Here is a 57,671-nt window from a genome sequence, read left to right on the forward strand (position 1 = left end):
GCTGGACCCGCCCGGGTTATTGCCTGGTAATTGCTTGGCTATTGTTGCCTAGCGCGATGTACCCATGCTGCCGGGTGCGCCGGTCGGTGCTGGCATCGTTGAAGACGAGCTGCCACCCATTCCGCTGGAGCCGGACGTGCCGGACTCAGTGCCGGTTGCGCCGGCCGGAGGGCTGGCTGGAGTGGACGGACTTGCGCCCATCGGTGCGGAGTCCGAGGCGCTGGAGCCGGTGCCCGATGTGCCGGATGCGCCGGATGAACCTTGTGGACAGTTCGCGCTGGTGCTGCCTGGAGGACAGTCGGCTGCGCTGCCAGACGAGCCCGTGCTGGAAGCATCCGAGGCGCCGCTGCTGCCGGAGCCCATTGTGCCGGCGCCGGCAGGTGATGATGCGCCTGAGGAGCCGTAACCAGGCGTCATGCCCGATCCACTGGTGCTTGAGGATTGCGCCATAGCAATGCCTGCGGTTGAGAGCAGGGCGATGAGTAGTGCTGATGCAAGCTTCTTCATATTTTCTCCTATGGAAATGACAGCGAGGGACATCGTTCGCAAGGTCTGTGCCACGGCAGCAGGTGGCCAGCGCCGGGGAGGGCTGCTATATAAAGGGGATGGAAAATTGGCGGCGCGGGGGCGTCATGCCGGGTGGCAATCCAACCCGGGCATATTTACAAATGAATGTAATTTCGCTCACGCCCGGTATTGCGCCAGCGCATAGGGCGGTTCTGCGTTGATTTGAGTCAACGCAAGAAACTCGCATGCTTTCAGGCACTTGCGATGCGCTCGCCCGGCTTGTCCACAATCTTGTCCACCGTTTATGTGCACAAGTTCAGCGGCCTGGGGCAGGCAGCCTGGACGCACGCGCCTGACTCTTTCCTGGCGCGCGGACCAGGGAATTCAATCGCATGCAGACTCCGCGAGTTCCGCGAGTTCCTTGAAGCACGCGGGCCCTTCAAGTTTCCCCGCGGCACCCGATATCGGCTTGCTCAATGCGGTGTCCTTGTTGTTGAGATACCATCACCTCCTCGGCCCAAATTGGAATTAGGATTGAAGGGTAGTCCGAGGTTCTGCGCCATTCCCTGCCGATCGGTTGAGAATGAGCGTGGGAAATTTTTCATCACGCAAGCTCGCTCGCGCTGGATCGACGAAGTTTTTCTGATTGAACCTGACAAGGCATGGCACTCGCCTGCCGCTAGCCACAAAGGAAGAAAAATGAACGACAACCTTGGCAAGCTCGTCCTCCGCCTCACCCTGGCAGTCCTACTGCTGTTTCACGGTGTTGCGAAGCTGATTGGTGGCGTGGGCCCGATAGCGGGAATGCTCAGCAGTGCGGGCATGCCTTCCCAGTTCGCCTATCTGGTACTGGTCGGTGAAGTGCTTGCACCGATTCTCATCGCCTTCGGCATATGGACCCGGCTGGCGGCGCTGGTGGTGGTGGGCAACATGATTGTTGCCGTCGTGCTGGCGCACTCCGGCCAGTTGATGAGCATTTCGAAGACGGGCGGCTGGGCGCTGGAACTGCAGGGGTTCTTCCTGTTCGTGGCGCTTGCGATCGCGTTGCTGGGCGCCGGGAGCTACAGCGTGGGAGGGCAGAAGGGACGCTGGAATTGAGTCGCCCGTAACAGGGGGCTTGAGCGGCCACAAGGCACGGGCCCGCCTGAGTGACATGATGGAAACATCCGGCAGCAATGTCGACTGCTGCCGGATGCCAGCCCTAGTCCATCTGGTTGAATTCGAATCGTTGCTGGTGGGCAGACGAGTTGCAACGTGCTGCGGCTGCCCGGGCGCGGCGCGCTGATTGCGCCGTGATACCGGTCAGTCGGCTGACATTGCTTTTCATCTCCACCATCAGTTCTGATTTTGCCAGTCGTACCAGGTTGCGCAGGGACTCCTTGAGCAGGTGTCTCTCGCGCAGGCTCATGCCTCGTCCACTCGCGGCCTCGACAAGTTGCTGGATGGCGAGGTCGGTTGCGTGTTTTCGCTTCATTCGTATCCCTCGGGTTGAGTTGGGGAAAAATTACCTTGAGGAATGTAACGGGTAAGCACGAGGCAAGATTTGAGAAAACTCAAATCTGGATGGTTCGACAACAAGCTGGATTCCATTTCGGGCAAGCAATTCCGACGGTGTTTCAATGCAAGGCAGCAGCTGGCAGACGGCGTCGCTTTCTCACCTTTTTCCGGAAGACATATGGATTCTTTGCCACAGGAAGATCTCGACAAGATCAGTGCATTGCTCGACCAGCGCGAAAAAGACCTGCTGGTGGATATCAATCGTGAGGCAAACCAGAGAGACGACTATGCACAGTTGGCGACCGAAGCGCCCGATCCGGGCGACAGTGCATTCGCCGACCTGAGCACGGACCTTGATAATGCCGCCATCGGGCGGGACGTGGTTGAGCTGCGTGCGATCCGCCGGGCCAAGGAGCACATCGAAAATGGCAGCTACGGCACCTGCATGGACTGCAGCGAAGCCATACCCATCGAGAGGTTGATGGCGCAGCCGATTGCCGAGCGCTGCGCCCGATGCCAGCAGATTTTCGAAAAGAGCCACCCGGCAAGCGGGCGCGGGGCAAGCCTGTAGGGATTGCTTGTAACCGGGCTGCGCTGCGCTCAGCGCGAGAACCAGGCCTCGACCTCGGCCAGCTTCGCCTGTTTCTGATGCTCGGGCATGAAGGATGCATTGAAACTGTTGCGGGCCAGGGTCTTTGCGTGCTCCCTGTCCATTCCCAAGGCTTTGAACACGGCGATGAAGTTGTCGTTGATGTAGCCGCCGAAATAGGCCGGGTCATCCGAATTCACCGTTGCTGCGATGCCGGCATCCAGCAGTTGCGCCAGGTTGTGGTCCCCGATTTCGTTAAAGACGCGCAGCTTGACATTAGATAGCGGACACACCGTCAACGCCATCCCGCTGCTCGCGAGCCGTTCGGCCAGCGCGGGATCTTCCAGGCAACGCACGCCGTGGTCTATCCTTTCCACCTGCAGCACATCCAGTGCCGACCAGATATATGCGGGCGGCCCTTCTTCGCCAGCGTGGGCGACCAGGTGCAGCCCCAGTTCGCGGCAACGGGCGAATGCGGCGGTGAACTTCTCCGGCGGATGGCCATGTTCGGACGAGTCGAGTCCGACGCCAATGATTTTTTCAAGGTGCGGCAGCGCCTGTTGCAGGGTTGCCATCGCATCCTCTTCGGACAGATGACGCAGGAAGCACATGATCAGTCCGCCGCTGATGCCCCATCGCGTGCCGGCATCGGCCAGGGCGCCGTGGATGCCGTCGATCACGGCCGCGAACGGCACGCCCCGCCCGGTGTGGGTTTGCGGGTCGAAGAATATTTCCACATGATGGACATTGTCGGCATGGGCACGTTCGAGGTACGCCCATGTCATGTCGTAAAAATCCTGCTGCGTCAGCAGGACGCTGGCGCCGGCGTAGTAGATGTCGAGGAAGGATTGCAGGTCGGTGAATGAGTATGCCTGGCGCAGCGCTTCGACATCGGGCCAGGATAGTGCAACGCCGTTGCGCCTGGCGAGGTCAAAGATCAGTTCAGGTTCGAGTGAGCCCTCGATGTGGATATGCAGCTCTGCTTTTGGCATGCCGCATACCAGGTCGCGCAATTGCTGGTCCATCTGGCGTCCTTGACGGTGTGTTGAGGCAATATGGTAGGCGCAGCCGACGCTGCGTGGCAAGACTTGCTATAGTGGTCGCCATGAGGATTCCAACATGAGAGACGCCGCCTTTCCGATCGTTCTGATCGTCCTGGGCGCTGCCTGGCTGTTAAAGAACCTGGGCTGGATGCCGGACGTGCATTGGCTCTGGATACTCGGGCTTGTCGGTTCCGGCATAGCGGCACTGGCGGTGGACGGGATCACGAAGTCGTCGGTGGTTGCCGGGCCCTTGCTGATATTGGCAGGCGCACTGTACTTCCTGCACCAGTACTACAACCTGGGCTGGCGCTTCATCGTGCCGATCATGCTGGTCGCCGCCGGCACGCTGATGCTGGTTGCCCGCTCGCCGACGATACCCGAGTCCCGCCTGGGACGCCGGCACGAATCATCCGATCCACGCAAGCCCTCAACCGACAACGACGTCCATGGCTGAACTTTTTCCCGCTGCTGCGATGGCTGCCGGCCTTTCCTGGGCCAGCGGCATACGCCTGTACATGACGCTGTTCGTTGCCGGCTGGCTGGGTCGCCAGGGCTGGATCACCTTGCCCGAAGGACTGCAGGTGCTGGAGTCGAGCTGGGTGCTGGCCGTTACCGGCGGCTTGTTCGCTGTCGAATTCCTGGCTGACAAGGTGCCGGGAGTGGACTCGGTGTGGGATGCAATCCAGACCTTCATCCGCATTCCGGCGGGTGCTGTGCTGGGCGCGGCTGCGCTGGGACAGGCAGACCCGGCGCTGACCGCCATCGCCGCGCTGCTCGGCGGCACCTTCGCCGCCGGTGCCCATGCCACCAAGGCCGGCAGCCGGGCATTGATCAATACCTCGCCCGAGCCGTTCAGCAACTGGGCCGCATCCTTTTCCGAAGAAGCTGTGGTCGTGGCCGGACTGTGGGCCGCCTTTTTCCATCCGTGGGTGCTGGTCGTGATCCTGGTGCTGTTCACGTTGCTGGCTTTCTGGCTCCTGCCTAAAGTGTGGCGCGGCCTGCGCTGGCTGTTCAGGCGGATGGCGGCATGACGGAAAAGATTCCGGCCATGCTGGCATGGCGCATGACGGCGCGCGACTGGCGGGCGGGCGAACTGCGCTTCCTGCTGATCGCGCTGGTGGTTGCGGTGGCGGCGCTGTCGTCGGTCGGGTTTTTCGTCGACCGCATGCGCAGTGGCCTGGCGCGCGACGCCAACCAGCTGCTGGGCGCAGACCTGCTGATCCGGGCCGACAAGCCGATCGACGCCAGCTGGAAGGACGAAGCACGGCGGCGCGGCCTGCAACTGGCAGAAACGGTGGTGTTTCCCAGCATGGCGGCAGCAGGCGAGGGCGATCGTGCGCGTTCCTTGCTGGCTTCGGTCAAGGCCGTCAGTGACGGCTACCCGCTACGCGGCAAGCTGACATTGCAGAACGGTCGCAGCGAGCGTCCCGCGTCCGGCATACCGCAGGCCGATACCGTTTGGGCCGATCCGGCGCTGCTGATCGGGCTGGGCGTGCAGGCCGGGCAAATGCTCAAGCTGGGCGACAAGACTTTCAGGGTTGCCGAACTGATCGGGACCGAACCCGACCGCGGCGCGGCTTTCATGAATTTTGCGCCGCGCGTGATGCTGTCGCTATCCGACCTGGCGGCAACCCGGCTGGTGCAGGACGGCTCGCGCGTCACCTGGCGCCTGCTGGTGGCCGGGCCGGCCAAGGAGGTGCGCAGCTATCAGCAATGGGTCAACAAGGCCATAGGCACAGGCAATGTGCGCGGCGTCGGCGTCGAATCGCTGGAGTCGGGGCGGCCGGAGATGCGTTCCACCCTGGACCGCGCCGAACAGTTCCTGTCGCTGGTGGGCCTGCTGTCGGCCATGCTTGCCGCAGTCGCCATTGCCATGGCTGCGCGCCGCTTCATGCTGCGCCATCTCGACGCCTGCGCGATGCTGCGCTGCCTCGGCCTGAGCCAGGACCGCGTGACGCTGATGTACTTGCTTGAATTCGCCATGATCGGGCTGGCTGGCTGCACGGTCGGGGTAGCCGTCGGTTTTGCCGCGCACTTTGTCCTGCTCGACTGGTTGGGTTCGCTGGTCACCACCGTGCTGCCGCCCGCTACCCTGATGCCGGCCCTGCAGGGGCTGGGCGCCGGCATGTTGCTGCTGCTGGGCTTTGCCATTCCGCCGGTGCTGCAATTGCGCGATGTGCCGCACAACCGGGTCATCCGCCGCGAGCAGGCACCGCCGCGGGCGGCGACGCTCGCCACCTACGCATTCGGGCTGGCCAGCTTTGTCGGGCTGTTGCTGTGGCAGGCGGGCAACCTGAAGCTGGGTGCGCTGACCGCCGGCGGCTTCCTGGCCGGATTGGTGGTGTTCGCGCTGGCCGGATGGGCCGGCGTGCGGCTGCTGCGCTTCATGCGCAACCTGTCGTCATCGACCAGCTGGCGCTTCGCGATCACGGCCCTGCAGCGGCGGCCGGCCGGCACGGTGGTCCAGATCGTATCGCTGTCGCTGGGCCTGATGGCGCTGCTGTTGCTGACGGTGATACGAGGCGACCTGGTCGATGCCTGGCGCAGCGCCAGCCCCCCTGACGCGCCGAACCATTTCATCATCAACATCCAGCCGGACCAGCGCGAGGCGATCGCGCAGCGTCTGAGCGGGAACGGGGTGGCCAGGCCGCAGCTCTATCCGATGATCCGCGGACGCCTGGTGCAGGTCAACGACCGCGACATCACCGGCACGACCTATGCCGAGGATCGTGCGCGGCGGCTGGTGGAACGCGAATTCAACCTGTCGACGATGCTTGAACTGCCGGAGCAAAACCAGGTGGTGCAGGGCCGGTGGTATGACAATCGCAAGCCGGAAGCTTCGGTGGAGGAGGGGCTGGCGCGAACCTTGGGTCTGAAGCTGGGCGACCGCATTGCGTTCGACATCGGCGGCCAGAAAGTGGAGGCCAGCGTCACCAGCCTGCGCAAGCTCGAATGGGGATCGATGCGGGTCAACTTTTTCGTGATCCTGAATCCGGCCCTGATGGTGGACATGCCGCAGACTTACATCACAGCGTTTCGCCTGCCGGACAACCGGCCCGCATTGCCCAACGAATTGTCGCGCGACTTTCCAAACCTGACCGTGGTCGACGTCGGCAGCGTGCTGCGGCAGGTGCAGGCGGTCATAGACCAGGTCGTGTCGGCGGTAGAGTTCCTGTTCTTGTTTACGCTGTGTTCGGGCGTGCTGGTGCTGTATGCGGCGCTGGCCGGGTCGCAAGATGAGCGCATGCGTGAAGCGGCCCTGTTGCGGGCGCTGGGCGCGACCCGTTCGCAATTGTCGCGGGCGCAGTGGATCGAGTTCGTCCTGGTCGGCATGCTGGCCGGCTTGCTGGCGGCACTGGGTGCCACCGCGGTCGGCTGGTCATTGGCCCATTTCCTGTTCGACTTCGAATGGGCCTTTACGCCGACGGCCTGGATAGCAGGGCTGTTGGCGGGGACCTTGTGCGCGCTGATTGGCGGCTGGGCGGGCTTGCGCAATGTGCTGCGGCAGCCGCCGTTGCAGACCTTGCGGGAGGCTTGAGGGGGGCGCAGCGTTGGCCAGTGCATGCCACTAATGCTCCCTCCCTTTCAAGGGCTGGTTCTTACCCATGACCGTGGGTGAACGGTGCTTTGGATTTGTGGATTTGTGGCTCTTTGGCTTGCGGTTCGTTTGGCTGGGTTTGTTGTTTGTGGTTGTGAAGCCGGGAGACACCCCGGCGGGTGTGTTCCTTTCTTTTAGAAAAAGAAAGGAACCAAAGAAAAAACGTCAAAACCCACTTGGCCAACGGCGGGGCCGAACGCCAACCAGACGCGAATGTCTGGGCTAATCCAGTGCGACGTTCGCGAGAGATGATCCCTCGGCTGTGTGCCGCTTACCTAATCAGCCAAACCCATGAAGTGTCTTATACCGATGCCCAGCGCACCGTTGACTCTTAATGGTTTTCGAAGCTTCAAACAGGCGACGGAGGGGATCTGTTCTAATAGGCAGAGTTCTGGGGAAAAGCGCCTGAATTGCTCGCCTCCCCTGAAAACCCGACCTCAGGAGCTAACTAGCGGCTTCGAAAACAATTGGGAGTCAACGAGCGGTAGTGTACGGTCGGCGGCATTGAAGCGGGTTGACTGATCCCGGTCAGCGGCGAACGTGTGGCAGGACCTTCCTCGCGCACGCCGCAATGGTTCGGCCCAGGCGTCCGAGTCTGGTTGGCTATCGAGGCGGGCGTTGGCCAAGTGGGTTTTGACGTTTTTTCTTTGGTTCCTTTCTTTTTCTAAAAGAAAGGAACACACCAGCCGGGGTGTCTCCCGGCTTCACAACCACAACCATCAAACCCAGCCACACGAACCGCAAGCCAGAGAGCCGCAAATCCACAAAACCAAAAAAACACAAAACCAGGGTTATGGGCAAATATCACCCTTGAATCAGCTTGAAAGGGAGAGAACAACCCTGGTGACCTGCCTCTGGATCGCTCAGCCCAGCACCTGCTGAAACCACAAACTGATGTCCTCGACCTCTTCGGCGCACACCGAATGCGGCATCGCGTAATCATGCCATTCCACCGTGTAGCCCAGCGAGCGCAGCGCGTCGCGGGATTTCTCGGCGCGGTCGATCGGGATTACCGGATCCATCCGTCCGTGCGCCATGAAGATCGGCGTCTCCTGGTTCACCGGGTGGCTCTCGGCAGCGATCGTGGCGAACAGCGGCAGGTAGCCCGACAGGCACAGCAGGCCGCCCAGCTTCTCGGGATGCCGCAAGCCGGTCTGCAGCGTCATGGCGCAGCCCTGTGAAAATCCAGCCAGGATGATCCGGTTGGATGCGATGCCGCGCGATTTCTCACGCTCGATCAGCAGTTCCACCGCGCGCTGCGAGGCGCGCAAGCCGCTCTCGTCTTCCTTGCGGTCGATCTGGCTGCCAAGGATGTCGTACCAGGCGCGCATCACATAGCCGTTATTGATCGTGACCGGCATGGTCGGCGCATGCGGGAATACGAAACGGATGCCCGGGCAACCGCGCAGGTCGAGTTCGCGCACGATAGGGACGAAGTCGGAACCGTCGGCGCCAAGGCCGTGCAGCCAGATGACGGCGACCGTCGGGTCCGGCCTGGTTTCGAGCTGGATCGCGTCGAGAAGGGTAGGTGCAGTGCTCATGAGGTCGTTCAGGTCTTGTTGCGAATGGCTGATTTGGGACGGAAGGCCTTGCATACCGTCTCGTCGGTTTCGATGTACGGGCCGCCGATCAGGTCGATGCAGTAAGGAACCGCGGCGAAGATGCCGCCGACGATGGTGTTGCCGTCGGCATCCTTCAGGCCTTCCAGTGTTTCCCGTATCGATTTAGGCTGGCCTGGCAGGTTCATGATCAGCGCGGCGTGATCCGGCGTTTCGCGGATTACCGCGACCTGGCGCGACAGGATCGCGGTCGGCACGAATTGCAGGCTGATCTGGCGCATCTGTTCGCCGAAACCTGGCATTTCCCTGGTTGCGACGGCCAGCGTTGCTTCCGGCGTCACGTCGCGCCGTGCCGGCCCGGTGCCGCCGGTGGTAACTACCAGGTCGCATCCGACCTGGTCAACCAGCTCGACCAGCGCTTGCGAAATCGCTTCGCGTTCGTCCGGTATCAGGCGGGTTTCCATCCGCCACGGGCTTTTCAGGGCACGCGTGAACCATTCTTCCAGGGCCGGAATGCCCTGGTCCTGATACACCCCGGCGGAAGCGCGGTCCGAGACCGACACCAGGCCGATCAGCAATTCATCAGGCTCAGTCCGCTTCGTCTTCATGTTGGTCGTCGTCATCGTCGTTGGCATCGCTGTCTTTTTTCTTGCTGGCCGGACCTTGCAGTTCCTTGAGCAGTTGGAAGATCTCGCGGTAGGCCTTCGGCGGCTTGTTCTCGGCCTGCTCGCGGCGGGCATTGCGGATCATGGTGCGCAGCTGCTGCATGTCGACTTGCGGATACTGGTCGCGCAGCGCAGTGACGGCGCCGTCGTCGGCAATCAGCCGGTCGCGCCAGCGCTCGAGCGCATGCAGGGCGGCGGTTTCGGACTTGGACGCGCCGCGCCAGCTGTCGAGTGTTTTCCTGATCGCCTCGACCTCATGCTGTTCGAGCCCGCGCATGCGCTTGCCGACGAATTGCATCTGGCGCCGCCGGCCTTCGTGATCCTTGATCAGCTGGCAGGCGAGGATGGCGTCGCGCACATCCTCGGGCATCGGAACTCGCTTGACGCGGTCGCGCGCTTCGTTGACGAGTTCCTCGCCAAGCTTTTGCAGCGCGGTGCTTTCGCGCTTCAATTGTGATTTTGACGGCCGGTCGTACTCTTGTTCGAACTCGTTCGACTGGAATCCGGTGTTACCGCGATTTGAATTAGGCATGATGAGGGTGGACGCAGGCCATCAGCCTGGGCAATGCAAATGTAAACGGCTGCTATCATAACCGCTTTAGGCAGTGCCAGAACGCAGTCATCCCAACGCGCATGCATCCACGAGAGCAAATGAACGACGCTACCAATTTTAGCTATACCCCGGACCAGTTGAAAGAAATCGCCGGTGATGTCCTGCGTTTCGCGACGGAAAAGGGCGCCACCGACGCCGCCGTCGAGATAAACGAAGGCAATGGCCTCGGGGTCACCGTGCGCAAGGGCAAGGTCGAAACCATCGAGCAGAACAAGGACAAGGGCATGGGCGTGACCGTGCTGCTGGGCGACCACGGCTCGATTCGCCGCGGCAATGCCAGCACCTCGGATTTTTCGCAAAAGTCGCTGAAGGACACGGTGGAGGCGGCCTACAACATTGCGCGCTTCACCGCCGCCGACGACTGTGCCGGCTTGCCGGACGACGACATGCTGGAGCGCTCGCCGATTGATCTCGCACTGTGCTATCCGTGGCTGTTGCCGGCGAGCGAGGCGGTGGAACTGGCACGGCGCTGTGAAGCGGCTGCCTTCGAGGTTGATCGCCGCATCACCAATAGCGAGGGGGCCAGCATCTACGCCCAGCAGTCGCATTTCATCAATGCCAACACCCGCGGCTTCATGGGCGGGTATCCGTATTCGCGCCACAGTATCTCGGTTGCGCCGATAGCGGGCCGGGGCGGCAACATGCAGCGCGACGACTGGTATACGTCCGCCCGCGACCCGCGCCGCCTGGCACAGCCGGAGGCGGTCGGCCGCTATGCCGCCGAACGCGCGCTGGCACGTCTGAATGCGCGCAAGCTCAGCACCCGCAAGTGCGCGGTGCTGTTCGAAGCCCCGCTGGCGGCTGGTTTGCTGGGCGCCTTCGTGCAGGCCGTGTCCGGCGGCGCGCTCTACCGCAAGTCGACTTTCCTGCTCGATTCGCTCGGCAAGCAGGTGTTTGCCAGCCACATCCAGGTCACCGAAGATCCGCATGTGCCCGGCGCAGTGGGATCCGCACCTTTCGACGAGGAAGGCGTACGCACCGCCAAGCGCGACGTGGTGCGCGATGGCGTGGTGCAGGGGTATTTCCTGTCAACTTATTCGGCCCGCAAGCTCGGGATGAAAACCACCGGCAATGCCGGCGGCTCGCACAATCTCAAGCTGCAGTCGAGCCTGGCACGGCCGGGCGACAACTTCAAGGTCATGCTCAAGCGGCTTGGCACCGGGCTGCTGGTCACGGAATTGATGGGGCAGGGCGTGAATTACGTGACCGGTGATTATTCGCGCGGCGCCTCCGGATACTGGGTGGAAAACGGCCAGATCCAGTACCCAGTGGAGGAAATCACGATTGCAGGCAACCTGAAGGACATGTTCCAGCAGATCGTGGCCATCGGGTCGGATACGATCAGCCGCGGGACCAAGCAGACCGGGTCGATACTGATCGAGAGCATGACGATCGCGGGCGGGTGACCACCTTGACCACCTTGACCACGTTGAACGCGTTGAACGTGCGCAGGTGAAGGCGCCGAATCCTGCCCGGCGGCTTGCGCTCCGGGCAGGAAGACGAAAAAAAACCGCACAAGGATGTGCGGTTTTTTTTTGACTGCTGCGGGCTATACGCAGGTTACTCCGCAGGTTACTCCGCGGACTACTTCTTCCCGGCGTCGGTTGAGAAGTTCAGTTGCGGCTCCTGTGGCGGCGGCTCCTGCGCTTCCGGTTGTGCGGGCAGGACCAGTCCGCCCCCCGCCTCGCCCGTTGGCGATGTAGTCTCCGGTTCCTGCGGCAGGTCGATCTTCAGTTCGATCGGCTCCTTGCTGTCGACGCGTTTCTCGACTGACACAATCTGCGGGAACATGATGATCAGTGCCACCATGATCACCTGGATGACCACGAACGGCACCGCGCCCCAGTAGATATCGCTGGTCTTCACCTCCTTCGGTGCCACCGAGCGCAGGTAGAACAGGGCGAAACCGAACGGCGGATGCATGAACGAGGTCTGCATGTTGACGCTCAGCAGCACACCGAACCAGATCAGGTCGATGCCGAGCTTCTCAGCCACCGGGCCGACCAGCGGGACCAGGATGAAGGCCAGCTCGAAGAAGTCGAGGAAGAAGGCGAGGCCAAAGAACAGGATGTTTACGGCGATCAGGAAGCCGGTTGCGCCGCCTGGCAAGGATGTCAGCAAGTGCTCGACCCAGAGATCGCCATTGACGGCGCGGAATACCAGGCCGAACATCGATGATCCGATCAGGATGAACATGACGAAGCAGGACAGACGGGTGGTCGAACCCATTGCCTGCTTGAGCAGGTCCAGGCTCAGCCGCCGCTTCATCAGCGCCAGAATCAGTGCGCCCGTCGCGCCCATGCCGCCGCCCTCGGTCGGGGTCGCAATGCCGACGAAGATGGTGCCAAGCACCAGGAAGATCAGCGCCAGCGGTGGCATCAGCACGAACACCACTTTTTCGGCCATGCGCGACAGCAGTCCAAGTTTGAACGAGCGGTTGATCAGGGCAACGGCGAAGGCGAAGCTCATGCCAACGGCCATGGAGTAGACGATGACTTCGTCGGTTGCCTTGCCCGGGTGGTTGCTGGTGTACCAATGGGCAAATCCGAGGGATAGCGCGACGGTGGCCGCCGCTACTGCAAGCAGGGAGACAGCGCCGCTGCGGCCGTCAGGCTCGCGCAGGTTGCGCGCTTCCAGCGGCAGCGCCGGGACAGCCGAGGGACGGAATATGGACACCGCCATCACATAGCCGAGGTACATCGCGGTCAGCATCAGGCCGGGAAAGAACGCCGCTTTGTACATGTCGCCGACCGAACGGCCAAGCTGGTCCGCCATCACGATCAGCACCAGCGAGGGCGGGATGATCTGGGCCAGCGTTCCGGAAGCGGCAATCACGCCGGACGCTATCCGCTTGTCATAGCCGTAGCGCAGCATCACCGGCAGCGAGATCAGGCCCATCGAAATGACCGAGGCCGCTACCACGCCAGTGGTCGCCGCCAGCAGCGCGCCGACAAAGATGACGGCATAGGCGACGCCGCCGCGGATCGGGCCAAACAACTGGCCGATGGTGTCGAGCAGGTCCTCGGCCATGCCGGAGCGTTCGAGTATCAGCCCCATGAAGGTGAAGAACGGTATGGCCAGCAGCGTGTCGTTGGCCATGATGCCGAACAGCCGGTTCGGCAGGGCCTGCAGCAGTTCCGGCTTGAGCAGCCCCAGTTCAATGCCGACGAGGCCGAAGAACAGGCCGTTGGCGCCGAGGGCGAAGGCAACAGGAAAGCCCGAGAGCAGGAACACGACCAGGGCCGCGAACATGATCGGTGCCATATTGGCGATGAGGAATTCAGTCATGATGGGCGTGCGGTCAGTTCAGTTTGTTGGCGGATTTGATCGCTTCGATCTCTTCTTCGGGGGTGGTCGCCTGTTTTTGAAATGCGCTGGCGTCCACTCGTCCGGCCAGGAAGCCGAACCGCTTGATCAGTTCCGACACGCCCTGGAAAGCCAGCAACGCGAAGCCGACCGGGATCATCATCTTGGCCGGCCACAGGATCAATCCGCCGGAATTGCTCGACAATTCCTCGTTCTGGAACGACAAGACCGCAAAAGGCACCGCGTAATACAGGGTCAGCAGTGTCATCGGCATCAGGAAGAACACCAGGCCGAAGATGTCCACCCATACCTGTGCGCGCTGGGAAAGCCGGTTGACGATCACGTCAATGCGGACATGTTCGTTGCGTCGCAGCGTGTAGGCCGCGGCCATCAGGAACATCAGCGAAAACAGGTACCACTGGATTTCCAGCCAGGCATTGGAACTGCGGTTGAATGCGTACCGGATGATGGCGTTACCGCTGCAGATCAACACTGCAGCCATTAGCGCCCAGCCGACGGCCAGGCCTATCTTTTCATTGATCGCATCGATCCATTTCGATAGCGTGAGGAAAAACGACACGGTGTTCTCCAGTTCCAGTTCTAGAATGCATTTTCAGGGCCGCCGCATGCGACGGCGCCGTTCCGGCATGCCGTAAGGCAATAAGAATACGCGCGAGTATATTTCAAATTGACCCGTCGGCGGCCCGAATTGTGTCATCGGGCCGCTAACGGATATTACTTACTTGGCGGGAACGGGCGGGGTGTCAGCCAGCTGTCAGCTGTTTGCGCGCCTCGGCGATCGCCCGCCGGACCTGGGCCGGGGCGGTGCCGCCGACATGGTCGCGGGCCGCCACCGATCCTTCCAGCGTCAGGACCTGGAATACATCCTGGGCGATCAGTGTCGAGAACTGGCGCAACTGCTCCAGTGACAGGTCGGCCAGGTCGCATTTGGCGTCGTCGCAAGCGCGTACTGCGCGGGCGACTGCCTCATGCGCGTCACGGAATGGCATGCCTTTCTTGACCAGGTAGTCGGCCAGGTCGGTCGCGGTCGCATAGCCTTGCAGCGCTGCGGCGCGCATTGCCTCGGGCTTGACGGTAATGCCGCGAGCCATGTCGGCGAAGATGCGCAGGGTGTCGATTACCGTGTCGGCGGTGTCGAACAACGGTTCCTTGTCTTCCTGGTTGTCCTTGTTGTAAGCCAGCGGCTGGCCTTTCATCAGGGTCAGCAGCGCCACCAGGTGGCCGTTGACGCGTCCGGTCTTGCCGCGCGCAAGCTCGGGCACGTCCGGGTTTTTCTTTTGCGGCATGATCGAGGAGCCGGTGCAGAAGCGGTCGGCAATGTCGATGAAGCCAACTCGCGGGCTCATCCAGATCACCAGTTCTTCCGACATGCGCGAGACGTGGGTCATGACCAGCGCTGCGGCGGCGCAGAATTCGATCGCGAAGTCGCGGTCGGATACTGCGTCGAGCGAATTGCGGCAGACTTCCTCGAAGCCAAGCGTGCGGGCTACCCGCTCGCGGTCGATCGGGAAGGTGGTGCCGGCCAGCGCCGCGGCGCCGAGCGGCAGGCGATTGACGCGCCGGCGGCAGTCCTGCATCCGCTCGGCATCGCGCCCGAACATTTCCACATAGGCCAGCATGTGGTGGCCGAAGGTGACCGGCTGGGCCACCTGCATGTGGGTGAAGCCGGGCATGATCGTGTCGGCATGCTGTTCGGCGAGGTCGACCAGCGCGATGCGCAGGTCGCGCAGCAGCACGGCAATATCGTCGATCGCAGAGCGCAGCCACAGACGGATGTCGGTCGCCACCTGATCGTTGCGCGAGCGCCCGGTATGCAGGCGCTTGCCGGCATCCCCGACCAGTTCGGTCAGGCGCTTCTCGATGTTGAGGTGAACGTCTTCGAGGTCCAGCAGCCATTCGAACTGGCCGCCGTCGATTTCGCCAAGGATCTGCGCCATGCCGCGCTGGATCTCTGCCAGGTCGGTGCTGGTGATGATGCCTTGCGCGGCCAACATGTCGGCGTGGGCGAGCGAGCCCTGGATGTCGTGGTGCGCGAGCCGCTTGTCGAAAAATACAGAGGCGGTGTAGCGTTTTACCAGATCCGAGACAGGTTCAGAGAAGCGGGCAGACCATGCCTCGCTTTTTTTGGATAGTTGTGCTGTCATAATTCAATCCCGGTGGAATGGCGGGGATTATAAAGCAAGCGGCTTCGGTGGCTTCATAGTATGACCGGCTTGCCGGGCATGTTTTCCCGCCGTCCTGCCTGATTGCCGATTCTGTTCCCGATCTTATTCCCGATTTCAATACACGATCCGACCCCCTGCGCATGTCGACACCTGCCGTTGCTGCCCTTGCCCGACCTGTTTCCATCATCCCTGATTGCTGCAATATGGGGATCGTGCTGCGCACGCTGCTGGCCGTGAATGCCACCGCCCTTGGCGCCGCGCTCGTCCGCGTGGCGGAGCCGGTCGCGGCGCTGCGGGGATTTGCCGACGGCGCTGCCGTGGTCGAACTGTCAACCATGTTGTCCTTGCTGCTGCTGTGCGGACTGCGCGGCCAGGTCGCGGCGGCGCCTGCCTGGCTGCAGCGAGCCACCAGCGTCGCGGCGCCGGCGCTGGTGGCCGCCGCCGTCATCTGGCTGGTGTCGCGCGCGTCCGGCAGGGCAGCAGACGGTGCCTGGGGTGGCGCGCTGGTTGCCGCGGCGCTGGGTGCAGCACTGCAGCATTACTTCGAGCTGCGCGTGCGCGCCCATTCGCCGGCGCTGGCCGAAGCCCGGCTGGCGGCCTTGCAGGCCCGGATCCGGCCGCATTTCCTGTTCAACAGCCTGAATGCCGTGCTGTCCCTGATCCGGACGCAGCCGCGCAAAGCCGAGATAGCGCTGGAAGACCTGTCCGACCTGCTGCGCGTGCTGCTGCGGGATGCGCGCGACATGTCCACGCTGGACGACGAAGTACGCCTGTGCCGCCAGTACCTGGCGATCGAATCGCTGCGCTTGGGCGAACGCCTGCAGCTGGCGTGGGACATGCAGGCCCTGGACCAGGAGACCTTGCGCTCGGCACGCATCCCGGCACTGTTGCTGCAGCCGCTGCTGGAGAATGCGGTGCATCACGGCGTCGAACCGAGCAGCACTGCGGTCATGATCCGGGTTGCCATGCGGCGGCTGGTCGACCGTATCGAAATCACCATTGCAAATCCGGTGCATGTTTCGATACATGCTGCGGTCCACGGCGAGGCCCAGCCAGCTCCCCACCCGGGCGGCCACCAGATGGCACTCTCGAACATACGTGAACGGCTGGCCCTGCTGTACGACGTGGAAGGCGAGCTGACGACATCGGTCAGTGAAGGACAGTTCGTGGTCAGGCTGCGCTTTCCCTTCCAGCGGGGACGGGCATGAGCGTGCCGGTTCCGCGCATCCTGATCGTCGACGACGAGGCGCCGGCACGGATGCGCCTCAGGACGCTGCTGGCCGATATTGCCCATGACTGCCCCCACTTGCTGGTTGGCGAGGCGGCCGACGCGCAGGCCGCGCTGGCGCTGTGTGCCAGCATTCACGCCGACCTGGTGTTGCTGGATGTGCAGATGCCCGGCATGAACGGCATGGAACTGGCGCGGCAGCTGGGGCGGCAGCCGCAGGCGCCGGCCATGATCTTCGTCACCGCCCATGACGAATTCGCACTGCAGGCCTTCGATGTCCAGGCCCTGGATTACCTGCTCAAGCCGGTCCGTGCCGAGCGGTTGGCCCAGGCAATCCGGCGGGTGGTCGAATTGCGCGCTGCCGCCCGCCCGGCGCCACGCCAGTTCACGGTGCAGGAAAAGGGCAGGGTGCTGCTGGTGCCGGTGGAACAGGTGTTGTTCCTGAAGGCCGAGCTCAAGTACGTGACCTTGCACACGGCCCATGAGGAGTACCTGATCGAGTCCTCGCTGCAGTCGATCGAGGACGAGATGCCGGACCTGTTCGTGCGAGTGCATCGCAATGCGCTGGTGGCGAAGAATGCGATTGTCGGGGTGGAGAAAGGGACCGAAAAACGGGCGCTCCCTGCGGACCGCGAAGCCGAGCCGGAAAAGGAATCCTGGCTGGTGACTTTGCGCGGCACGCAGGAGCGCTTGCCTGTCTCCAGGCGGCAATGGCCGCTGGTGAAGGCCTTGCTTAGGTAGGCCGCGAGCGGCCGATCCTCCTCAGCCCGTGTTGCGCAGCCCGGCAGCGACGCCGTTGATCGACAAATGGATTCCCCGGTACACCCGCGGTTCGCCCTGGTCCTGTCCGGCAGCGGCTGCCCGGCTGCGCTTGATCAGTTCGACCTGCAGGTGATTCAGCGGGTCAAGGTAGGCCAGCCGGTTCTTGATCGACTGCGCCAGCAGCGGGTTGGATGCCAACCGTTCCTTCTGGCCGGTGATCAGCGTCAGGCAGGCAAGCGTCTGCTGGTGCTCGGTGGCGATGCGCTTGAATATCTTCTGGCGCAGCTTGCGGTCGCGCACCAGGCCGGCGTAGCGGGATGCGACGGCCAGGTCGGTCTTGGCCAGCACCATGTCCATGTTCGCAATCAGCGCGGCAAAGAACGGCCACTCGCGCAGCATGGCGCGCAGCAGTGCCGCCCGTTTGCTGCGCCCCGATGGGCTGCCTTCGTCCAGCCATTCGGAGACGGCGGCGCCGAAGCCATACCAACCCGGCAGCAGCAGCCGGCACTGGCCCCAGGAGAAACCCCAGGGAATTGCGCGCAAATCTTCGATGCGGCGGGTTGATTTCCGGCTGGCCGGACGCGACCCGATGTTGAGCAGCGCAATCTCGGCGATCGGCGTCGAGTCGAAAAAATAGTCCGCAAATCCAGGCGTGTCGTACACCAGGTCGCGATAGGCGGCATATGCCCTGGCTGACAAGTCGGCCATCACCTGTTCGAACTGTTTCAGGCGTTTTTCAGCGCCGGCGTGTTCGCTGCCCGGCAGCAGGCTGGCTTCCAGCGTTGCCGCGACCAGCAGTTCAAGGTTGCGGCGGCCAATTTCGGGGTTGGCATATTTGGACGCAATGATTTCGCCCTGTTCGGTGACCCGGATCTGCCCGTTCACGGTGCCCGGCGGCTGCGCCAGGATGGCGTCGTAGCTGGGGCCGCCGCCGCGTCCGACCGTGCCGCCCCGGCCATGGAACAGGCGCATGCGCACGCCTGCCTCGTCGAACACCTTGACCAGCCCCAGTTCCGCCCGGTACAGCTCCCAGTTGGACGTCAGGAAGCCGCCGTCCTTGTTGGAGTCGGAATAGCCGAGCATCACTTCCTGCAGTTCGCGGCCGGCGCGAATGACGCGGCGAACCAGTGGAATGGCGATGAAGGCACGCATGATCTGCGCTGCCTGCCGCAGGTCGGGTATGGTCTCGAACAGGGGGATTACCATCAGGTCGCAGGCAGGAACGCCGTCGGCCTGCCCCAAGCGGAACAAGCCAGCCTCCTTTTGCAGCACCAGCACTTCGAGCAGGTCCGATACCGATTCGGTGTGGGAAATTATGTAGTTGCGCACCGCGCGCTCGCCGTAGCGTGCCCGCATCTCGCGCGCGCAGCTGAATATCGCCAACTCGCTGGCGGTTTCGGCGGAATAGTCAAGCCAGGGCGAGACCAGCAGCCGCGGTTGCGCCAGTTCATCCAGCAGCAGGGTGATTTTTTCGTCTTCGCCCAGTGCGGCGTAATTCGCTTCGGCGCCTGCGCGGGCGAACAGCTCCGCCAGCACCCGTTCATGCACGTCCGAGCTTTGCCGCAGGTCCAGCGACGCCAGGTGGAAACCAAAGATGTCGACTGCGCGCCGCAAACCTGACAGACGTGGCTTGACCAGCGAGGCGCCATGGTTGGCATTGAGCGAATCGACCAGTACCTGAAGGTCCGCACTGAATTCCTCCGGACTGGAATAGGGGGCGGACGGCGCGACTTCGCGCCGCAGGATATGTCCTGCGCCAAGCGCGCGCGCGGTTGCCGCCAGCCGCGCATAGAGCCCGGTCAGCGCGCGCCGATACGGTTCGTCGGCGCGGTGCGGTGAATCATCCGGCGAGCGGCTGGCCAGTTCTTTCAGCTGGTCGCTGACATCGACCAGTTGTGTCGACAGCGAAAGCTCCGCGCCCAGCGCATGCACTTCCTCCAGGTAGTGATCGAGTACGGTACTGGCCTGGCGCGACAGGGCCAGCCGCATCGTGTCGGCGTTCACATTGGGATTGCCGTCGCGGTCGCCGCCGATCCAGCTGCCCATTTGCAGGAAGGCCTGGGTCAGCGGCAGGCGTGCCGCGCGCTGGCCGAAATGGGCGGCCAGGCCGGTTTCGATGTCGTCGTAGAGCGCCGGCAGTTCCTGCAGGAAGGTGATGCGATACCAGGACAGCGCGTTCTCGATCTCGTCCGCCACCGTCAGGCGGGAATACCGCAACATGCGCGTCTGCCACAGGGTCGTGATGCGGGCGCGCAGCTGGGCCTCGTTGTCGGCCAGTTCGCGTGGCGTCATTGGCAACTCGCGCGCAGCGAGCAGGCGGGCGATCGCGTGTTCTGCATCCAGCGTGCTCTTGCGCTGCACTTCGGTCGGATGGGCGGTCAGCACGGGCGACAGCAAGGCTTCGTCAAAGAACTTCCTGACCTTGCTGCTGCCGGTGGTCGACTGCCCGATCCGGGCCAGCGCGCTGGCCAGCGTGCCGCGCTGCGGGGCTGCGCCGGCCAGCAGTTCGGCACGGCGGCTGCGGTTGTGATGCTGGTCTTCGGCAATGTTGGCAAGATGCGAAAAGTAGGAGAAGGCGCGCACCACCGAAGCGGTCTGCTCCTGGCTCAGCTTCTTCAGCAGCTTGTCGAGTTCGGCTGCAGCCTGCGGCTCGGCGTCGCGGCGAAAGCGCACCGCGGTCTGCCGTATGGTCTCGACCACGCCGAACACCTGCTCGCCTTCCTGTTCGCGCAATACCTCGCCGAGCAGGCGGCCGAGCAGGCGAATGTCATGTTTGAGTTGCTCGTCCTTGCCCGGACGTGGCCGGGAGCGTTTGGGGGAGGTCTTGCTGGCAGCGGATGGCGTGGGCATATAGGATGCAGGCAGAGTGGAAATCAGGTCAAAAGCAGCCCGCGCCAGCATGAGGCGGCGCAGGGCTGCATGTTAGAATCGTGGGTACCAAGAGCTGACGACGCGTCCGAGTGGCGAGTCCGAAAAGCCGATCCCGAGCATCCATCTAAAGAGTCTGTCTTGAAACAAGCGTTTTCCGGAAACCTGGTCATTGCCTCCCGCGAGAGCCGGCTGGCAATGTGGCAGGCTGAACATGTGCGCGCTCGTCTGCGCCAATTATATCCGCTGGCCAGCGTGGAAATTCTCGGAATGACCACCCGCGGCGACCAGATACTGGATCGCACGCTGTCCAAGGTGGGCGGCAAGGGCCTGTTCGTCAAGGAACTGGAAGTCGCCATGTCCGAGGGACGTGCCGACCTGGCGGTGCACTCGCTCAAGGACGTGCCGATGGAACTGCCCGACAGTTTCTGCCTGGCAGCCGTGCTCGAGCGCGAAGATCCGCGCGACGCCTTCGTTTCCAGCCAGTTTGCTTCGCTGGCCGAACTGCCGCCCGGCTCCGTGGTCGGCACCAGCAGCCTGCGCCGCCAGGCGCTGATCGCTGCGCGCTATCCCCAATTGATCGTCCGGCCGCTGCGCGGCAACCTCGATACCCGGCTGGGCAAGCTCGACCGCGGCGAATACGCGGCGATCATCCTCGCCGCAGCAGGTTTGAAGCGGCTCGGTATTCCCGAGCGCATTCGCAGCCTGCTTGACCCGGATGAGAGCCTGCCGGCGCCCGGGCAGGGCGCGATGGCGATCGAAGTGGTGTCCGGACGGCCTGAGTTGCTCGACCTGCTGGCACCGTTGAACCACGCCCCGACCTGGGCTGCAGTGACTGCCGAGCGTGCCCTGTCGCGCGCCTTCGGTGGCAGTTGCCAGATTCCGCTGGCTGCCTTTGCCATACCCGTCGGCGAGGCCGGACTGCGCCTGCGCGGCATGGTCGCGATGCCGGACGGCAGCCGTGTTGCCAGCGCCGAAGTGAGCGGACCGGCAAGCGAGCCCGAGCAGCTCGGGCTGCGCTTGGCCGACGCGCTGCGCGAGCGAGATGCCGATGGCATCCTTGCTGCTTGCCGAACCGATGGCACCGATGCCTGAGCCGGTTGTCATCACCCGCCCGTTGCAGCAGGCGGAAGCATTCGCCCGCCAGGTCCGCGTGACCGGGCGCGAGGCCGTGGTTTTCCCGCTGCTCAATATCCTGCCGCTGGAGGACGACGCGCTGCTCAGGGCGGCACTGTCCAGGCTGGAAGAATATGCATTGATCGCCTTCGTCAGCCCGAATGCGATTGACGCCGCATTCCGCTGCCGGGCGCAATGGCCGCACGGCCTGACTATCGGTGTGGTCGGCGAGGGCAGCCGCAAGGCGCTGGCGGCACACGGCGTGGACGAACGAACTGCCACCATCGTCAGCCCGAAGAATCCGGAACGTTCCGATTCCGAAACGCTGCTGGCACAACTTGACCTTGCCGCATTGCGCGGACGGCGGGCGCTTATCATCCGCGGTGAAAGCGGACGCGAACTGCTGGCCGATTCGCTGCGCACGGCTGGCGTCGAAGTCGAGCAGGTGGCTGCCTACCGGCGCACTGCGCCGGTGCTGGACGCCGCCCGATCGGCCATGCTCAACCGCATGATCGACAGCGAAGCCATCTGGGTGGTCACCAGTTCCGAAGCATTGCGCAACCTGGTTTCCATGGCGGGCGCGTTGCAGCGCCCGGACGGCACGGCTACCTTGCTGCAGCGCCGGCTGCTGGTGCCGCATAGCCGGATAGAGGATACTGCCCGGCAACTGGGTTTCATGCACATAGAACGCACTGGTTCAGGCGACGAACAGATGCTTGCCAAGTTACAATGACGCTAATGGAAGAGACTCCCATCACCCCTGCACCACCTCCCGCCACCGCCGGAACCGGCCGTGGCGCTTCTGGCTTGCGCCTGGCGCAGCCGTGGATCCGGCGCTCCGTCGTACTGGTGCCATTGGTCCTGCTCGTGCTCATCGCGCTGGCCTGGTGGAGCGCCCACCGCGAGTTGCGCGATCTGCGGCGCGATACCGCCCAGCGGCTGCAGGCAGGCGACTCGATCAACAGCGAGACCAAGGTCGCAGTGCGTTCGGCGCAGGAAACCGTCAAGGAACTCCAGGCCAAGGTGAACGTGCTGGAGAGCAAGCAGGCAGAATCGCAGGCGCAGCAACTGGCGCTGGACCAGCTCTACCAGGAGCTGGCACGCAATCGCGACGAATGGGCGCTGGCTGAAATCGAGCAGGTCCTGTCAACTGCAAGCCAGCAGCTGCAACTGGCCGGCAACGTCCGTGGCGCCCTGATTGCGCTGCAGAATGCGGACAGCCGCCTGTCGCGTTCCGACAAGCCGCAATTCATCACCATCCGCCGCGCGCTTGCCCGCGACATGGAAAAGCTCAAGGCACTGCCGGTGGTGGACATGACCGGCCTTGCGCTGCGCCTGGACAGCATCATTGCCCAGATCGACAGCATGCCGCTCCTGTCCGACGAGAAGCCGGCGCTGCCCGCCACCCAGCCGCGCAACGCCGCTCGGGCCGCGGCCGGCAAGACTGCGCGCACCGGTTGGCTGGCCACCGTGGAAGACACCTGGTACAGCTGGTCCACTGAGATGTGGAACGAGGTGCGGCAACTGATCCGGGTACGCAACGTCGAGACTTCCGACGCGCTGCTGCTGTCGCCGACCCAAGCTTACTACGCACGCGAGAACCTCAAGCTGCGCCTGCTCAACGCCCGCCTGGCACTGCTGTCGCGTAACGAATCCGCTTTCCGCAGCGACCTGCTCGCCGCCCAGGATGTGATTGCGCGCTACTTTGACACCCGTGCGCGCCAGACCCAGACCACGCAGGCGCTGCTCAAGCAGGTACAGGCCAGCAACTTGTCGATCGAGATGCCGACGCTGAACGAAAGCCTCGGCGCGGTGCGCAACTTCAAGGTCAAACCGTAACGCCATGCGGATATTCCTCTGGTTACTTGGCTTGTTTGCGGCGGCGATCGGGCTGGCCGTACTGGCGCGCTTCAATGCCGGCAATGTCGTCTTCTTCTACCCGCCGTGGCGGGTGGACCTGTCGCTGAATTTCTTCATCGTGATTGCGGTGCTGCTGTTTTTCACGCTGTTTACGGTGATCCGGGCGCTACGTAGCGCCCAGCGCATGCCGCAGCGGGTTGCACAGTACCGGCGCGACAAGCGTGACCGGGAAGCCAACCAGGCCTTGCGCGAGTCGCTCAAGTCACTGTTCGAAGGCCGTTTTGGCCAGGCAGAAAAAGCAGCGTCGCGAGCAGCGTCGGTGGACGACAACTCCGGCGTTGCCGCGCTGGTTGCGGCGCGCGCCGCCCACCGCCTCGGGCAGCTGGAGCGGCGGCAGCAGTGGCTGGCAAAGGCATCGGAGGACGATTCCCTGCGCACAGCGCGGCTAATGACTGAAATCGAACTGCTGGTCGACGAGCACCATCCGGAAGAAGCGCTGGACGCCGTTCGTGAACTCAACAGTTCCGGCATTCGCCACATCCACGCGCTGCGGCTGGCGCTGAAAGCCAACCAGGCGGCCAAGAACTGGCCGGAAGTCCTGCGGCTGGTGCGCAGTCTCGACAAGAACAATGCAATCCATCCTGCGCTTTCGCAGCGCCTGCGCGAGCTCGCCTACGAAAACCTGCTGACCGATGCCAGCCATGATCCGGAATCGATCCGCCGGGTCTGGTTCGCGCTGCCGGCAGAGGACAGGATGCGTCCATCGATCGCCGTGCGCGGTGCGCGCGCATTCGTCAGCCGCGGCCTGCATGAAGAGGCATCCGCCCTCATTGAAAAAGCGCTGGCGCTGGAATGGGATGAACGGTTGGTGCGTGTCTGGCGTACCGCCGGCGGGCAGCAGGGCACGCCCTTGCTGCTCGGACAAATCGAACGCTGCGAGAAGTTGTTGCAACAACATCCGACCGATCCCGACCTGGCACTGACACTCGGGACCTTCTGCCTGCGGCAGAAATTGTGGGGCAGGGCGCAGCGCTGCCTGGAAATGGCGCTGTCGGATTCAACCGAGCCGGAAACGGTCCGGGAAGCGCATCTGAAGCTGGCACAACTGCATGAGGCGCTGCAGGATCAGGAGAAGGCGGCATCGCATTACCGGTCGAGCGCGCTGGCTAGTATTTTGTAGGGTCCATTACTCACATCCTGATTTGTTGCGTAGACCTGCGCACGCCAGGAATGCTCCCTCCCTTGCAATGGGAGGGAGTCATAAGGTCGATTCGCCTTACACGCTCTTGCTACGCGCCAAAAGACCAGCTTTCCCCCGTTCCGCCCCGCGTTCCCGATCTTGCCCAGCATAATTTCCGCGCAAGCCTTGGGCTGATTTCGCCTGAACCTTTATAATCTCGTGTTCCCCGGTTTTTTTTCTCTATCAAGAAGGCATCATGAGTCTCAATCGAGTCCCCTCCGGCCGCGACCTGCCGAACGACTTCAACGTCATCATCGAAATTCCGATGAACGCCGATCCGATCAAGTACGAAGTGGACAAGGATTCCGGCGCGATTTTCGTCGACCGTTTCATGGGCACGGCAATGCACTATCCGTGCAACTACGGCTACATTCCGAACACCGTGGCCGATGATGGCGATCCGGTCGATGTGCTGGTCATTACCCCATTCCCGTTGATTCCCGGCGTCGTTGTGCGATGCCGCCCGATCGGCGTGCTGAAGATGACCGATGAAGCCGGCGGCGATGCGAAAGTACTGGCCGTGCCGGTCGACAAGGTCCTGTCGATCTACACCCAGTGGCAAAAGCCGGAAGACCTGAACGACCTGCGCTTGCAGCAGATCCAGCATTTCTTCGAACATTACAAGGATCTGGAGCCCGGCAAGTGGGTCAAGGTCGAAGGCTGGTTTGGTCCGGAAGATGCAAAAGAAGAAATCATGACTGGTGTCACCCGGTATGCGGCAGAGGCCAGCAAGTCGGATGCCTGATAGCAGCATGTAGTAAAAAGAAAAGCGCACTCCGGTGCGCTTTTTTTTCTCCCTCAAGCCGCCGGCCGCGTCTCCGCAAACGGGTTACGTTCGTTCAACTCGTCAATGTAGTTCTCCATGCCACTGTTCTCGCGGGCCAGGAAGCGTTCGATCGCATCCGAAAACGCAGGGTGCGCCAGCCAGTGCGCCGACCAGGTCGTCTCCGGCAAGAAGCCGCGCGCCATCTTGTGCTCCCCCTGTGCGCCACCCTCGAACGAGCCGATCCGGTTTGCAATGCAGAATTCCAGCGGCTGATAGTAGGCCGTCTCGAAATGCAGGCAGGGGTGGTGTTCAAGCGCTCCCCAGTAGCGTCCGTACAGTTTCTGCGCGTCATGCACTACCAGCGACGACGCGATCGGCAGCCCGTCCCGCTCAGCGACGACCAGCAGCAGGTTTTCCGGCATGGCTGCACCGATGCGCAGGAAAAAATCCAGGTTGAGGTAGGGCGTGGAACGATGCTCCCGATAGGTGCGGTCATAGCAACGCTTGAAAAATTGCCAGTCGGCTTCGGTCGCTTCCACGCCGCGCAACTGGCGCATGACAATGCCGGCTTCGGACACCTTGCGCCGTTCGGCCCGGATGTTCTTGCGCTTCTTCTGCTGCATGGTGGAGAGGAACTGCTCGAAGTCGCCGTAGCCTTCGTTCTGCCAGTGGAACTGCACGCCGCGGCGTAACATGAAGCCGGCCGCTTCCAGCGTCCTTGCCTCGTCCTGCGGCGGATACAGGATGTGGGTGGATGACAGGCCGTTTGCTTCCTGCAACTCGCGCAGCGCCTGCACCAGGGCGGCGCGCGCCCCGGCGTCGCGCGCCAGCAGCCGGGCGCCGGTGACAGGCGTGAACGGGATGGCGGACAGCAGCTTGGGGTAATACTCCAGCCCGTTGCGTTGGTAGGCGTCCGCCCAGGCCCAGTCGAACACATACTCGCCGTAGGAATGATCCTTGACGTAGAGCGGCAGGGCAGCAGCCAGGCTGTCGCTTTCCCACAGGGTCAGGTATTGCGGGGTCCAGCCGGTGTCCTTGCATGCGCTGCCGGATTCGTGCAGCGCGTGCAGGAATGCGAAGGAAAGGAATGGATTGCGCTCGGCCTGGGCGGATACCAGTGAGTCCCAGGCCACTTGGCCACATTCCGCAAGGGAAGAAATGATGCGCGTGCGATAATTCAGGATCTGCCTCTTTCTGCTGTTAACACCCGCCGGGAATCTGTTGCTGCGGCTTCATTCTACGGAAAATGCGTCGATGCGTTTGTGGCAGCTCGTGGCAGCTCGTGGCAGGTTGCGACAGCTTGCGGCCGGTGGCGACGCCGCCGCCCGGGACCGGCGCTTCCAGGCGCTGGCTGCATCACCGCAATGGCGACGAGTCACATGGTTCTGGACATGAAACCGAATTCTGAGGTGAAGATGGGCCGTCAATTTTTCAACATCCATACGCATGGATTTGCCCGCGTCGCCGTGGGCGTTCCGCTTTGCCGTGTGGCTGATCCGGCGTCCAATGCAGCCGAAACCATCGCGCTGGCGCAGCAAGCTGCTGGCAAGGGTGCGGCGTTGATCGCTTTCCCGGAACTGGGCCTGTCCGCCTACACCTGCGACGACCTGTTCCACCAGGGCGCCTTGCTCGATGCCAGCGTGGATGCGCTGGCGTCCGTCGTTGCCGCCTCCAGGAGCTTGCCGCTGGCGATGATCGTCGGACTGCCGCTGCGCGTGGACCACCTGCTGTTCAATTGTGCTGCCGTGGTCGCTGGCGGCAAGATCCATGGCGTGGTCCCGAAAAGCTACCTGCCGAATTACGGCGAATTCTACGAAGCGCGTCAGTTCAATCCGGCCGAAAACGCGGTGACCACCGAGATCAAGCTGCTGGGGCAGAGCGTTCCATTCGGCGCCCGGCTTTTGTTCGAACTGGCCAACTTGCCGTTGTTCCGGTTCCATGTGGAGATCTGCGAGGATTTGTGGGTGCCGATCCCGCCGTCTTCCTTTGCCGCGCTGGCCGGCGCCACGGTGCTGGTCAATCTGTCGGCATCCAATGTCCTTGTCGGCAAGGCAGGTTACCGCCACCAGCTTGTGTCGCAGCAGTCGGCACGCTGCCTGTCAGCCTACCTGTATTCGTCAGCCGGCAACGGCGAGTCCACCACCGACATGGCATGGGACGGACAAGCGCTGATCTGCGAGAACGGCGAGCTGCTGGCCGAGTCGGCGCGGTTTGCCGGTGCGTCGCACCTGGTGTTCGCCGACATCGACCTGGAACGGCTTTCGCGTGAGCGGATGCGCATGACCACCTTCGGCAGTTCGGTGCGCCGGCATGCCGCGGAGGTGGCCGCATTCCGGGTGGTTTCCTTCGAGCTCGATCTGCAGGTGGACGATCCGCTGCCGCTGGTGCGCAAGGTCGAACGCTTCCCCTATGTGCCGGCCGATCGCGGGCGCCGCAACGAGCGCTGCGAGGAGGTCTACAACATACAAGTGCAGGCGCTGGCGCAGCGGCTGTCGGCATCCGGCATGTCGAAGGTGGTGATTGGCGTCTCCGGCGGGCTGGATTCCACCCACGCGCTGCTGGTCTGCGCCAAGGCGATGGACCGCCTGCGGCTGCCGCGCACGAATATCATCGGCATCACCATGCCCGGTTTCGCTACCAGTGACCGGACCCTGCTCCAGGCCAGGCAGCTGATGCAGATCGTCGGCTGCTCGGCGAGCGAAATCGACATACGGCCCAGCTGCCTGCAGATGCTGGAAGACATCGGGCATCCGTACTCGGCTGGGCAGGAACACTACGACGTCACCTTCGAAAATGTGCAGGCAGGGGAACGCACCAGCCACCTGTTCCGGATGGCCAACCTGCATCATGGCATCGTGATCGGCACCGGCGACCTGAGCGAACTGGCGCTGGGATGGTGCACCTATGGCGTGGGTGACCACATGTCCCACTACAGCGTCAATGCCAGCGTGCCCAAGACCCTGATTGCGCACCTGGTGCGCTGGGTGGCGGAGACCGGCCAGATCGGGACCTCGGGTTCGGACGTGCTGCTCGCCGTGCTGGGCACCGACATCAGCCCGGAACTGGTTCCGCGCAAGTCGGGTCAGGCGGGTGATGGGGGTGACTCGGGTGAGGCAAATGACGCTCCGGACCAGAAAACCGAAAGCGTGATCGGGCCCTACGAGTTGCAGGACTTCAATCTGTATTACACGCTGCGCTTCGGCTTCGCGCCGTCCAAGGTCGCGTTCCTGTCGTTTTGCGCCTGGGGCGACCGGGACGCCGGCCTGTGGCCCGAGGAAGCGCATGTCGCGCGCAACGAATATAGTCTGTCGGATATCAAGCGCAATCTCAGGATTTTTCTGTATCGGTTTTTCAAGACCAGCCAGTTCAAGCGTTCTTGCGTCCCCAACAGCCCCAAGGTGGGCTCGGGCGGCTCATTGTCTCCACGCGGAGACTGGCGCGCGCCCAGCGATTCCGAGGCCGTGGTGTGGATGGACGACCTGAACAACATCCCGGAGCAATGAGGGCAGGCCCGCCGGCCTGGCTGACATTCGGGAATGCATGGTCATTGACGGTATACTCTCTACTGACGACAGATTCTGGCAATCCAATCGAAGGAGCATCACGTGAAACAAATCACTGCAATCATCAAACCTTTCAAGCTCGACGAAGTCCGTGAAGCGCTCGCGGATATCGGGGTCTCGGGGCTGACAGTGACCGAAGTCAAAGGATTTGGCCGGCAGAAAGGTCATACCGAGTTGTACCGGGGCGCCGAATACGTTGTCGACTTCCTGCCCAAGGTCAAGATCGAGGCAGTGCTGGATGACGCCATTGTCGAGCGCGCCGTGGAAGCGATCATCAAAGCGGCACGCACCGGCAAGATCGGCGACGGCAAGATTTTCGTGCGTTCGATTGATCAGGTGATTCGCATCCGTACTGGCGAGACCGGGGCCGACGCAGTTTGATCAGGCGGCGTTACCCGCAACCTGATCCATGGCGGTAACCAACGCACGCCAAGAACGTTCCCTCTCATTGAAGGGGAGGGAGCGTTCGTAGTACTGCTCAGCCCTGCAACAACACCACCAACGCACCGCTGCCCCCATCCACGGCCCGCGCCTGGCAGAAGGCGATCACTACATCCTTTTGCACCAGCCAGTTCCGCACCTTGTTCTTCAACACCGGTTCGCGGTTGACCGATCCCAGCCCCTTGCCGTGTATCACGCGCACGCAGCGCACGCCGCGCTTGACCGCATTGCGCAGGAATTCGGAGAGCGCTTCGCGTGCCTCGTCGGTGCGCATTCCGTGCAGGTCGAGCTGGGACTGGATCACCCAATGGCCGCGGCGCAGCTTGCGCAGCACATCATTGCCGACGCCGGTGCGCGCATAGCTGAGCGCTTCGTCGGTTTCAAGCAGCGTCTCGACGGTGAATTCGTCGGACAGCGACTGTTCCAGCGCCGCCTGTTCGTCGGCTTCGCGCTGGCGCGCGATCGGCGGCGGAGGTGGCGGACGAATGGCCACCTTGCCGTGCGAGCTCAAGGGCGCAACGGCGCCGATGCTGAGCCGGAACAGGTCGGCTTCCCGCTTTGCCTGCGCTTCGCGCTCGCGCCGCTCGACTTCTTCCTTCCGGCGCGCTTCTTCTTGCGCCTTCAGGTCTTTCTGCAGCGACTTCAACGCAGAAAAGTCCTTGTATCGTTCTGGCATGTTGCCTTGCTCCCTCTGGTTACGGAGCGGACCTGCTGGTCGACTCGTGGTCAGCCCTCCAGGCTTTCCAGGTAGCGCTGCGCGTCCAGTGCCGCCATGCAGCCGGTGCCGGCGCTGGTGATGGCTTGCCGGTAGATATGGTCCTGCACGTCGCCGGCAGCAAACACGCCGGGCACGTTGGTTGCGGTGGCCATGCCATCCAGGCCGCTGTGGGTGCGGATGTAGCCGTTGCGCATATCCAGCTGCCCCTCGAAGATGCTGGTGTTCGGCTTGTGTCCGATCGCGATGAAAACACCGTGCACGGAAAGCGGCGTCACGCTGCCGTCGACCGTGGATTTGATGCGGAGGCCGGTTACGCCGCTATCGTCGCCGACCACTTCCTCCAGCGCGTGGTTCCAGCGGATGTCGACCTTGCCTTCTGCGACCTTGGCCATCAGGCGGTCGATCAGGATCGGCTCGGCGCGGAACTTGTCGCGGCGGTGGATGACGGTGACCTTGCTGGCGATGTTCGACAGGTAGAGCGCCTCTTCGACCGCGGTGTTGCCGCCGCCGACCACCGCCACTTCCTGGGTGCGATAGAAAAAGCCGTCGCAGGTGGCGCAGGCCGAAACGCCACGGCCCATGAACGATTCTTCCGACGGCAGGCCCAGGTACTGCGCCGAGGCGCCGGTGGCGATGATCAGGGCGTCGCAGGTGTACACGCCGTTGTCGCCGATCAGCCGGATCGGCTTTTCGCTCAGATGGGTGGTGTGGATATGGTCGAAGATGATCTCCGTATTGAAGCGTTCCGCATGCTGCAGCAGGCGCTGCATCAGTTCGGGCCCCTGCACGCCGAGCGGATCGCCCGGCCAGTTTTCAACGTCGGTGGTGGTCATCAACTGTCCGCCTTGCTCGACACCGGTGATCAGGACCGGCTTCAGGTTGGCCCGCGCCGCGTAGACCGCAGCGCTGTAGCCGGCCGGGCCGGAACCGAGGATCAATACATGGGCGTGCTTGGGAGTGGACATGGTGGATTCTCTTGATCTGTTAGGTTGCATTGGGCGAAAGCAGGGCCAGCATCGCCGGCGATGCGTTCAAATGGCGACAGCGAAGCCCGAATTAATGGATGCAGGGCATCAAAACTGGTTAAGATTATAGACGTTTCATGCTGCGCTGCCACAGCACTGCGGATTCCAGTTCGAGCCGCACAAGCGGCGCTTGTCCGTCCTGACCGGATGGACTCAATGCTGTACCAATCTGTTCCCATGACGAGAACCACGACCACCGCCGCCTACACCCGCAACACCACGCCGCCGGAGCCTTTGCCCAACCGGCTGGTTCGCATCCTTTCGGAGGCGCGCTGGATGTTGCTGGCCGTGCTGACGGCTTACCTGATACTGATCCTGCTGACCTATGCCAAGGCCGATCCCGGCTGGTCGCATGCCAGCAGCGTGGCTCGCCTGCACAACTGGGGCGGCCGTATGGGGGCGTGGGTGGCAGACCTGATGCTGTTCATTTTCGGCCTGTCCGCCTGGTGGTGGTGTGTGCTGATGCTGCGCTCGGTATGGGGCGGTTACCGGCGCCTGTCGCAAAGGTTCATCCTGGAACAGGAATTGACGCCTGATCACCGCCATGAGAAATGGATAGGTGCCGGCGGCTTCCTGCTGATGATGGCGGGCAGCGTCGGCATCGAATCCTTGCGCATGCATTCGCTGCCTGCGCAACTGCCGCGCGCGCCGGGCGGCGTGCTGGGCGACCTGATCGGCAGCTTCGCGTACAACATCCTCGGTTTCAATGGCGGGACGCTGATCCTGCTGGCCCTGTTCGGCCTCGGATTTTCGTTTTTCTTCCAGGTTTCCTGGCTTTCGCTGGCCGAACGCATTGGCGCCGCAATCGAAATGGCGGTGCGGCGCTTGCGCGGGCTGGCGGACGCCCATGCCGATCGCAAGGTCGGCCAGGAGGCAGCGGTCAAGCGCGACAACGTCGTGGTCCAGGAGCGCGCCAAGATAGTCGAAGCGCCGCCGATCCGCATCGAGCCGCAGGTAGTCGAGGTGCCGAAATCTGAGCGTGTGCAGAAGGAAAAGCAGGTGTCGCTGTTCAACGACATGCCGGACAGCAAGCTGCCGCCGCTGTCGCTGCTCGATGAAGCGCCGCATTCACAGGAAACGGTCAGCGTCGAGACGCTGGAATTCACCAGCCGCCTGATCGAGAAGAAACTCTCCGATTTCGGGGTTGAAGTGAAGGTGGTTGCCGCTTATCCGGGCCCGGTGATCACCCGCTACGAGATCGAACCGGCGACTGGCGTCAAGGGCAGCCAGATCGTCAACCTGGCGCGTGACCTGGCGCGCGCGCTGTCGCTGACATCGATCCGGGTGGTCGAGACCATCCCCGGCAAGAATTACATGGGCCTGGAACTGCCGAACCCGAAGCGCCAGATCGTGCGCCTGACGGAAATCCTCGGCTCCAAGGTGTACAACGACAGCGCATCGTCGCTGACCGTTGCGCTGGGAAAGGACATCGCCGGCAATCCGGTGGTGGCCGACCTGGCCCGTATGCCGCACCTGCTGGTGGCCGGCACCACCGGTTCGGGCAAGTCGGTCGGCATCAATGCCACCATCCTGTCGCTGCTGTACAAGTCGGACCCGCATGCGGTGCGCCTGATCCTGATCGATCCGAAGATGCTGGAATTGTCGATCTACGAAGGCATTCCGCACCTGCTGGCGCCGGTGGTCACCGACATGCGCCAGGCCGGCCACGCGCTGAACTGGGGTGTCAACGAAATGGAGCGGCGCTACAAGCTGATGTCCAAGCTCGGCGTGCGCAACCTGGCCGGCTACAACCAGAAAATCGCCGATGCCGACAAGCGCGAGGAAAAGATACCGAACCCGTTCAGCCTGACGCCAGACGCGCCCGAACCGCTCGAAAAACTGCCGACCATCGTCATCATCATCGACGAACTGGCCGACCTGATGATGGTGGTCGGCAAGAAGGTCGAGGAACTGATCGCCCGCATTGCGCAGAAAGCGCGCGCCGCCGGCATTCACCTGATCCTGGCCACGCAAAGGCCGTCGGTCGACGTCATCACCGGCCTGATCAAGGCCAACATCCCGACCCGGATCGCCTTCCAGGTCAGCAGCAAGATCGACTCGCGCACCATCCTCGACCAGATGGGTGCAGAGGCCTTGCTCGGCATGGGTGACATGCTGTACATGCCGCCCGGAACCGGTATGCCAGTGCGGGTACACGGCGCCTTCGTGTCCGACGAGGAAGTGCATCGGGTGGTCAACCACCTGAAGGCGCAGGGCGAGCCCGACTACATCGAAGGCATACTCGAAGGCGGATCGACAGAGGAGGGCGCTGATGGCGCCTCCGGCAGTGATGTCGACGGCAGCGGCGAATCCGATCCGATGTACGACCAGGCAGTGGCCGTGGTGCTGAAAAACCGCCGGGCATCGATTTCGCTGGTCCAGCGGCATCTGCGAATTGGTTACAATCGCGCTGCCCGCTTGCTGGAACAAATGGAGCAGAGCGGCGTAGTATCGACCATGCAAACCAATGGCAACCGCGAGATCCTGGTGCCGGCCGGAAATTCGGGCGAATAATTCGGCTATAAACCAGATAACAATCCGGCGAATAATGTGCTGAACAATCCGGTGACGAGCCCGGACAAACAATTCGGGCGAGTAATCCGGGCCAGCAACCCGGTCGAGCATCGCGCCCACCCATGAGGAATATCACTTGAACCGACGTCAGATCGCCGTACTTGCGGCGCTTTCGGCCTTGCTTCCGGCCTGGACGGCGCCGGCTTATGCCAATGCGCTTGACCAGTTCAGGAGCTTTGTGTCGTCGACGCGCTCGGCGCGCGGCGATTTCGTGCAGCGCGTAGTCCGGCAAGACGCCGCGGCCTCGGGCAAGGTCCAGATGTCAAAGGAGTCCAGCGGAACCTTCCAGTTTTCGCGTCCGGGCAAATTCATCTGGACTTACCGCAAGCCCTACGAGCAGGTGCTGCAGGCCGATGGCCAGAAGCTCTACATTTATGACAAGGACCTGAACCAGGTCACGGTGCGCAAGCTGGGCAATGCGCTCGGATCCTCGCCGGCAGCGATACTTTTCGGCAGCAACGACCTCGAGACCAGCTTCACCCTGAAGGACGGCGGCACCCGCGACGGCATGGCCTGGATGCAGGCAACGCCGAAATCACGCGATACCTCTTTCGAGCAGATCGGCATCGGCTTGCGTGACGGCGTGCCGGCGGCCATGGAGCTGCGCGATTCGTTCGGCCAGGTGACGCTGCTCACCTTCACCCGTTTCGAGAAGAATCCGCCAATGCCGGAAACGCAATTCCGCTTCGTCGTGCCCAAAGGGGCAGACGTCCTCGAACAGTGAACGGCCGCCATGGCTGATCTTTTCACGACCGCGCCGGCAGCCCCGCTGGCCGAAGCGCTGCGCCCGAAGACGCTGGACGAGGTGATCGGCCAGTCCCACCTGATCGGCGCAGGCAAACCCCTGCGCCTGGCCTTCGAGTCCGGCAAGCCGCACTCGATGATCTTGTGGGGACCGCCGGGCGTCGGCAAGACCACCCTGGCGCGCCTGACCGCGTCCGCCTTCAACTACGATTTCATTGCCTTGTCCGCGGTGTTTTCTGGCGTGAAGGACATACGGGCGGCAATGGAACAGGCCGAGCAGAACCTGGGCCTGGGCAAGAAGACGATACTGTTCGTCGACGAAATCCACCGTTTCAACAAGAGCCAGCAGGATGCGCTGCTGCCCTTCGTCGAGTCGGGCCTGGTGGTGCTGATCGGCGCCACCACGGAGAACCCGTCGTTCGAGGTCAATTCGGCATTGCTGTCACGGGCCCAGGTCTATGTGCTGGAGGCCCTGACCGACGAGGAGTTGCGCCAGTTGTTCACTCGGGCGCAGCAACAGGCGCTGGCCGACCTGCATTTCGAGGAAATCGCGATTGATACGCTGGTTGGCTATGCCGACGGCGATGCGCGCAGGTTCCTGAACCTGCTGGAACAAGCCGAAACCGCAGCCCGCGCCGGTGGCACCACTTTGATCGACGCCGAGTTCGTCAAGAATGCGCTAACGCTCAATGCCCGCCGCTTCGACAAGGGGGGCGACAATTTCTATGACCAGATCTCGGCGCTGCACAAGTCGGTGCGGGGTTCCAACCCCGATGCAGCGCTGTACTGGTTGTGCCGCATGCTGGATGGCGGCGCCGATCCGAAATACCTGTCGCGCCGCATCATACGCATGGCCTGGGAAGACATCGGCTTGGCCGACCCGCGGGCGATGCAGGTCGCCAACGACGCCGCCACCACATTCGAAAGACTGGGATCGCCCGAAGGAGATCTGGCGCTGGCGCAGGCAATCATTTACCTGGCGATTGCGGCCAAGAGCAATGCTGGCTACATGGCGTACAACCAGGCGCGCGCCTTCGTGAAGAAGGACAAGTCGCGCGAGGTGCCGGTGCATCTGCGCAATGCGCCGACCAAACTGATGAAGGAACTGGGCTACGGGCATGAGTATCGCTATGCGCATGACGAGCCCGACGCCTACGCAGCGGGGGAGACCTATCTGCCGGACGGCATGCCCGAGCCCGGCTGGTACCGGCCGGTGCCGCGCGGACTGGAGTCGAAGATTGCCGACAAGATGGCCTACCTGCGCCAGCTCGACCAGGACGCGAAAAAATAGGTTTGCCAGTGCAAACCTGCCGGCGCGGGCACCGCCGGTGTGAACCGAGCCACCGTTTCCGCCCGGGATCCGGCATGGTGCCTGATGCAGTCCGAGGTCGCCCGACGTCGGCCGATGTCGCTCGCTGTCAATTGCGGCCCGGTTTGACGCAGATCACCGGCCCGCACACCACCCTCTCTATGCTGCTTGCTTGGGCAGGGCCGCCACCCCCGGCATGCCCTGCAGCGCAGGGAGCGCTTGATGCCGAAAAAAATCCTGCTTCACGACCAGGCCCGCGGCAAGCTATTCGCTGGCCTGAACATCCTGGCTGACGCGGTTCGTATCACGCTCGGCCCGAGCGGCAAGACGGTCGCGCTGGAAAACCGCTACGGTGCGCCGACCGTGATCAATTCCGGCGTCATCGTCGCGCGCGAAATCGAGTTGCCCGATCCCTTCGAAAACATGGGCGCCCAAATGGCGCGCGAGGTTGCCTCGCGAACATCCGAGATGGCGGGCGACGGGACGACCACGGCCACCATCCTGGCCCAGGCCATGGTGCAGCATGGCATGAAATACGTGGCTGCCGGCTTCGATCCGATGGAGATCAAGCGCGGCATCGACGCCGCTGTCGGCGCCATGATCGTGCGCTTGCATGCAAACGCCAGGAAGCTGGCCAGCACGGAAGAAACCATCAATGTTGGCACCATCTCGGCCAACGGCGATCGTTCCATCGGCGAAATGATTGCGCAGGCGATGGAGCGGGTTGGCCCCGCCGGCGTGATCAAGGCCGAGGAGGGACGCGGACTGGCCAATGAACTGGAGGTGGTCGAGGGCATGCAGTTTGATCGCGGCTATCTCTCTGCCTACTTCATCAATGACCAGGAAAAAGGCCGCGTACTGCTGGACGATCCGTTCATCCTGGTCTGCGACAAGCCGGTTTCCGCCATGACTCAACTGGTGCATCTGCTGGAACAGGTGGCGCGGCTGGGCAAGCCGCTGTTGCTGGTGGCGCCCGAGGTCGAGGGCGAAGCGCTGGCAATGCTGGTGGTCAACGCGATGAGTGGCGTGCTGAAAGCCTGCGCTGTGCGGGCGCCGGGATTCGGCGACAACCGCCGGCATTTGCTGGAAGACATCGTGACCGTGACCGGCGACCGCCTGGTCAGCGATGAAACCGGACTGGCGCTGGACAAGGTCACGATTGAAGACCTGGGGCACGCGCGCCGGGTCGAGGTCGACCGCGACAGCACCGCGATCATAGGCGGCGCGGGGGGGCAGGAGAAGATCCGGCAGCGCATCGAGTTGCTGAAGCAGCAGGCGAATGAAGTCGGCGCCATCGCCGGCAAAGCGCAGTTCGAGGAGCGCGCCGCACGCCTGGCTGGCGGCGTAGCGCTGATCCGGGTCGGCGCCTCGACCGAAACCGAGATGAAAGAAAAGCGATCGCGCGTGGAAGATGCGCTGCACGCAACCCGGGCCGCGGTGCTGGAAGGCATTTCACCGGGTGGCGGCGTGGCCTTGCTGCGCGCCCGTGCTGTACTGGACGATCTGCACCTGTCCAGTCCGGCGCAGCAGGCCGGCGTGCGGGTTGTCCATCGCGCGGTCGAGGAGCCATTGCGCCAGATAGTCTCGGGCACTGGAAAAGAGCCTGACGTCGTGCTCGATGCGGTGCTGCAACTGGAGGGCAACGCCGGCTACAACGCCGCGACTGGCGTCTTTGGCGACATGATCGCAATGGGCGTGATCGACCCGGTCAAGGTGACCCGGCTTGCACTCACGCATGCCGCTTCGATCGCCAGCCTGTTGCTGACCACCGAATGCCTGGTGGCCGAGGTGCCGGCGCCACCCATGCAGCACGAGGGGCCGGACGGTGGGATGGCCTGATCCTGCCAGTGCGGGCAAGGGCGCCGCGCCCGCGAGATGGGAGCATTTCCGTCACAGCGCCGACATGGGGATACGCGGCATTGCGGCCGGCAAGGCGCAGGCGTTCGAGCAGGCGGCGCTGGCGCTGATGGCGGTGATCTGCGAGCCGGGCGTGGTGCGCGAGCAAGCCAGCGTCGAGATCCGCTGCCCGCCGGCGGAGGACGATTTCCTGTTCCTCGACTGGATCAACGCGATCATTTTCGAGATGGCTACCCGCAACATGCTGTTCAACCGCTTCGAGGTCCGGCTGGACACTGACGGCCTCTCGGCCCGCGCATGGGGCGAGCCGGTGGAGGTCCGACGTCATAGTCCGGCAGTCGAAGCCAAGGGGGCAACATTTACCGAACTGGCGGTGAAACAGGCGCCCGGCGGGGAATGGATTGCGCAATGCGTTGTCGACGTGTGAGAGCTTGCATATCTCCATGCAGCGCAACACCAGCACAAGGAATCCGTAATGGACATGACGAGGTTGATCCGCCAGTCGGCGACTGAATGGGAAATACCGATGCAGGCCGGCATGCGCGTGCCGGCGATAGTTTTCGGCACCGAATCGCTGTTGAAGGACATGGATGACAAGGTGTTCGAGCAGATCTGCAATGTGGCAACGCTGCCGGGCATCGTGAAAGCCGCCTATGCGATGCCGGACGCGCACTGGGGCTATGGATTTCCGATCGGTGGGGTGGCGGCTTTCGATGCCGAACAGGAGGGCGTGGTGTCGGCTGGCGGTGTGGGCTTCGATATTTCCTGCGGCGTGCGGCTGCTGCGCACCGGGTTGCTGGAGGCCGAAGTGGATGCGCGCCGGCAAGAGCTGGCCGATGCCTTGTTCCAGGGCATTCCCGCCGGTCTCGGCAGCGTCGGCGCACTGCGCCTGTCCGAGCCGCAAATGGATGCCATGTTGCTGGGCGGAGCACGCTGGGCGGTGAAGCATGGATACGGAAGCGAGCAAGACCTTGAATTCACCGAGGAATCCGGTTGCATGGCGGGCGCCGATCCGGCTGCGGTTTCACAGTCGGCCAAGCGCCGGCAACGCGACGAGATGGGTACGCTGGGATCCGGCAACCACTACCTGGAAGTGCAGCGCGTAAGCGAGGTGTTCGACCCGGCGACGGCGGAGGCATTCGGGCTGCGGCAGGGCCAGGTCGTGGTCTGCATACACTGCGGATCGCGCGGACTGGGGCACCAGATCGGCACCGAATTCCTGCGCGAAATGGCGCTGGCGGCGCCGCAACATCATCTGGTGCTGCCGGACCGCGAACTCGCCTGCGCCCCGATCCGCTCCCCGCTTGGGCAGCGCTACCTTGGCGCCATGCGCAGCGCAATCAACTGCGCACTCGCCAACCGGCAGATCCTGACCCACCTGACCCGCGACATCTTCACCCACTTCTTTCCGAAGGCATCGATGTCGCTGCTGTACGACGTATCGCACAACACCTGCAAGCATGAAACGCATGAGATCGACGGCAAGCCGCGGCGCCTGTACGTGCACCGCAAGGGCGCGACCAGGGCATTCGGCCCGGGTCACCTCTCGTTGCCCGAATCGCTGCGGCCCTGGGGCCAGCCGGTGCTGATCGGGGGCAGCATGGGAACCGCGTCCTGGGTGCTGGCCGCGACCGAACAAAGCATGGAGCGTTCATTCGGCTCGGCCTGTCACGGCGCCGGGCGCAGCATGAGTCGTCATGAGGCGCTGCGCAGGTGGGGTGGGCGGCAACTGATGCAACAACTGGGCGAGCGCGGCATCCTGATACGAAGCCCGTCGCCCCGCGGCGTGGCGGAAGAAGCGCCCGACGCCTACAAGGACGTCGACCAGGTGGTGGAAGCGGCCCATCTGGCCGGACTGGCGCGCAAGGTGGCGCGGCTGGAGCCGCGAATTTGTATCAAAGGCTAGGAGGGCAGGGCAATGGAAATTCCCGGTATCCATCAGGGTTCGAAGCACCGTTCGAGTCAGGCTTCGACTAATGCTTCAACTTACGGCAGCCACGAAGAAATCCTGATCGCCGATGGCCCGGTGCATATTGGTGGTCATCTTGACCTGCCAGCCCATCCAGAGGGCGTGGTGGTGTTTGCCCACGGCAGCGGCAGCAGCCGTTTCAGCACGCGCAACAATTACGTTGCGGGGGTGCTCAGGGATGCCTCGCTGGGCACGCTGCTGATCGACTTGCTGACGCCTGACGAAGACCTTTCCCGTGCCAACCGCTTCGACATCGAGCTGTTGACGCGCCGCCTGGATGCGGCTGTGCAATGGGTAAAGGGCAAGGATGGCGTGGCGGACCTGCCAGTCGGCCTGTTCGGCGCCAGCACCGGCGCTGCGGCGGCGCTGAGGGTGGCGGCGCAGCGCCCCGCCGACATCGCCGCGGTCGTCTCGCGCGGCGGCCGGCCGGACATGACAGGCCAGGCAGAGCTGGGAAAAGTGCAGGCGCCAACCCTGCTGATCGTGGGTGGACTGGACGGCCAGGTGATCGCACTCAACCAGGTCGCCGCGGATGCGATGCAGTGCAAGCATCGTATCGAGATCGTTCCCGGCGCCACCCACCTGTTCGAAGAGCCGGGCACGCTGGAACAGGTAGCCGGGCTGGCGAGCAGGTGGCTGGTGGCCAACATGGCGGCAGCGCCGGCCGGGTGATTCCATGAGCAGGCTTGTTTCGCGCCGGGGCGGCAGCAAGGACATGCAGGTCAGGAGCCGGGCGCCGATCCCGCCGAACCGTCGTCAGCAGCAGCAGGGGGTGCGGCGCCAGCCTGCGCAGCGGGCCGGCTCGCTTGCTCCGGCTGCACTGGTCATGCAGGTGGGCGGCATGTATTCCGAGGAACTCGGCATCGACCTTGAATCGGGCGACACCGCCGAGATTTTCAAATGGTTCCTGGCCGCAGTGCTGCTCGGCGCGCCGATCTCTGGCGCCCTGGCGCTGCGCACCTGGCGCAAATTTCCCCGCGCCGGGCTGCTCACGCCCCAATCTTTGCTTGATGCCGGTTGGGACCGCCTGGTGCAGGTGCTCGATAGCGGTGGTTACACCCGCTATGACTTCAAGACCGCGACCAAGTTGTTGGATGCCTGCCGCGAACTGGTGCAGCGATACGGCGGCGACCTGAACCGGCTGCAGGCCGCTTGCCACGGCGAGCAGCAACTCGAGGGCATGCTGCGCGGGCTGGCAAAGGGGATCGGCGAGGTCACCGTCAACATATTCCTGCGCGAATTGCGCGGACGATGGCGCGATGCCGAGCCGCTTCCGCTTCCACGCGTAATTGCGGCGGCGCAGGCGCTGCATTACGTGCCGGCCGGCTGGAGCGACCGCGAACGCATCCTGCGGCGGCTGCAGGAGGTCTGGGAGCAGGATGGCGGCACCATGGAAGGCTTTCCGCATTTCGAAGCGGCGCTGCTGCGCCACAGCCTGCCTGCCTCACGGAGGCGTCCCTAGCCATTTCATCCACCGGCATCCTGGGGCCGCGCGAGCATGGCTTCGCTTTGATCCTTGCTCACTTGCAGCTTGCTGCCGAGTTCGGCGCAGGCGCGCTCCATGCGGCGCCATATCGTCCGGGCTTGGGCTGGCGTTGCCGGCCGCGCCTGGCAATCCTCGATGAATACCGGCAGCACTCGCACTTGCTGCAAGCTGCTCCTGGTCAGGCTCAGTTCGAACAGCAATTGATGGTCGTTCAGGAAGACCGGATCGACCCAGTAGTCGTCGACCAGATCGCCCGCCGCGTACAGGATCGGGCAGCCGCTGTAGATTTCGATGCCGTGGAAGATGTGCGCGCTATGCCCGAACAGGATCTTCCATCCCATGTCGATTGCCGCATGAGCCAGTCGCCGGAATTGCTGGCTCGGCGCCCACACCATGTTCGGCCCCCAGTGCAGTGACAGGATGGGCCAGTCGACGCCGCGCTGCTGCTGCATTGCCAGCGCCCCAGCAAAGGCAGCGATCGCACCGGCCTCGTCGTCCAGATCGAGCCAGGCGATGCCGGGCCGCTTGGCCTGCGCAGCGAAGTCGGACTGATGGTCGCAAAATGCAGTCATGCCGAAGCGGATGCCTGCGGCCTCCACATTTGCCGGCGCCAGCGCGCTGGCGAGGTTCGGGCCGGCGCCGCAATGCCTGATCCCATGACGGTCCAGATAGCGCAATGTGTCGTTCAGGCCGGTCACGCCGAAATCGAGCGTGTGGTTATTCGACAGGCTGACCAGGTCGACACCCGCATCCACCAGCGCATGCACCGATTCCGGCGGCGCGCCGAAATAGAAGACCTTGGGTTCACCTTCCCATTCCCGCTTGCTGGCCGTGATTGCGCATTCGAGGTTGACGATGCAAAGGTCGGCGCTGCGCATCCATCCCGCTATCTCGCCGAGCGGCCAGGTAGTGCCCTCGCGCCTGATTACAGCGCCGACGCCGCGGCCGAGCATGACGTCGCCACCGAAGATGACGCGCACGGGCGGTGCCTGATTGTCTTGCGGAGGCATATGGCGAGGTATGGGGGCATCGGGCCGGGAATGTGACGATGGTCGCAACGACAGGCGTGGGCGGTGTGATCTGGATCAATCAGTTTGCGCTGCACCGATCGGTGATAATCTGGCATAAGGGCAAGGAGGTGGCGAACAGCCATGCAAACTGTGATCGGGCCACGGCGAATTCGCCGACGCCCTTGTTACAATGTCGTTTTTGAAATCCCCACCAAGCAACAGCCATGATCGACATCCAACTCCTGCGCAAAGACATCGACGCCGTCGCTGCGCGCCTGGCCACCCGCAAGTTCAAGCTCGACATCGACGCATTCAATGCGCTCGAGTCGGAGCGCAAGCAGATCCAGACCCGTACCGAAGAACTGCAGGGCAAGCGCAACAGCCTGTCAAAACAGGTCGGCATGCTCAAGGGCAAGGGTGAAGATGCGAGCGCGGTACTGAACGAAGTCGCCGGCCTGGGCGACGAGCTGAAAGCCTCCGCGGCGCGGCTTGAAGTGGTGCAGGCATTCCTGAACGAAGTCATGCTCAACATTCCCAACCTGCCCGACGAATCGGTGCCGGTCGGCACGGATGAATCCGGCAATGTCGAGCTGCGCCGTGTCGGCACGCCGCCCAAATTCGATTTCCCCGTACTCGATCATGTCGATGTCGGCGCCCGGCACGGACTTGATTTTGACGCCGGCGCCAAGCTCAGCGGCGCGCGCTTTACCGTCATGAAGGGACCGATCGCCCGCCTGCATCGGGCCATAGCCCAATTCATGCTCGACACGCACACCACGCAGCATGGTTACACCGAGTGCTACACGCCATACATGGTCAATGCCGAATCCCTGCTCGGTACCGGGCAGCTGCCGAAATTCGAGGCAGACCTGTTCGCCGTGAAGAAGGGCGGCCAGGAAGGCGAGGGCGAGCCGCTGTACCTGATCCCGACCTCAGAAGTCACGCTGACCAACCTGGTGCGCAACGAGATCCTTGCATTCGAATCGCTGCCGATGCGCCTGACCGCGCATACGCCATGCTTCCGCTCCGAAGCGGGCAGCTATGGCCGCGACACCCGCGGCATGATCCGCCAGCACCAGTTCGACAAGGTCGAGATGGTGCAGGTCGTCGCGCCCGAGCAGTCGTACCAGGCACTCGACGAGATGCTCGGCCATGCCGAAAACATCCTGAAGAAGCTGGAACTGCCGTACCGGGTCGTGACCCTGTGCACCGGCGACATGGGATTTGGCGCGACCAAGACTTACGACATCGAAGTCTGGCTGCCCGGGCAGGACAACTACCGCGAAATCTCGTCGATCTCGAATTGCGAAGCCTTCCAGGCGCGCCGCTTGCAGGCGCGTTTCAGGAAAGGTCAGGGCAAGCCGGAATTGGTGCACACCCTGAACGGCTCCGGCCTTGCGGTCGGCCGCACGCTGGTGGCGATACTGGAGAACTACCAGCAGGCAGACGGCAGCGTGCGCGTGCCCGCTGCGCTGCAGCCCTACATGAACGGGGTGCAGGTTTTAAGTGCATAAAAGCATGCAAGGGGCTTTCGTCGACGACATGAACTCTGCTACAATCGCTGTCTTCGAGAAACGCCGACCGCATTTCTAACCGAACAGGAGAGGTGGCAGAGTGGTCGAATGTACCTGACTCGAAATCAGGCGTAGGGTTTCCCCCTACCGTGGGTTCGAATCCCACCCTCTCCGCCAGCAGTACTGAAAAAGCCCCGCAAGGGGCTTTTTCTTTTTCCGGAGAGAGCGCACATGCGCACGGGTGGTATTCGAAGGGTTTCGCTTGCAAGCGAAACCGCGGCCTGCAGCATGTAGGTGAATCCCACCCTCGGTCGCCATACCAATCCCCGGAATTTCCTTGGGGGATTTATTTTCCCCCTCGGCGTGTGCATAATGAGTCCCGAAATCGGCGTTAGGAGGACCCATGCGTGCCTACCGAATCGCACGTTTTCGTGAGTACGGAACATAGCCGCGGCCATCGCGAATCAAACGACGAAGCAGATCGCCGACGGCGACCGCCCGGTACTCGAAGTGCGCAAGTCGGGACGCCAGACTTGTTAATTCAAATCACGAAGCCTGATGGCAAACGCTCCTCGAGCGCTGATCGAAGCTTACCCGCTGATCGGCTGAGCCGATGCCAGGGACGATTGCCTATGGCTCAGCCAGGTGGCACTCCATAATTAGAGGAAACAAGCATGTTCAATCACATAATGATTGGTTCGAACGACATTGAACGCTCAAAGCGGTTTTACGACGCTGTGCTCGGAACGCTTGGAGCGGGCGAGCCGGTGCGCCACAAGGCGGATTCTGGCCATACCCGGCTCTTTTACCGACATGCTGGATGCAGCTTTGCCATAACCGAGCCAATCAATGGCGAAGAGGCGACCTCTGCAAACGGCGGTACGATCGGGTTCAAGTGCAGCTCGCCCGAGCTGGTTCGTCAGTTTCACGACGTTGCGATTGCAAATGGTGGCAAGTCCATTGAAGACCCGCCGGGTCAGCGCGATGGCAGCATGGGGGCGCTGCACCTGGCCTATGTACGCGATCCCGACGGGCACAAGCTTTGCGCAATCTATCGTGCCAAATAGGATCGTCGAGCTCGAAGGAAATGGGGTCAGACTCGATATAAGTCATAAGTACCAATCCAGACGACGAGAAAGTCGAGTCTGACCAAATACATTCCGCCAGCAGTACTGAACAAGCCCCGCAAGGGGCTTTTCCTTTTTCCGGATCAGCACCGGAGTGATGCCCATGAAGGATTCGATGGAGCGCACAAGCCGCGCCTGGAAATATCCTGTGTAAGCGGCTTGTCTCGCGGTAACATTATGGAAACATTGTGGATCTATCATGAGGAATGGCTGTTATCTGAAGCGCCATTGCTTCCGTATCCATCCCGGACAAGCAGTCAGCCAGTGATCCAGTTGCCATGCTAAAACTCCTGTATTCCGCGGCCGAGGGCCTGGGCAGTGCCGTGCCCATAGGCCTTGGGTCCATCGTGTGGATTGGATACAGGATAGGTCCCGAGGTGATTCCCTCCTTGGTCCTCGCCATGTTCTTCGGTATTGCGGCCACCAGTATCGCGGGGATGTTTTCAGGTCGTCCCTTGATTTACACGGTCAGGTTTTTCGAAGCATCGTTGCTGGTGAGCTTCGTCGACAGCTTCTCGACCAAGCTCGGCGCCTGGGGACTGGTCGACACGCCATCGGTGCGCTTGACGCTGGTGGCTCTGGTCGTCGTGGGCGCCGCAGCACTGCAACCGGTTTTCTACACCTTGCGCCTGCAACGAATGACGCGCTACGTTCCCGCGCCGGTATTCGCGGGATTCACGAACGGGGTCGCCCTGATCCTGGTGATCGGCCAGGTCAGGCAAATGCGCTCGATCTTCGAAGGGACGGCAGGATTGTTCATGCCCTCCTTTTTGATAGCCGCCGCCTGCCTTGTTTTTGCCTACGCGGTCAAGCGCAGGTGGCCCCACCTTCCGGCGGGCATCCTGGGTCTGGCCGCGGCCAGTGCGTGGGCATTCCTGCTCCAGTTTGTCGTGCCTTCCATGCCATCGGTCATGCCTGCCGGCGTGCAATGGGTGTTGCCCATTTCCTGGCTCGACTGGAGCATCCTGGACGCATCCAGAGTAAGGGTGGCTGCCATGCTGCTGGACGTGGGCATTGCCAGCTTCCTGCTGGCCGTGGTGATGTTCCTGAGCACGATCATCGCCAGCGAAACAGTGTCGCAGGTCGATGACAAACCATCGCCCAGCCTGCGGCATACCCTGCAAACCTCTGCAGGACAAATCCTTGTTGCTTGCCTGGGTTCCGTGCCGATGAGTGGTACCGCCTCTGGCACCCTTGCCGCCATGCGCCCGGGGGAGTTGGAACGCGCAAACCTGATCGTGCTCGCGATCCTGGCCCTGGCTTGCTATGCCTTCGGTTTGCTGAGCTCAGTGCCCGAAGCTGCGATCATCGGATTGCTGATCTTCGAGGCCTGGTGCATGTTCGATCGCCCGAGCGTGCAGGACATCTGGCGCTGGTTGAGCGATCGATGCGCGCGCCATGACATGAGCGGCATGCGCAAGGAGGATTTGCTGATCATCGAGCTGGTGACCTTGTCGGCCGTGGTGATCAACATGTTGGCTGCGCTTGTGCTGGGCGTGGTGCTGGGACTGTTCCTGTTCGCCAAGCGTAACGGCAAGACCCCGATCAGGGACGTGCATGGTGGCGACATGTGGCGCTCGAACTGTGCGCGATCCACGTCCGACACGCAGCTGCTGGTTCAGCATGGCTCGCGCATTCAGTGCGTTCGCCTGCAGGGTGCGCTGTATTTTGGCATGGCTGGGGCGCTGCGCACCGAGCTGGAGGCATTGCAGCCGCAGCCGGACTGGCTAGTGCTGGACTGGCGGGGCGTGGTTTCGCAAGACACGACGGTGCTGCGCATGTTCGAGCGGTTCGAGCAAGCGGCCTCCAGCCGCGGCGTTCGGATCGTGCATTGCTCGCGTCCAGGCCACGAAAATGCCTATCCCGATCTGGACCGGGCGCTGGAATCTTGCGAGAACCAGTTGCTCGAATCCCTGCGCACCAGTCCGATGCCATCAGCCAGCCAGGATTCCTGGTTGAGTGGATTGCTTGCCGGGCTGGAGCCCAGCGCGCAAGGCCTGCTGCGCGCCTGTCTGGAGCATCGTGTTTTTGCCGCCGACGATTGCATTTTGAGGAAGGGCGACCGATCCCGCGAGTTGCACCTGATCGTGCAGGGCCGGGCTGACGTGGTAATCGAGGAGGGGGCTATTCGCCTGGCGGGCGTCAGTGCCGGTGCCATCCTGGGAGAGATGGGCTTCCTCGACGGCACCCCGCGCTCGGCCACTGTCCAGGCCGTCGAGCCGGTGCATTCACAGGTATTGAGCCGGGAACGCTTCGATGCCCTGAGCCGAAGCCATCCCGAGATCACGCAAAGAGTGATGCAGAACCTGTGTACGGAGATGGCGATCCGCCTGCGCTCCATGCATGGGCTGATCGCCCGCGAGCGATAGGGATCGGGTCAAGTCGGGGGGCAAATCGGGGTCAGACTCGATATAAACGCGTTTATATCGAGTCTGACCCCATTTAGCCAGCCCCTTCCGCTGGTCTGATTCTTGCAACGCACCAAAACATCATCCCATCGCACAAACAGGGCACCCCGTGGACGATCATTGGAAATCCAGTTGGAAAATGGCACGCAGCCATGAGGACGTCATGACCGGCATGCGGGCGCTGCTCGCGCTTGGCGTGGGGCTGGGTTACGGGTGGCTGGCGGGTTGGCAGAATGAACTGATGCCGGTGTTGCTGGGCGCCGTGGCCAGTGCGCTGGCGGAGACCGATGACAACTGGCGCGGGCGTCTGCGCGCAACGGTCATTACCTTGATTGCGTTTGTCCTGCTGGCAGCGGCTGTTTCGGTGACCTGGAACCATCCGGTCGGGCTGGCCGCGGTGCTGGCGATCTCGGCATTTGTTCTCACCATGCTCGGCGCCATCAGCGAGCGCTATCGTGCGATCGCTTTTGGTGCGCTGGTGTTTTGCATTTACTGCGCCCTGGCCGCGCATGAGCAGCCAGCACCGATGTGGCAGACCGCGCTGACCATGCTGTCAGGCAGCGTCTGGTTCGGATGTGTGTCGGTGCTGTGGGCGGCGGCCTTTCCGGCGCCACCAGTCAGGTACCGGCTGGCGCAGTTGTATGCGCTGCTGGGCGAGTATCTGCGGCTGAAAGCGAATTTGCTGGAGCCGGTGCGCGGAGCCGACCACGAGCGGCACCGGATGGCGCTGGCCCTGCACAATGGCCGGGTGGTGGAGGCGCTCAACGCCAGCAAGGAATGCCTGTTTTCGCGGATGGCAGAGGGCCAGCAACCGGCATGGCTGCATGCGGCAATGAACCAGTACTTGATTGCGCAGGATGTGCACGAACGTTGCAGCTCGTCCCATGAACATTACGATTTGCTGGCAGAGGCTTTTTTTCATTCGGACGCACTCTATCGCTGCCAGCGGATGCTGATGACGCTGGGCGAGCATTCGCACAAGCTGGCAGCGGCGATACGTCAGCAGAGTGAGGCGCCCGATCAAGGGGAGACGATGCGCTCCCTGGCCGACATGCAAGCGGCGATCAGGCATCTGGAGCGCGCTGCCAGCCCGGGCCGGGCCATGGATGCACTGCGTGCATTGGCCGACAACCTGGCTGCCATCACCGGCGCGCTGGTCCAACTGCAGTTGCCGGCCGAATCCGGCGTCGACCAGAGCTTGTGGGACCGGCATCCGCGCACCCTGCGCGACGCCTGGATGCGGGTGCGCGCACAGATGCATCCCCGGTCTGTTCTTTTACGGCATTCGGTCCGCCTCTCGCTTTCACTGATGGCCGGGTTTACCGTGATGCAGTTGAATGGAGACCCGCATGGATTCTGGATCTTGCTGACCATCGTATTTGTCAGCCAGCTGCGCTATGTCGATACCTTGAGGAAGGGCAGCCAGCGCGTGGTGGGCACGGTGCTCGGGCTGGCGCTGGGCTGGGCGCTGGTCCGCCTGTTTCCCGAGCCCGTGTTCCATTCAATCCTGGTGCTGCTGGCAGGGGCGGTGTTCATGGGCGTGCGCCGCACTTACTACATGATCGCGACGATTGCTGTGACGACGCTGCTATTGTCGAGCTTCCACCAGTTGGGGATGTCACAGGGCGTGATTCCCGCACGCCTGCTCGATACCATCGTCGGCAGTGGCATTGCCTGGGCCGCGGCCTGGCTGTTGTTGCCAGCCTGGCAGGCCCGCCAGTGGCCTGCCCTGGCACGGCAGGCGCTGAGTGCACAGGCGCAGTACCTGAACGAAATCATCAGCCAGTACCAGGGTGGCAAACGCGACCATCTGGCCTACCGGCTGGCGCGGCGTAATGCGCATAACGCCGACGCCGCGCTGTCGAATGCCTATACCGCCATGAGCAAGGAGCCGGCGCGCGCGCGTCGGCACCAGGCTTCGTACGGGCGGTTCCTGCTGCTTTCGCACACCTTGCTCAACTATATTTCCGCCGTCGGCGCCCAGCGTGGCAGCCCCAATGCCAGCAAGACCATGGATGACGCGATCCGCACGGCGGAGCTGGTGCAGCAGCAATTGCTGGCGATCTCGCTCGCGCTGGGAGCCTGGAATCCTGGTGCGGGCGCGGCTGCGGAGGAGCAGGAGCGCCTGGGGGCCGGCATGCAGGCAACGGAGGAGGGCGATCAAGGACAGGGTCAGGGACAGGTCTTGTTGCATCGCCAGTTGAAGCTGGCACTTCGCTTGCTGCCAGAGCTGGAGGCGCAGGTGCGCCTGATTACCGCCGGCCCGAAAAATATTGCCACCATGGCGCGTGCCGCTTAGCTCGGGCACGCCACAAGTGGCACTTCCGGATCTTCGCTATCAAGCTGCGAGATGTTCCTTGAACATCTCGGCAAACTTCCGCGCCGCCGGCGTCCGATAACGGGTCTTGCTCCACACCAGCGCGGCCACCCGGATGGAGGTCGGATGCGTGATCACCACCTTCACCAGTTCATCTTCCTTGATCAAGGTGCGCTCGTTGATGATGGTCGCCACGTTCCCGGCGCGCACGGTATTGAGCAAGGCTTCCACTGAATTTGTCTCCAGCACCAGGTTGCTGCCGATGAAGGGTCCGTATGAAGAGTCGATCAGCCGCCGGGTCATGTAGCTGGTGCTCAGCAGGGCCAGCTTGATGTCTGCCAGCGCAGCAGCGCGTATCGAGCGATGTTGCGCCAGCGGCGAATCGCGGCGCGCAATCAGTACCATGCGTTCGTCGAACAGTCTCTCGGCCACGACATCGGGCGACGTGACCGGGATGATGGAGATGCCGAAATCCAGCCGCGCGTGCGCCAGCCCTTCTTCGATGTTGTGGGCGGTCATTTCGTCCAAGGTCACCTGTACGCCGGGATAGGCTTCGACGAAGCGCGACACCACCGGTGGCAACAGCGCGTTGTTGATGGTCTGGATCACGCCGATGCGCAGCCGGCCGGTGACCACGTTTTCCAGGTCGGACACCGCCGCCATGCCGTTCTCGATTTCCTTCATGGCCCGCTGGGCAAAGCTGGAGAACAGTTCCCCGGCCTGCGTCAGCCGGATGCCGCGCCCGACACGGTCGAACAAGGGTGTCTTCAGTGCCAGTTCGATCTGCTGGATCCGGTGCGACAGCGTCGACTGAGTGACGTTCAGTTGTTCCGCCGCCCGGGTCATGTGCTGGGTCTCGGCGACGGCGAGGAAATAACGTAATTGGCGAATATCCATGATCAATCGAAAATTTCGATGAAACAGGCCAAAAATTACCATTAGTCGGATAGGTTGTCGACCGCTATCCTCCTCACCCATTCCAGAACAAAGCCGCTGTTGCTCAAAAGGCAAGAGTGGCGACAACAATCAAGCCGACACGATGCGGCGCGGTGGAGACGGTTTTCCCGACCCGGAGCCCGAGCGGCACACAATGCCGCCTCGGACGCCCCCAGGGTCCTCCTTCCCCAGCCCGCGCATCCTGTGAACGGGATTGCAAGGCGCCTGACGGCATCAGCCGTCCGATACGAATACACAAGATGAGTGGAGAGCACTGAACATGGCAAAGCAAAGACGCGCAGCAATCGTTGCGCCGGTACGCACGGCAGTTGGAACCTTCGGCGGCACATTGCGTGACGTCCCGGTCGAGATCCTGGCGTCGACCGTGGTCACCGAAACCCTGAAGCGCTCCGGCATCGATCCGGCGCTGGTCGAGGATGTGGTGATGGCCCAGTCCTATGCCAACAGCGAAGTGCCGTGCGTGGGCCGCTGGGCGGCGTTGCAGGCGGGCCTGCCGGTGCACGTGCCCGGCATGCAGCTGGATCGCCGCTGCGGCGGCGGGCTGCAGGCGATCGCTACTGCGGCGATGATGGTGCAAAGCGGCGCGGCCGATGTGGTGATCGCCGGCGGCGTCGAGAGCATGAGCAGCATCGAGTACTACAGCACCGACATGCGCTGGGGCAAGCGGGCCGGATCGGTCACGCTGCATGACCGCCTGGATCGCGGCCGCGAGCGTTCGCAGCCGGAATCGCGCTTCGGCTACATCTCCGGCATGATCGAAACCGCTGAAAACCTGGCGCGGGAATACGGCATCTCGCGGGAAGAGGCCGACGCCTATGCCGCTCGCAGCCATGCGCGCGCTGCCGCCGCCTGGAACGAAGGCCGCTTCGATGCGGAAGTGGTGGCGGTCGACGTGCCGCAGCGGCGCGGCGACCCGCTGCGCTTTGCGCGTGACGAGGGCGTGCGTCCCGATTCGACGGCGCAATCGCTGGCCCGCCTGAAGCCATTGATGCGCGACGGCAGCGTCACTGCCGGCAACGCCAGCCAGCAGAGCGATGCGGCGTCGTCCTGCCTGATCGTGGCGGAAGACCGGCTGGAAGCGCTGGGGCTCACTCCCATGGGTTACCTGGTTGGCTGGACCGCGGTCGGTTGCGAGCCGGCGACCATGGGCATCGGTCCGGTGCCGGCAGTGGAAAAGCTGTTTCGCAAGACCGGCTTGTCCTTCGACCAGATGGACCTGATTGAATTGAACGAAGCGTTCGCCTGCCAGGTGTTGGCAGTGCTCAAGGGCTGGGGCTGGAACGATCACAGCCGCCTGAACGTGAACGGCTCCGGCATCTCGCTTGGCCATCCGATCGGCGCCACCGGCGCGCGCGTGATGACCAGCTTGCTGTACGAGATGCAGCGCCGCGGCGCGCGCTACGGCCTGGAAACCATGTGCGTGGGCGGTGGCCAGGGCGTGGCTGCGATTTTCGAGCGCGCATGATGCAAGGGGACGCCATGCAGCAGAAGCCAGCACTGGAGGCAATGCAGAAATCGGTTCCGGCCGATGGCCGGCTGTGGACCCTGCTGGAGACGCGGGCGCAGGCCGCACCGGATGCGCTTGCCTTCATCGATGGCGAGCAGGGCGTCACCAATACCGGTTTTCATCGTCTTTGCGCGCAGGCTGCGCACTGGCTGCGCGGCCAGGGCATGGGACGCGGCGACATGGTCGCGGTGTGGCTGGTCAATCGGGTCGAGTGGCTTGCGCTGTACTTCGGCGCAGCGCGCGTCGGCGCCACGCTGGTGTCGGTCAATACCCGCTATCGCAGCGAGGAAGTGACCCACATACTCAAGCAGAGCAATGCCCGCATGCTGGTGCTGCAGCCGAGTTTCCGGAAGATTGATTTTGCCGCCATCCTGGACGGCATGGACGGTGCGGCATTGCCGGCGCTGGAAAAGCTGGCCGTGCTCGATCGCGATCCGGGTACGCCGGCCCAATTGCTGGGTCGTCCCGTGGTTGCGCTGGAGCTGGAGTCCGAACTTGCCGATGCCGGCACTGATGATGGCGATCCAGACGCTCCGGGCATCCTGTTCACCACCTCCGGCACGACCAAGGGCCCGAAGCTGGTCATGCATCCGCAGCGCACCATCACTGGCCATGCCTGGCGCTGTGCGTGGGCGGTCGGCCTGGACCAGCCTGGTGCAGCCATGCTGACGATGCTGCCGTTTTGCGGCGTATTCGGGCTCAATGGCGCGCTGGCGGCCTTCGCTGGTGGCGCACCGGTGGTATTGCTTGACACCTTCGACGGCGCCACTGCCGCGGACTTGCTGAACCGCCACAAGGTCACCCACACTTTTGGCAGCGACGAGATGTATCGCCGCATGGCCGACCTGACACCCGGCAAACGTCCGTTCCCGCATGCGCGCTTCTTTGGTTTTGGCGCCTTCACCTCCGCTTTCGACGAATACGCCCTTGCGGCGTGGCAGCGTGGCATTCCGCTGATCGGGCTGTATGGCTCCAGCGAGGTGCTGGCCTTGTGGTCGGCACAAGCGATGCATCTTCCGGTGGAGCAGCGCATACAGGGCGGCGGGGTTCCGGTGGCCGGTGCCGAGGCATCGATCCGGATTCGCGACATCGAGACCGGCGCCTTGTTGCCGGCCGGTCAGTCGGGCGAGATCGAGTTGAAGGGACCGACCAATTTCCTCGGTTATTACAACAATCCCGAGGCCACCAGCGAAGCATTGCTGGATGACGGATTTTTCCGCACCGGCGATCTGGGTCACCTGCGCGAAGACGGCAGCCTGGTGTACGAGACGCGCATGGGCGACGTGATCCGCCTCGGCGGCTTCCTGGTCAATCCAGTTGAAATCGAGGAAGTGCTGAAACGATTCCCCGGCGTCGCCGATGCCCAGGTGGTGGCGATCGACATCGGGGGCCAGTTGCGCCCGGTGGCTTTCGTGATCGCCGCTGCCGGCCAGTCGCTGGCGGAAGCGGCGCTGGTGGCTGCCGCGCGCGAGCAGATGGCGGCCTTCAAGGTGCCTGCGCGCGTCTGGTTCGTCGACAGCTATCCGGTGACGCAAAGTTCCAATGGCATGAAGACCCAGCGCAACAAGCTGCGCGACATGGCGCGGGAGCGGCTGGCGCAGGGCTGAACGGCCACTGAACAAAATTTGCACCAAAAGAACTGACAGAGAAAGCAAAAAGCGATGTCGCAAACCTACTATTTTGAAGACTTCGAAACCGGCCAGGTATTCGAGAGCGCCGGCCGCACCATCACCGAGACCGACCTGACCATGTTCTCGATGTTGTCCGGCGACTGGAATCCGATCCATGCCGACGCCGAGTTCGCGAAGGGAACGCGTTTTGGCGAGCGGGTGGTGCACGGCGCGCTGGGTATCGCACTGGCGACGGGAATGATGCATCAGTTGGGCGTATTCGAAAAATCCGCGGTGGCGATGATGTCGCTGCAGGAATGGAAATTCGTCGCGCCCATCCTGGTCGGCCAGACCCTGCACCTGCGGATGGAAATTCTTGGCAAGGAAGCCGGCACCAGCGCGCGCGTGGGCAAGCTCGGCCGCCGGTTGCAGATGATTGCCCAGGACGGCACGGTCATCCAGGACGGCCTGACCGATGTACTGGTCCTGAAGCGCAGCGGACTGCCGGCCTGAGCGGCGGCGAAACATCTTCACCGATCACAAACACCATAAGGGCAATGCCCAATTAAAGGAGCAGCATGAAACATCTCGCCATCACCATTGCAGCGGCAGCAGCCGTACTCACCAGCAGCGCCGCCCAAGCCCAGGCGGATGCCTATCCGAACAAGCCGGTTTCGATCGTCGTGCCCTATGCCGCTGGCGGTCCGGTGGACAGCTTCATGCGCGCGGTCGGCCCCAAGCTGTCCGAGGCGCTCAAGCAGCCGGTGCTGATCGTCAACAAGCCGGGGGCCAATGAAATCATCGCCGCCGAATTCGTCGCCAGGTCCGCGCCGGACGGCTACACGCTGTTTGCCGGCACCGAGTCGGCTTACACGATGAACCCGCATCTGTACAAGAAGCTGCCGTACAACCCCCAGACCGATTTCGCCCCGATCTCGCGCCTGGTCAGCATTCCGCTGGTGTTCTTCGTGCCCAAGTCCTCGCCCGCTAACACCCTGAAGGAGTTCATCGCCGTCGGCAAAAAGGCAGCCGCGGCCGGCAAGCCGATGACCTATGGTTCCTCGGGAGCCGGTGGCATTGCCCACTTGCCCATGGCCATGTTCGAAAAGCAGGAAAACGTGAAGATGATGCACGTCGCCTACAAGGGTGCAGCACCGTTGATTCCGGACGTGATGGCAGGCCATATCGACGCCGCCACGCTGGCTGTGTCCGTGATCGAGCAGCATGTGAAGACCGGCAGCCTGAAGGCATTGGCCGTTTCTTCCGAGCAGCGCAGCGCCGCTTTGCCGGATGTGCCGACCTTCAAGGAACTGGGCGTGGCGGACATCAACGCCGTGTTCAATATTGCCCTGACGGCACCTGCCGCAACGCCGCCCGCTATCGTCAACCGCATCGCAGCCGAAGTACGCAAGATCGTGAACGCGCCTGACTTCAAGAAAAGGAACGTCGAGCCGTTCTCGTTTGTCGCAGTCGGTTCGACACCGGCCGAACTCAAGACATGGGTCGAACGTGACTACAAGATCCAGGCCGAGCGCGTGAAGGCATCGGGCGCATCGCTCGATTAAGCGATCCAGACGCGATCAAGTATCCAGGAATCCAGCTCCACTACACACATCAAAGAGCGTCAACATGACTGAAGCCAGTCGCGCGGGTGGCTCGCTGCCCGCCCACATTCCCCCGGCATTGCGCCGGCTGTCCCTGCCGGTGATTGCTTCGCCGATGTTTACCGTCAGCTATCCGGAACTGGTGCTGGCGCAGTGCAAGGCCGGCATTGTCGGTTCCTTCCCTGCGCTCAATGCACGCCAGCCCGAGCTGCTGGACGAGTGGCTGGGCCAGATGAAGGAGGAACTGCAGGGCTACCAGCGCGACAACCCGGAAGCAATCGTCGGGCCGATCGCAGTCAACCAGATCGCGCACACCTCCAATGTCCGTCTGGAGCAGGACGTCGCCACCTGCATACGCCACAAGGTGCCGGTCTTCATCACCTCGCTGCGCGCGCCGGTGAAGGAAATCGTGGACGAGGTGCATGCCTACGGCGGCATCATCCTGCATGACGTGATCAACTTGCGGCATGCGATGAAGGCGCTGGAGGCTGGTGTGGATGGGCTGATCCTGGTGGCGGCTGGCGCCGGCGGTCATGCCGGTACGCTGTCGCCAATGGCGCTGGTGGGCGAAGTGCGCAAGCATTTCAAGGGACTGGTGGCCCTGTCGGGGTCGATTGCGACCGGCGATGCGATCCTGGCAGCGCAGGCCATGGGGGCGGACTTTGCCTACATGGGCACCCGCTTCATCGCCAGTGCCGAAGCCAATGCCTCGGACGAATACAAGCAGTCGCTGTTGCGCGCGGGCGCGTCGGACATCGTCTACAGCAACCTGTTCTCTGGCGTGCACGGCAATTACGTGCGGGAGAGCATAGAACGGATGGGGCTGGATGCCGACAACCTGCCGGTTGGCGAAAAGAGCAAAATGAGCTTTGCCGATGGCCGCTCGAAGGCCAAGGCATGGAAGGACATATGGGGCGCGGGGCAGGGCGTGGGCGTGATCCATGACCTGCCGACCACGGCCGACATCGTCGCCCGGCTGAGGCAGGAATATGCCGATGCGCGCGCACGAATCGCTGCGCTGCCCTGGTGATACTGGGCGGGGTTGGCAGTTTCCGGATTGAACAGATAACAGGAGCAAGGCAATGAGTGGATTGATGGATGGCAAGGTAGCGGTCGTAACGGGTGCGGGCGGCGGAATCGGGCGCGAGGTGGCGCTGGCGCTGGCCGCGGCGGGGGCCAAAGTGGTCGTCAACGACATCGGCGTATCGCTGACCGGTGAGGGCGGCGATGCCGGCCCGGCGCAGCGTGTGGTCGAGCAGATCCGCGCCAGTGGCGGCCAGGCAGTGGCCAACACCGACAGCGTGTCGACCTGGAACGGCGCGCAGGCCATCGTGAAATCGGCGATCGACACCTTCGGCCGCATCGATGCAGTGGTCAATAACGCCGGCAACCTGCGCGACCGCTTCTTCTTCAAGATGAATGAAGAGGAATGGCGCGCGGTGATCGAGGTGCATCTGAACGGCAGCTTCTTCGTCAGCCGTGCGGCCGCGCCGTATTTTCGCGAGCAGGAAAGCGGCGCCTTCGTCCACATGACCTCGACTTCCGGCCTGATCGGCAACTTCGGGCAGGCGAATTATGCTGCCGCCAAGCTGGGCGTGGTCGCGCTGTCGAAATCGATCGCGCTCGACATGGAGCGCTTCCATGTCCGCTCCAACTGCATCGCGCCGTTTGCCTGGAGCCGCATGACCAGTTCGATCCCGCCGCAAACGCCGGAAGAAGAGGCGCGCGTTGCCAAGCTGCAGAAGATGGAAGCATCCAAGGTCGCGCCGATGGCCGTGTTCCTGTGCAGCGACGCCGCACGCGAAGTCAATGCGCAGATCTTTGCAGTACGGGCCAACGAGATCATGTTGATGAGCCAGCCGCGTCCTATACGTTCGGTGCACCAGAGCGAGGGCTGGACGCCGGAGGCGATTGCTGAGATTGCGGTGCCGTCGATGCGCAAGTATTTCTATCCGCTGGAACGCTCGCCTGACGTGATTGACTGGGATCCGATCTGATTGTCGGCAATTCCGGAATTCCGGAATTCAAAATTTCAAGCATCAGGAACTGAAGGATTCAAGAGGCCCCAAATGCAGACCAGTCTCATTGTCGAGCGCGTACAGGCGCGCATCTTGGATATGCCCACTATCCGGCCCCACAAACTCTCGTTCGGCACCATACAGCGGCAGAGCCCGGTCATCGTGCAGGTCTGGCTGGCCAATGGCGCAACCGGCTTCGGCGAGGCGGCCACCATCGGCGGCCCGTCCTGGAACGAGGAGTCGCCCGAGAGCATCCATCATGCGGTGACCGGATACCTGGGGCCAGCCGTCACCGGGCAGGAAGCCGGACGGCTGGAAGCCTTGCTGGCGCGCATGAACATGGCTTGCCGGGGCAACTGGTTCGCCAAGAGCGCGGTCGAGATGGCCCTGATCGACGCGGTCGCGCGCAGCAACAACATGCCGGCCTGGCAACTGCTGGGCGGCAAGCAGCGCGAGAGCATGCCTTTGGCGTGGACCCTGGCCAGCGGTGACCTGGAGCGCGACATTGCG

At 63.0% G+C, this 57,671-nt stretch carries 49 protein-coding genes and 1 tRNA gene (1 of these 50 only partly in view); 36 read left to right on the forward strand and 14 right to left on the reverse strand.

The annotated features are described in order from the left end of the window. Positions 1–64 precede the first annotated feature (64 nt). Positions 65–406, forward strand: coding sequence for a hypothetical protein (locus tag FVE66_RS06170; RefSeq protein ID WP_151446546.1), 342 nt, complete (start codon positions 65–67; stop codon positions 404–406). 800 nt (positions 407–1,206) lie between these two features. Next, positions 1,207–1,605: a DoxX family protein gene (locus tag FVE66_RS06175; protein WP_151446547.1), complete on the forward strand. Its 399-nt coding sequence runs from the start codon at positions 1,207–1,209 to the stop codon at positions 1,603–1,605. 103 nt (positions 1,606–1,708) lie between these two features. Here the strand turns inward: FVE66_RS06175 and FVE66_RS06180 are convergent, their stop codons facing one another. Next, complete coding sequence (locus FVE66_RS06180) at positions 1,709–1,981, reverse strand: hypothetical protein (protein ID WP_151446548.1); 273 nt, start codon at positions 1,979–1,981, stop codon at positions 1,709–1,711. A gap of 69 nt (positions 1,982–2,050) precedes the next feature. On the opposite strand from FVE66_RS06180, the gene FVE66_RS06185 reads away from it, so the two are divergent. After that, positions 2,051–2,575 carry a TraR/DksA family transcriptional regulator gene (locus tag FVE66_RS06185; protein WP_206668715.1) on the forward strand — a complete coding sequence of 175 codons (525 nt, stop codon included), beginning with the start codon at positions 2,051–2,053 and terminating at the stop codon, positions 2,573–2,575. Between the two features lie 29 nt (positions 2,576–2,604). Here FVE66_RS06185 and FVE66_RS06190 read toward each other — a convergent pair whose 3' ends face one another. Then, positions 2,605–3,618, reverse strand: a complete 1,014-nt coding sequence (locus FVE66_RS06190) for an adenosine deaminase (RefSeq protein ID WP_151446550.1) — start codon at positions 3,616–3,618, stop codon at positions 2,605–2,607. 94 nt (positions 3,619–3,712) lie between these two features. Between FVE66_RS06190 and FVE66_RS06195 the strand changes: the two genes are divergently transcribed. From FVE66_RS06195 to FVE66_RS06205, 3 genes are read left to right on the forward strand one after another with little or no spacing between them, the layout of a single operon-like run. Continuing rightward, positions 3,713–4,090, forward strand: a complete 378-nt coding sequence (locus FVE66_RS06195; protein ID WP_151446551.1) for a LiaF transmembrane domain-containing protein — start codon at positions 3,713–3,715, stop codon at positions 4,088–4,090. Beyond that, a complete protein-coding gene (locus tag FVE66_RS06200; protein WP_151446552.1) occupies positions 4,083–4,667 on the forward strand; it encodes a DUF4126 domain-containing protein in 585 nt (194 codons plus the stop codon). The genes FVE66_RS06195 and FVE66_RS06200 overlap by 8 nt, the downstream gene beginning before the upstream one ends. Then, on the forward strand, positions 4,664–7,174 hold the full coding sequence (locus tag FVE66_RS06205) for an ABC transporter permease (protein ID WP_241673048.1): 2,511 nt from the start codon (positions 4,664–4,666) through the stop codon (positions 7,172–7,174). The genes FVE66_RS06200 and FVE66_RS06205 overlap by 4 nt, the downstream gene beginning before the upstream one ends. Before the next feature lie 923 nt (positions 7,175–8,097). Here the strand turns inward: FVE66_RS06205 and FVE66_RS06210 are convergent. The 3 genes from FVE66_RS06210 to yjgA are packed head-to-tail and all read right to left on the reverse strand — an operon-like array spanning position 8,098 to position 9,990. Continuing rightward, positions 8,098–8,775 (reverse strand): alpha/beta hydrolase, encoded by a 678-nt coding sequence (locus tag FVE66_RS06210; protein ID WP_151446553.1) that lies wholly within the window; start codon positions 8,773–8,775, stop codon positions 8,098–8,100. An 8-nt stretch (positions 8,776–8,783) separates the two neighbouring features. Further along, complete coding sequence (mog, locus tag FVE66_RS06215) at positions 8,784–9,401, reverse strand: molybdopterin adenylyltransferase (RefSeq protein WP_241673049.1); 618 nt, start codon at positions 9,399–9,401, stop codon at positions 8,784–8,786. Then, on the reverse strand, positions 9,382–9,990 hold the full coding sequence (gene yjgA, locus FVE66_RS06220; RefSeq protein WP_151446555.1) for a ribosome biogenesis factor YjgA: 609 nt from the start codon (positions 9,988–9,990) through the stop codon (positions 9,382–9,384). The genes mog and yjgA overlap by 20 nt, the downstream gene beginning before the upstream one ends. A gap of 119 nt (positions 9,991–10,109) precedes the next feature. Between yjgA and pmbA the strand changes: the two genes are divergently transcribed. Beyond that, on the forward strand, positions 10,110–11,477 hold the full coding sequence (pmbA, locus tag FVE66_RS06225; RefSeq protein ID WP_151446556.1) for a metalloprotease PmbA: 1,368 nt from the start codon (positions 10,110–10,112) through the stop codon (positions 11,475–11,477). 178 nt (positions 11,478–11,655) lie between these two features. Here the strand turns inward: pmbA and FVE66_RS06230 are convergent, their stop codons facing one another. From FVE66_RS06230 to argH, 3 genes are all read right to left on the reverse strand, one after another. Further along, a complete protein-coding gene (locus tag FVE66_RS06230; protein WP_151446557.1) occupies positions 11,656–13,359 on the reverse strand; it encodes a TRAP transporter large permease in 1,704 nt (567 codons plus the stop codon). 13 nt (positions 13,360–13,372) lie between these two features. Beyond that, positions 13,373–13,957 carry a TRAP transporter small permease subunit gene (locus FVE66_RS06235; protein ID WP_206668716.1) on the reverse strand — a complete coding sequence of 195 codons (585 nt, stop codon included), beginning with the start codon at positions 13,955–13,957 and terminating at the stop codon, positions 13,373–13,375. 184 nt (positions 13,958–14,141) lie between these two features. Then, the gene (gene argH, locus FVE66_RS06240) at positions 14,142–15,542 is read right to left on the reverse strand and encodes an argininosuccinate lyase (RefSeq protein ID WP_151446558.1); all 1,401 of its coding nucleotides are present in this window, start codon (positions 15,540–15,542) and stop codon (positions 14,142–14,144) included. A 224-nt stretch (positions 15,543–15,766) separates the two neighbouring features. Here argH and FVE66_RS06245 point away from each other — a divergent pair, with 224 nt between their 5' ends. Both FVE66_RS06245 and FVE66_RS06250 read left to right on the forward strand, forming a co-directional pair. Beyond that, positions 15,767–16,771 (forward strand): sensor histidine kinase, encoded by a 1,005-nt coding sequence (locus FVE66_RS06245; RefSeq protein WP_241673050.1) that lies wholly within the window; start codon positions 15,767–15,769, stop codon positions 16,769–16,771. Continuing rightward, positions 16,768–17,532, forward strand: coding sequence for a LytR/AlgR family response regulator transcription factor (locus tag FVE66_RS06250; protein WP_151446560.1), 765 nt, complete (start codon positions 16,768–16,770; stop codon positions 17,530–17,532). The genes FVE66_RS06245 and FVE66_RS06250 overlap by 4 nt, the downstream gene beginning before the upstream one ends. 21 nt (positions 17,533–17,553) lie before the next feature. On the opposite strand, the gene ppc is transcribed toward FVE66_RS06250, so the two are convergent. Continuing rightward, complete coding sequence (ppc, locus tag FVE66_RS06255; RefSeq protein WP_241673051.1) at positions 17,554–20,403, reverse strand: phosphoenolpyruvate carboxylase; 2,850 nt, start codon at positions 20,401–20,403, stop codon at positions 17,554–17,556. Positions 20,404–20,619: 216 nt separating this feature from the next. On the opposite strand from ppc, the gene hemC reads away from it, so the two are divergent. The 5 genes from hemC to ppa all read left to right on the forward strand — a co-directional run bounded on the left by hemC (position 20,620) and on the right by ppa (position 25,382). After that, complete coding sequence (hemC, locus tag FVE66_RS06260) at positions 20,620–21,516, forward strand: hydroxymethylbilane synthase (RefSeq protein WP_241673119.1); 897 nt, start codon at positions 20,620–20,622, stop codon at positions 21,514–21,516. Then, complete coding sequence (locus FVE66_RS06265; RefSeq protein ID WP_151446563.1) at positions 21,509–22,270, forward strand: uroporphyrinogen-III synthase; 762 nt, start codon at positions 21,509–21,511, stop codon at positions 22,268–22,270. The genes hemC and FVE66_RS06265 overlap by 8 nt, the downstream gene beginning before the upstream one ends. Then, the gene (locus tag FVE66_RS06270) at positions 22,267–23,376 is read left to right on the forward strand and encodes a uroporphyrinogen-III C-methyltransferase (RefSeq protein WP_151446564.1); all 1,110 of its coding nucleotides are present in this window, start codon (positions 22,267–22,269) and stop codon (positions 23,374–23,376) included. The genes FVE66_RS06265 and FVE66_RS06270 overlap by 4 nt, the downstream gene beginning before the upstream one ends. A gap of 4 nt (positions 23,377–23,380) precedes the next feature. Next, positions 23,381–24,577, forward strand: a complete 1,197-nt coding sequence (locus tag FVE66_RS06275) for a heme biosynthesis protein HemY (protein ID WP_151446565.1) — start codon at positions 23,381–23,383, stop codon at positions 24,575–24,577. 256 nt (positions 24,578–24,833) lie between these two features. Continuing rightward, positions 24,834–25,382: an inorganic diphosphatase gene (ppa, locus tag FVE66_RS06280; RefSeq protein ID WP_151446566.1), complete on the forward strand. Its 549-nt coding sequence runs from the start codon at positions 24,834–24,836 to the stop codon at positions 25,380–25,382. A 53-nt stretch (positions 25,383–25,435) separates the two neighbouring features. On the opposite strand, the gene FVE66_RS06285 is transcribed toward ppa, so the two are convergent. Further along, entirely contained in the window at positions 25,436–26,584 is a 1,149-nt protein-coding gene (locus tag FVE66_RS06285; protein WP_151446567.1) for a GNAT family N-acetyltransferase, read from the reverse strand. Positions 26,585–26,818: 234 nt separating this feature from the next. Here FVE66_RS06285 and FVE66_RS06290 point away from each other — a divergent pair, with 234 nt between their 5' ends. Continuing rightward, positions 26,819–28,906, forward strand: a complete 2,088-nt coding sequence (locus FVE66_RS06290) for an NAD(+) synthase (protein ID WP_151447216.1) — start codon at positions 26,819–26,821, stop codon at positions 28,904–28,906. Between the two features lie 102 nt (positions 28,907–29,008). After that, entirely contained in the window at positions 29,009–29,347 is a 339-nt protein-coding gene (locus tag FVE66_RS06295) for a P-II family nitrogen regulator (RefSeq protein ID WP_151446568.1), read from the forward strand. A 97-nt stretch (positions 29,348–29,444) separates the two neighbouring features. Here FVE66_RS06295 and FVE66_RS06300 read toward each other — a convergent pair whose 3' ends face one another. Further along, on the reverse strand, positions 29,445–30,083 hold the full coding sequence (locus tag FVE66_RS06300; protein ID WP_151446569.1) for a Smr/MutS family protein: 639 nt from the start codon (positions 30,081–30,083) through the stop codon (positions 29,445–29,447). A 50-nt stretch (positions 30,084–30,133) separates the two neighbouring features. After that, positions 30,134–31,090 carry a thioredoxin-disulfide reductase gene (trxB, locus tag FVE66_RS06305; RefSeq protein ID WP_151446570.1) on the reverse strand — a complete coding sequence of 319 codons (957 nt, stop codon included), beginning with the start codon at positions 31,088–31,090 and terminating at the stop codon, positions 30,134–30,136. 237 nt (positions 31,091–31,327) lie between these two features. Between trxB and FVE66_RS06310 the strand changes: the two genes are divergently transcribed. The 8 genes from FVE66_RS06310 to FVE66_RS06345 all read left to right on the forward strand — a co-directional run bounded on the left by FVE66_RS06310 (position 31,328) and on the right by FVE66_RS06345 (position 41,065). Beyond that, positions 31,328–33,664, forward strand: a complete 2,337-nt coding sequence (locus tag FVE66_RS06310) for a DNA translocase FtsK (RefSeq protein ID WP_194164357.1) — start codon at positions 31,328–31,330, stop codon at positions 33,662–33,664. 136 nt (positions 33,665–33,800) lie between these two features. Then, positions 33,801–34,448, forward strand: a complete 648-nt coding sequence (lolA, locus tag FVE66_RS06315) for an outer membrane lipoprotein chaperone LolA (RefSeq protein WP_241673054.1) — start codon at positions 33,801–33,803, stop codon at positions 34,446–34,448. Between the two features lie 9 nt (positions 34,449–34,457). Beyond that, complete coding sequence (locus FVE66_RS06320) at positions 34,458–35,759, forward strand: replication-associated recombination protein A (protein ID WP_151446573.1); 1,302 nt, start codon at positions 34,458–34,460, stop codon at positions 35,757–35,759. 237 nt (positions 35,760–35,996) lie between these two features. Continuing rightward, positions 35,997–37,616 carry a chaperonin GroEL gene (gene groL / locus FVE66_RS06325; RefSeq protein ID WP_421829212.1) on the forward strand — a complete coding sequence of 540 codons (1,620 nt, stop codon included), beginning with the start codon at positions 35,997–35,999 and terminating at the stop codon, positions 37,614–37,616. After that, entirely contained in the window at positions 37,603–38,061 is a 459-nt protein-coding gene (locus FVE66_RS06330; protein ID WP_241673055.1) for an archease, read from the forward strand. The genes groL and FVE66_RS06330 overlap by 14 nt, the downstream gene beginning before the upstream one ends. A 48-nt stretch (positions 38,062–38,109) precedes the next feature. After that, positions 38,110–39,540, forward strand: coding sequence for an RtcB family protein (locus tag FVE66_RS06335; RefSeq protein ID WP_151446575.1), 1,431 nt, complete (start codon positions 38,110–38,112; stop codon positions 39,538–39,540). Positions 39,541–39,552: 12 nt separating this feature from the next. Continuing rightward, positions 39,553–40,275, forward strand: a complete 723-nt coding sequence (locus FVE66_RS06340) for a dienelactone hydrolase family protein (RefSeq protein WP_151446576.1) — start codon at positions 39,553–39,555, stop codon at positions 40,273–40,275. A gap of 4 nt (positions 40,276–40,279) precedes the next feature. Continuing rightward, positions 40,280–41,065 (forward strand): HhH-GDP family DNA glycosylase, encoded by a 786-nt coding sequence (locus FVE66_RS06345; RefSeq protein WP_206668717.1) that lies wholly within the window; start codon positions 40,280–40,282, stop codon positions 41,063–41,065. A gap of 5 nt (positions 41,066–41,070) precedes the next feature. Here the strand turns inward: FVE66_RS06345 and FVE66_RS06350 are convergent, their stop codons facing one another. After that, on the reverse strand, positions 41,071–42,069 hold the full coding sequence (locus FVE66_RS06350; protein ID WP_161993203.1) for a CapA family protein: 999 nt from the start codon (positions 42,067–42,069) through the stop codon (positions 41,071–41,073). Between the two features lie 254 nt (positions 42,070–42,323). Here FVE66_RS06350 and serS point away from each other — a divergent pair, with 254 nt between their 5' ends. The 5 genes from serS to yccS all read left to right on the forward strand — a co-directional run bounded on the left by serS (position 42,324) and on the right by yccS (position 49,447). Then, entirely contained in the window at positions 42,324–43,613 is a 1,290-nt protein-coding gene (gene serS / locus FVE66_RS06355) for a serine--tRNA ligase (protein WP_151446578.1), read from the forward strand. An 86-nt stretch (positions 43,614–43,699) separates the two neighbouring features. Continuing rightward, positions 43,700–43,790: transfer RNA gene (locus tag FVE66_RS06360), tRNA-Ser, on the forward strand. Positions 43,791–44,287: 497 nt separating this feature from the next. Further along, on the forward strand, positions 44,288–44,680 hold the full coding sequence (locus FVE66_RS06365) for a VOC family protein (RefSeq protein ID WP_151446579.1): 393 nt from the start codon (positions 44,288–44,290) through the stop codon (positions 44,678–44,680). Between the two features lie 338 nt (positions 44,681–45,018). Beyond that, entirely contained in the window at positions 45,019–47,109 is a 2,091-nt protein-coding gene (locus tag FVE66_RS06370; protein WP_151446580.1) for an SLC26A/SulP transporter family protein, read from the forward strand. Between the two features lie 178 nt (positions 47,110–47,287). Then, positions 47,288–49,447: a YccS family putative transporter gene (yccS, locus tag FVE66_RS06375; RefSeq protein ID WP_241673056.1), complete on the forward strand. Its 2,160-nt coding sequence runs from the start codon at positions 47,288–47,290 to the stop codon at positions 49,445–49,447. Between the two features lie 39 nt (positions 49,448–49,486). Here yccS and FVE66_RS06380 read toward each other — a convergent pair whose 3' ends face one another. Next, positions 49,487–50,362: a LysR substrate-binding domain-containing protein gene (locus FVE66_RS06380; protein ID WP_161993204.1), complete on the reverse strand. Its 876-nt coding sequence runs from the start codon at positions 50,360–50,362 to the stop codon at positions 49,487–49,489. 319 nt (positions 50,363–50,681) lie between these two features. Here FVE66_RS06380 and FVE66_RS06385 point away from each other — a divergent pair, with 319 nt between their 5' ends. The 7 genes from FVE66_RS06385 to FVE66_RS06415 all read left to right on the forward strand — a co-directional run. After that, positions 50,682–51,887, forward strand: coding sequence for an acetyl-CoA C-acetyltransferase (locus FVE66_RS06385; RefSeq protein WP_151446583.1), 1,206 nt, complete (start codon positions 50,682–50,684; stop codon positions 51,885–51,887). Positions 51,888–51,901: 14 nt separating this feature from the next. Then, positions 51,902–53,536: an AMP-binding protein gene (locus tag FVE66_RS06390; protein WP_241673057.1), complete on the forward strand. Its 1,635-nt coding sequence runs from the start codon at positions 51,902–51,904 to the stop codon at positions 53,534–53,536. A gap of 54 nt (positions 53,537–53,590) precedes the next feature. Beyond that, positions 53,591–54,052, forward strand: a complete 462-nt coding sequence (locus FVE66_RS06395; RefSeq protein WP_151446584.1) for a MaoC family dehydratase — start codon at positions 53,591–53,593, stop codon at positions 54,050–54,052. A 65-nt stretch (positions 54,053–54,117) separates the two neighbouring features. Next, entirely contained in the window at positions 54,118–55,104 is a 987-nt protein-coding gene (locus tag FVE66_RS06400; RefSeq protein WP_151446585.1) for a Bug family tripartite tricarboxylate transporter substrate binding protein, read from the forward strand. Positions 55,105–55,168: 64 nt separating this feature from the next. Then, positions 55,169–56,173, forward strand: a complete 1,005-nt coding sequence (locus FVE66_RS06405; RefSeq protein ID WP_421829219.1) for an NAD(P)H-dependent flavin oxidoreductase — start codon at positions 55,169–55,171, stop codon at positions 56,171–56,173. 52 nt (positions 56,174–56,225) lie between these two features. Further along, positions 56,226–57,140, forward strand: coding sequence for an SDR family NAD(P)-dependent oxidoreductase (locus FVE66_RS06410; protein ID WP_151446586.1), 915 nt, complete (start codon positions 56,226–56,228; stop codon positions 57,138–57,140). Between the two features lie 72 nt (positions 57,141–57,212). Then, positions 57,213–57,671: the 5' portion of a muconate cycloisomerase family protein gene (locus tag FVE66_RS06415; protein ID WP_151446587.1), read on the forward strand. The gene runs 711 nt beyond the window's last position; only the first 459 of its 1,170 coding nucleotides appear in the window; it begins with the start codon at positions 57,213–57,215; its stop codon lies off the right edge, out of view.

Source organism: Lacisediminimonas profundi, assembly GCF_008831265.1.
Classification (GTDB): domain Bacteria; phylum Pseudomonadota; class Gammaproteobacteria; order Burkholderiales; family Burkholderiaceae_D; genus Lacisediminimonas; species Lacisediminimonas profundi.

Excerpts from the sequence above, each read along its gene's own strand:
- trxB (WP_151446570.1), bottom strand. The coding sequence starts at position 31,090 with ATGTCCACTCCCAAGCACGCCCATGTATTGATCCTCGGTTCCGGCCCG.
- yccS (WP_241673056.1), top strand. The coding sequence starts at position 47,288 with ATGGCACGCAGCCATGAGGACGTCATGACCGGCATGCGGGCGCTGCTC.
- FVE66_RS06405 (WP_421829219.1), top strand. The coding sequence starts at position 55,169 with ATGACTGAAGCCAGTCGCGCGGGTGGCTCGCTGCCCGCCCACATTCCC.
- FVE66_RS06210 (WP_151446553.1), bottom strand. The coding sequence starts at position 8,775 with ATGAGCACTGCACCTACCCTTCTCGACGCGATCCAGCTCGAAACCAGG.
- FVE66_RS06290 (WP_151447216.1), top strand. The coding sequence starts at position 26,819 with ATGGGCCGTCAATTTTTCAACATCCATACGCATGGATTTGCCCGCGTC.
- mog (WP_241673049.1), bottom strand. The coding sequence starts at position 9,401 with ATGAAGACGAAGCGGACTGAGCCTGATGAATTGCTGATCGGCCTGGTG.
- hemC (WP_241673119.1), top strand. The coding sequence starts at position 20,620 with ATGTGGCAGGCTGAACATGTGCGCGCTCGTCTGCGCCAATTATATCCG.
- FVE66_RS06195 (WP_151446551.1), top strand. The coding sequence starts at position 3,713 with ATGAGAGACGCCGCCTTTCCGATCGTTCTGATCGTCCTGGGCGCTGCC.
- FVE66_RS06250 (WP_151446560.1), top strand. The coding sequence starts at position 16,768 with ATGAGCGTGCCGGTTCCGCGCATCCTGATCGTCGACGACGAGGCGCCG.
- FVE66_RS06410 (WP_151446586.1), top strand. The coding sequence starts at position 56,226 with ATGAGTGGATTGATGGATGGCAAGGTAGCGGTCGTAACGGGTGCGGGC.
- FVE66_RS06400 (WP_151446585.1), top strand. The coding sequence starts at position 54,118 with ATGAAACATCTCGCCATCACCATTGCAGCGGCAGCAGCCGTACTCACC.
- yjgA (WP_151446555.1), bottom strand. The coding sequence starts at position 9,990 with ATGCCTAATTCAAATCGCGGTAACACCGGATTCCAGTCGAACGAGTTC.
- FVE66_RS06230 (WP_151446557.1), bottom strand. The coding sequence starts at position 13,359 with ATGACTGAATTCCTCATCGCCAATATGGCACCGATCATGTTCGCGGCC.
- argH (WP_151446558.1), bottom strand. The coding sequence starts at position 15,542 with ATGACAGCACAACTATCCAAAAAAAGCGAGGCATGGTCTGCCCGCTTC.
- FVE66_RS06380 (WP_161993204.1), bottom strand. The coding sequence starts at position 50,362 with ATGGATATTCGCCAATTACGTTATTTCCTCGCCGTCGCCGAGACCCAG.
- FVE66_RS06200 (WP_151446552.1), top strand. The coding sequence starts at position 4,083 with ATGGCTGAACTTTTTCCCGCTGCTGCGATGGCTGCCGGCCTTTCCTGG.
- FVE66_RS06320 (WP_151446573.1), top strand. The coding sequence starts at position 34,458 with ATGGCTGATCTTTTCACGACCGCGCCGGCAGCCCCGCTGGCCGAAGCG.
- FVE66_RS06335 (WP_151446575.1), top strand. The coding sequence starts at position 38,110 with ATGGACATGACGAGGTTGATCCGCCAGTCGGCGACTGAATGGGAAATA.
- FVE66_RS06300 (WP_151446569.1), bottom strand. The coding sequence starts at position 30,083 with ATGCCAGAACGATACAAGGACTTTTCTGCGTTGAAGTCGCTGCAGAAA.
- FVE66_RS06385 (WP_151446583.1), top strand. The coding sequence starts at position 50,682 with ATGGCAAAGCAAAGACGCGCAGCAATCGTTGCGCCGGTACGCACGGCA.
- FVE66_RS06245 (WP_241673050.1), top strand. The coding sequence starts at position 15,767 with ATGGGGATCGTGCTGCGCACGCTGCTGGCCGTGAATGCCACCGCCCTT.
- FVE66_RS06205 (WP_241673048.1), top strand. The coding sequence starts at position 4,664 with ATGACGGAAAAGATTCCGGCCATGCTGGCATGGCGCATGACGGCGCGC.
- FVE66_RS06395 (WP_151446584.1), top strand. The coding sequence starts at position 53,591 with ATGTCGCAAACCTACTATTTTGAAGACTTCGAAACCGGCCAGGTATTC.
- FVE66_RS06340 (WP_151446576.1), top strand. The coding sequence starts at position 39,553 with ATGGAAATTCCCGGTATCCATCAGGGTTCGAAGCACCGTTCGAGTCAG.
- FVE66_RS06270 (WP_151446564.1), top strand. The coding sequence starts at position 22,267 with ATGACGCTAATGGAAGAGACTCCCATCACCCCTGCACCACCTCCCGCC.
- FVE66_RS06345 (WP_206668717.1), top strand. The coding sequence starts at position 40,280 with ATGAGCAGGCTTGTTTCGCGCCGGGGCGGCAGCAAGGACATGCAGGTC.
- FVE66_RS06170 (WP_151446546.1), top strand. The coding sequence starts at position 65 with ATGCTGCCGGGTGCGCCGGTCGGTGCTGGCATCGTTGAAGACGAGCTG.
- ppc (WP_241673051.1), bottom strand. The coding sequence starts at position 20,403 with ATGCCCACGCCATCCGCTGCCAGCAAGACCTCCCCCAAACGCTCCCGG.
- FVE66_RS06175 (WP_151446547.1), top strand. The coding sequence starts at position 1,207 with ATGAACGACAACCTTGGCAAGCTCGTCCTCCGCCTCACCCTGGCAGTC.
- FVE66_RS06180 (WP_151446548.1), bottom strand. The coding sequence starts at position 1,981 with ATGAAGCGAAAACACGCAACCGACCTCGCCATCCAGCAACTTGTCGAG.
- FVE66_RS06390 (WP_241673057.1), top strand. The coding sequence starts at position 51,902 with ATGCAGCAGAAGCCAGCACTGGAGGCAATGCAGAAATCGGTTCCGGCC.
- FVE66_RS06265 (WP_151446563.1), top strand. The coding sequence starts at position 21,509 with ATGCCTGAGCCGGTTGTCATCACCCGCCCGTTGCAGCAGGCGGAAGCA.
- FVE66_RS06370 (WP_151446580.1), top strand. The coding sequence starts at position 45,019 with ATGCTAAAACTCCTGTATTCCGCGGCCGAGGGCCTGGGCAGTGCCGTG.
- ppa (WP_151446566.1), top strand. The coding sequence starts at position 24,834 with ATGAGTCTCAATCGAGTCCCCTCCGGCCGCGACCTGCCGAACGACTTC.
- serS (WP_151446578.1), top strand. The coding sequence starts at position 42,324 with ATGATCGACATCCAACTCCTGCGCAAAGACATCGACGCCGTCGCTGCG.
- FVE66_RS06310 (WP_194164357.1), top strand. The coding sequence starts at position 31,328 with ATGACGAGAACCACGACCACCGCCGCCTACACCCGCAACACCACGCCG.
- FVE66_RS06275 (WP_151446565.1), top strand. The coding sequence starts at position 23,381 with ATGCGGATATTCCTCTGGTTACTTGGCTTGTTTGCGGCGGCGATCGGG.
- FVE66_RS06190 (WP_151446550.1), bottom strand. The coding sequence starts at position 3,618 with ATGGACCAGCAATTGCGCGACCTGGTATGCGGCATGCCAAAAGCAGAG.
- FVE66_RS06365 (WP_151446579.1), top strand. The coding sequence starts at position 44,288 with ATGTTCAATCACATAATGATTGGTTCGAACGACATTGAACGCTCAAAG.
- pmbA (WP_151446556.1), top strand. The coding sequence starts at position 10,110 with ATGAACGACGCTACCAATTTTAGCTATACCCCGGACCAGTTGAAAGAA.